The 57671-nt window shown below is 36.9% G+C and carries 55 protein-coding genes; 32 read left to right on the forward strand and 23 right to left on the reverse strand.

Features of this window, described 5'->3' with window-relative positions:
* Positions 1 to 170: 170 nt before the first annotated feature.
* Complete coding sequence (locus AC5YGI_RS07130) at positions 171 to 536, reverse strand: DUF1304 domain-containing protein (RefSeq protein ID WP_047429381.1); 366 nt, start codon at positions 534 to 536, stop codon at positions 171 to 173.
* Positions 537 to 601: 65 nt separating this feature from the next.
* Between AC5YGI_RS07130 and AC5YGI_RS07135 the strand changes: the two genes are divergently transcribed.
* From AC5YGI_RS07135 to AC5YGI_RS07145, 3 genes are all read left to right on the forward strand, one after another.
* On the forward strand, positions 602 to 1174 hold the full coding sequence (locus AC5YGI_RS07135; RefSeq protein WP_330745431.1) for a Crp/Fnr family transcriptional regulator: 573 nt from the start codon (positions 602 to 604) through the stop codon (positions 1172 to 1174).
* Positions 1175 to 1237: 63 nt separating this feature from the next.
* The gene (locus AC5YGI_RS07140; RefSeq protein WP_330745432.1) at positions 1238 to 1669 is read left to right on the forward strand and encodes a DoxX family membrane protein; all 432 of its coding nucleotides are present in this window, start codon (positions 1238 to 1240) and stop codon (positions 1667 to 1669) included.
* An 8-nt stretch (positions 1670 to 1677) separates the two neighbouring features.
* Positions 1678 to 2121, forward strand: coding sequence for a carboxymuconolactone decarboxylase family protein (locus AC5YGI_RS07145; RefSeq protein ID WP_496167882.1), 444 nt, complete (start codon positions 1678 to 1680; stop codon positions 2119 to 2121).
* Positions 2122 to 2607: 486 nt separating this feature from the next.
* Here the strand turns inward: AC5YGI_RS07145 and AC5YGI_RS07150 are convergent, their stop codons facing one another.
* The 6 genes from AC5YGI_RS07150 to AC5YGI_RS07175 all read right to left on the reverse strand — a co-directional run bounded on the left by AC5YGI_RS07150 (position 2608) and on the right by AC5YGI_RS07175 (position 7517).
* On the reverse strand, positions 2608 to 3576 hold the full coding sequence (locus tag AC5YGI_RS07150) for a cyclase family protein (protein WP_496167883.1): 969 nt from the start codon (positions 3574 to 3576) through the stop codon (positions 2608 to 2610).
* A gap of 187 nt (positions 3577 to 3763) precedes the next feature.
* Entirely contained in the window at positions 3764 to 4747 is a 984-nt protein-coding gene (locus AC5YGI_RS07155) for an aldo/keto reductase (protein ID WP_496167884.1), read from the reverse strand.
* A 226-nt stretch (positions 4748 to 4973) separates the two neighbouring features.
* Entirely contained in the window at positions 4974 to 5726 is a 753-nt protein-coding gene (locus AC5YGI_RS07160; protein ID WP_496167886.1) for a type 1 glutamine amidotransferase domain-containing protein, read from the reverse strand.
* Between the two features lie 2 nt (positions 5727 to 5728).
* On the reverse strand, positions 5729 to 6016 hold the full coding sequence (locus AC5YGI_RS07165; protein ID WP_454512114.1) for a putative quinol monooxygenase: 288 nt from the start codon (positions 6014 to 6016) through the stop codon (positions 5729 to 5731).
* Between the two features lie 2 nt (positions 6017 to 6018).
* Complete coding sequence (locus tag AC5YGI_RS07170; RefSeq protein WP_330745437.1) at positions 6019 to 6903, reverse strand: NAD-dependent epimerase/dehydratase family protein; 885 nt, start codon at positions 6901 to 6903, stop codon at positions 6019 to 6021.
* Positions 6900 to 7517, reverse strand: a complete 618-nt coding sequence (locus AC5YGI_RS07175; protein WP_496167887.1) for an NAD(P)H-dependent oxidoreductase — start codon at positions 7515 to 7517, stop codon at positions 6900 to 6902. The genes AC5YGI_RS07170 and AC5YGI_RS07175 overlap by 4 nt, the downstream gene beginning before the upstream one ends.
* Positions 7518 to 7840: 323 nt before the next feature.
* On the opposite strand from AC5YGI_RS07175, the gene AC5YGI_RS07180 reads away from it, so the two are divergent.
* Both AC5YGI_RS07180 and AC5YGI_RS07185 read left to right on the forward strand, forming a co-directional pair.
* Positions 7841 to 8587: a metallophosphoesterase family protein gene (locus AC5YGI_RS07180; protein ID WP_496167888.1), complete on the forward strand. Its 747-nt coding sequence runs from the start codon at positions 7841 to 7843 to the stop codon at positions 8585 to 8587.
* A 40-nt stretch (positions 8588 to 8627) separates the two neighbouring features.
* On the forward strand, positions 8628 to 9524 hold the full coding sequence (locus AC5YGI_RS07185; RefSeq protein ID WP_110010919.1) for a LysR family transcriptional regulator: 897 nt from the start codon (positions 8628 to 8630) through the stop codon (positions 9522 to 9524).
* Here AC5YGI_RS07185 and AC5YGI_RS07190 read toward each other — a convergent pair.
* Positions 9501 to 9968: a GNAT family N-acetyltransferase gene (locus AC5YGI_RS07190; protein ID WP_496167889.1), complete on the reverse strand. Its 468-nt coding sequence runs from the start codon at positions 9966 to 9968 to the stop codon at positions 9501 to 9503. The two genes, AC5YGI_RS07185 and AC5YGI_RS07190, sit on opposite strands and share 24 nt — an antisense overlap.
* Positions 9968 to 10402 (reverse strand): GNAT family N-acetyltransferase, encoded by a 435-nt coding sequence (locus tag AC5YGI_RS07195; RefSeq protein ID WP_330745440.1) that lies wholly within the window; start codon positions 10400 to 10402, stop codon positions 9968 to 9970. Before AC5YGI_RS07195 ends, AC5YGI_RS07190 begins: the two co-directional genes overlap by 1 nt.
* 448 nt (positions 10403 to 10850) lie before the next feature.
* On the opposite strand from AC5YGI_RS07195, the gene AC5YGI_RS07200 reads away from it, so the two are divergent.
* The 4 genes from AC5YGI_RS07200 to AC5YGI_RS07215 all read left to right on the forward strand — a co-directional run bounded on the left by AC5YGI_RS07200 (position 10851) and on the right by AC5YGI_RS07215 (position 13629).
* On the forward strand, positions 10851 to 11726 hold the full coding sequence (locus tag AC5YGI_RS07200) for an aldo/keto reductase (RefSeq protein ID WP_496167890.1): 876 nt from the start codon (positions 10851 to 10853) through the stop codon (positions 11724 to 11726).
* A 169-nt stretch (positions 11727 to 11895) separates the two neighbouring features.
* The gene (locus AC5YGI_RS07205; protein ID WP_496167891.1) at positions 11896 to 12954 is read left to right on the forward strand and encodes an NAD(P)H-dependent flavin oxidoreductase; all 1059 of its coding nucleotides are present in this window, start codon (positions 11896 to 11898) and stop codon (positions 12952 to 12954) included.
* Positions 12955 to 13028: 74 nt separating this feature from the next.
* Entirely contained in the window at positions 13029 to 13313 is a 285-nt protein-coding gene (locus AC5YGI_RS07210) for a hypothetical protein (RefSeq protein ID WP_496167892.1), read from the forward strand.
* 4 nt (positions 13314 to 13317) lie between these two features.
* On the forward strand, positions 13318 to 13629 hold the full coding sequence (locus AC5YGI_RS07215; RefSeq protein ID WP_496167893.1) for a hypothetical protein: 312 nt from the start codon (positions 13318 to 13320) through the stop codon (positions 13627 to 13629).
* Between the two features lie 52 nt (positions 13630 to 13681).
* Here the strand turns inward: AC5YGI_RS07215 and AC5YGI_RS07220 are convergent, their stop codons facing one another.
* The 8 genes from AC5YGI_RS07220 to AC5YGI_RS07255 all read right to left on the reverse strand — a co-directional run bounded on the left by AC5YGI_RS07220 (position 13682) and on the right by AC5YGI_RS07255 (position 20954).
* Complete coding sequence (locus AC5YGI_RS07220) at positions 13682 to 15019, reverse strand: UDP-N-acetylmuramate--L-alanine ligase (protein ID WP_330745443.1); 1338 nt, start codon at positions 15017 to 15019, stop codon at positions 13682 to 13684.
* A 6-nt stretch (positions 15020 to 15025) separates the two neighbouring features.
* Positions 15026 to 15463 (reverse strand): hypothetical protein, encoded by a 438-nt coding sequence (locus AC5YGI_RS07225; RefSeq protein ID WP_227943618.1) that lies wholly within the window; start codon positions 15461 to 15463, stop codon positions 15026 to 15028.
* Positions 15464 to 15479: 16 nt separating this feature from the next.
* Entirely contained in the window at positions 15480 to 16286 is an 807-nt protein-coding gene (locus AC5YGI_RS07230) for a lysophospholipid acyltransferase family protein (protein ID WP_062675350.1), read from the reverse strand.
* A 27-nt stretch (positions 16287 to 16313) separates the two neighbouring features.
* Complete coding sequence (locus AC5YGI_RS07235; protein ID WP_110011656.1) at positions 16314 to 16943, reverse strand: NUDIX hydrolase; 630 nt, start codon at positions 16941 to 16943, stop codon at positions 16314 to 16316.
* Positions 16944 to 17047: 104 nt separating this feature from the next.
* Positions 17048 to 17515 carry an OsmC family protein gene (locus AC5YGI_RS07240; RefSeq protein ID WP_496167895.1) on the reverse strand — a complete coding sequence of 156 codons (468 nt, stop codon included), beginning with the start codon at positions 17513 to 17515 and terminating at the stop codon, positions 17048 to 17050.
* 229 nt (positions 17516 to 17744) lie between these two features.
* Positions 17745 to 19304, reverse strand: a complete 1560-nt coding sequence (locus AC5YGI_RS07245) for an Rne/Rng family ribonuclease (protein ID WP_062675344.1) — start codon at positions 19302 to 19304, stop codon at positions 17745 to 17747.
* Between the two features lie 368 nt (positions 19305 to 19672).
* Complete coding sequence (locus AC5YGI_RS07250) at positions 19673 to 19963, reverse strand: HU family DNA-binding protein (protein ID WP_002984212.1); 291 nt, start codon at positions 19961 to 19963, stop codon at positions 19673 to 19675.
* Positions 19964 to 20282: 319 nt separating this feature from the next.
* Entirely contained in the window at positions 20283 to 20954 is a 672-nt protein-coding gene (locus tag AC5YGI_RS07255; protein ID WP_047429454.1) for a response regulator transcription factor, read from the reverse strand.
* Between the two features lie 179 nt (positions 20955 to 21133).
* Between AC5YGI_RS07255 and tssO the strand changes: the two genes are divergently transcribed.
* The 19 genes from tssO (at position 21134) to polA (ending at position 45826) form a co-directional block, all read left to right on the forward strand.
* Complete coding sequence (tssO, locus tag AC5YGI_RS07260) at positions 21134 to 21670, forward strand: type VI secretion system TssO (RefSeq protein WP_110011659.1); 537 nt, start codon at positions 21134 to 21136, stop codon at positions 21668 to 21670.
* Positions 21671 to 21681: 11 nt separating this feature from the next.
* Positions 21682 to 22206 carry a type VI secretion system transmembrane protein TssO gene (locus AC5YGI_RS07265; RefSeq protein WP_110011660.1) on the forward strand — a complete coding sequence of 175 codons (525 nt, stop codon included), beginning with the start codon at positions 21682 to 21684 and terminating at the stop codon, positions 22204 to 22206.
* Positions 22207 to 22254: 48 nt separating this feature from the next.
* Positions 22255 to 23166: a PKD domain-containing protein gene (locus AC5YGI_RS07270; RefSeq protein WP_110011661.1), complete on the forward strand. Its 912-nt coding sequence runs from the start codon at positions 22255 to 22257 to the stop codon at positions 23164 to 23166.
* Between the two features lie 47 nt (positions 23167 to 23213).
* The gene (gene tssR / locus AC5YGI_RS07275; protein ID WP_330745445.1) at positions 23214 to 25619 is read left to right on the forward strand and encodes a type VI secretion system protein TssR domain-containing protein; all 2406 of its coding nucleotides are present in this window, start codon (positions 23214 to 23216) and stop codon (positions 25617 to 25619) included.
* Positions 25620 to 25977: 358 nt separating this feature from the next.
* Positions 25978 to 26385, forward strand: coding sequence for a type VI secretion system tube protein TssD (gene tssD, locus AC5YGI_RS07280; RefSeq protein WP_110011663.1), 408 nt, complete (start codon positions 25978 to 25980; stop codon positions 26383 to 26385).
* A 174-nt stretch (positions 26386 to 26559) separates the two neighbouring features.
* On the forward strand, positions 26560 to 28485 hold the full coding sequence (locus AC5YGI_RS07285) for a type VI secretion system Vgr family protein (RefSeq protein ID WP_330745446.1): 1926 nt from the start codon (positions 26560 to 26562) through the stop codon (positions 28483 to 28485).
* 3 nt (positions 28486 to 28488) lie between these two features.
* Complete coding sequence (locus AC5YGI_RS07290) at positions 28489 to 29892, forward strand: hypothetical protein (RefSeq protein ID WP_496167897.1); 1404 nt, start codon at positions 28489 to 28491, stop codon at positions 29890 to 29892.
* Positions 29876 to 30940: a hypothetical protein gene (locus tag AC5YGI_RS07295; RefSeq protein WP_330745448.1), complete on the forward strand. Its 1065-nt coding sequence runs from the start codon at positions 29876 to 29878 to the stop codon at positions 30938 to 30940. Before AC5YGI_RS07290 ends, AC5YGI_RS07295 begins: the two co-directional genes overlap by 17 nt.
* Positions 30941 to 31045: 105 nt before the next feature.
* On the forward strand, positions 31046 to 31369 hold the full coding sequence (locus AC5YGI_RS07300; protein WP_330745449.1) for a hypothetical protein: 324 nt from the start codon (positions 31046 to 31048) through the stop codon (positions 31367 to 31369).
* 266 nt (positions 31370 to 31635) lie between these two features.
* The gene (locus AC5YGI_RS07305) at positions 31636 to 34134 is read left to right on the forward strand and encodes an ATP-dependent Clp protease ATP-binding subunit (RefSeq protein WP_446106592.1); all 2499 of its coding nucleotides are present in this window, start codon (positions 31636 to 31638) and stop codon (positions 34132 to 34134) included.
* 61 nt (positions 34135 to 34195) lie between these two features.
* Positions 34196 to 35059, forward strand: coding sequence for a lytic transglycosylase domain-containing protein (locus AC5YGI_RS07310; RefSeq protein ID WP_330745451.1), 864 nt, complete (start codon positions 34196 to 34198; stop codon positions 35057 to 35059).
* Between the two features lie 343 nt (positions 35060 to 35402).
* Positions 35403 to 35816, forward strand: a complete 414-nt coding sequence (gene tssD, locus AC5YGI_RS07315; protein WP_062675331.1) for a type VI secretion system tube protein TssD — start codon at positions 35403 to 35405, stop codon at positions 35814 to 35816.
* A gap of 613 nt (positions 35817 to 36429) precedes the next feature.
* Positions 36430 to 38196 carry a type VI secretion system Vgr family protein gene (locus tag AC5YGI_RS07320; protein WP_496167900.1) on the forward strand — a complete coding sequence of 589 codons (1767 nt, stop codon included), beginning with the start codon at positions 36430 to 36432 and terminating at the stop codon, positions 38194 to 38196.
* A gap of 32 nt (positions 38197 to 38228) precedes the next feature.
* Positions 38229 to 39086: a hypothetical protein gene (locus AC5YGI_RS07325; RefSeq protein WP_330745453.1), complete on the forward strand. Its 858-nt coding sequence runs from the start codon at positions 38229 to 38231 to the stop codon at positions 39084 to 39086.
* 17 nt (positions 39087 to 39103) lie between these two features.
* Positions 39104 to 40354: a Tle-like phospholipase domain-containing protein gene (locus AC5YGI_RS07330; protein ID WP_496167901.1), complete on the forward strand. Its 1251-nt coding sequence runs from the start codon at positions 39104 to 39106 to the stop codon at positions 40352 to 40354.
* A gap of 1 nt (position 40355) precedes the next feature.
* Positions 40356 to 41273 carry an ankyrin repeat domain-containing protein gene (locus AC5YGI_RS07335; protein WP_496167902.1) on the forward strand — a complete coding sequence of 306 codons (918 nt, stop codon included), beginning with the start codon at positions 40356 to 40358 and terminating at the stop codon, positions 41271 to 41273.
* A gap of 271 nt (positions 41274 to 41544) precedes the next feature.
* Positions 41545 to 41958 (forward strand): type VI secretion system tube protein TssD, encoded by a 414-nt coding sequence (gene tssD / locus AC5YGI_RS07340; RefSeq protein ID WP_053328223.1) that lies wholly within the window; start codon positions 41545 to 41547, stop codon positions 41956 to 41958.
* A gap of 366 nt (positions 41959 to 42324) precedes the next feature.
* Positions 42325 to 42738, forward strand: coding sequence for a type VI secretion system tube protein TssD (tssD, locus tag AC5YGI_RS07345; protein WP_062675327.1), 414 nt, complete (start codon positions 42325 to 42327; stop codon positions 42736 to 42738).
* A gap of 253 nt (positions 42739 to 42991) precedes the next feature.
* Positions 42992 to 45826 carry a DNA polymerase I gene (gene polA / locus AC5YGI_RS07350; RefSeq protein WP_330745456.1) on the forward strand — a complete coding sequence of 945 codons (2835 nt, stop codon included), beginning with the start codon at positions 42992 to 42994 and terminating at the stop codon, positions 45824 to 45826.
* Between the two features lie 77 nt (positions 45827 to 45903).
* Here the strand turns inward: polA and AC5YGI_RS07355 are convergent, their stop codons facing one another.
* From AC5YGI_RS07355 to AC5YGI_RS07370, 4 genes are all read right to left on the reverse strand, one after another.
* Positions 45904 to 46614 (reverse strand): hypothetical protein, encoded by a 711-nt coding sequence (locus AC5YGI_RS07355; RefSeq protein ID WP_496167903.1) that lies wholly within the window; start codon positions 46612 to 46614, stop codon positions 45904 to 45906.
* A gap of 11 nt (positions 46615 to 46625) precedes the next feature.
* Complete coding sequence (locus AC5YGI_RS07360; RefSeq protein WP_330745458.1) at positions 46626 to 47081, reverse strand: hypothetical protein; 456 nt, start codon at positions 47079 to 47081, stop codon at positions 46626 to 46628.
* Between the two features lie 18 nt (positions 47082 to 47099).
* On the reverse strand, positions 47100 to 47834 hold the full coding sequence (locus tag AC5YGI_RS07365; protein WP_330745459.1) for a protein phosphatase 2C domain-containing protein: 735 nt from the start codon (positions 47832 to 47834) through the stop codon (positions 47100 to 47102).
* Between the two features lie 138 nt (positions 47835 to 47972).
* Complete coding sequence (locus AC5YGI_RS07370) at positions 47973 to 48371, reverse strand: immunity 22 family protein (RefSeq protein ID WP_496167904.1); 399 nt, start codon at positions 48369 to 48371, stop codon at positions 47973 to 47975.
* A 209-nt stretch (positions 48372 to 48580) separates the two neighbouring features.
* Here AC5YGI_RS07370 and AC5YGI_RS07375 point away from each other — a divergent pair, with 209 nt between their 5' ends.
* Positions 48581 to 49228, forward strand: coding sequence for an MgtC/SapB family protein (locus AC5YGI_RS07375; protein ID WP_446106582.1), 648 nt, complete (start codon positions 48581 to 48583; stop codon positions 49226 to 49228).
* A 41-nt stretch (positions 49229 to 49269) separates the two neighbouring features.
* On the opposite strand, the gene AC5YGI_RS07380 is transcribed toward AC5YGI_RS07375, so the two are convergent.
* Positions 49270 to 49755 carry a copper resistance protein NlpE gene (locus tag AC5YGI_RS07380; RefSeq protein ID WP_496167905.1) on the reverse strand — a complete coding sequence of 162 codons (486 nt, stop codon included), beginning with the start codon at positions 49753 to 49755 and terminating at the stop codon, positions 49270 to 49272.
* A gap of 290 nt (positions 49756 to 50045) precedes the next feature.
* On the opposite strand from AC5YGI_RS07380, the gene AC5YGI_RS07385 reads away from it, so the two are divergent.
* From AC5YGI_RS07385 to AC5YGI_RS07395, 3 genes are all read left to right on the forward strand, one after another.
* Positions 50046 to 52184, forward strand: a complete 2139-nt coding sequence (locus AC5YGI_RS07385; protein ID WP_330745463.1) for a S46 family peptidase — start codon at positions 50046 to 50048, stop codon at positions 52182 to 52184.
* A 71-nt stretch (positions 52185 to 52255) separates the two neighbouring features.
* Positions 52256 to 53254, forward strand: coding sequence for a polysaccharide deacetylase family protein (locus AC5YGI_RS07390; RefSeq protein WP_496167906.1), 999 nt, complete (start codon positions 52256 to 52258; stop codon positions 53252 to 53254).
* Positions 53251 to 54327 (forward strand): GNAT family N-acetyltransferase, encoded by a 1077-nt coding sequence (locus AC5YGI_RS07395; RefSeq protein ID WP_330745465.1) that lies wholly within the window; start codon positions 53251 to 53253, stop codon positions 54325 to 54327. Before AC5YGI_RS07390 ends, AC5YGI_RS07395 begins: the two co-directional genes overlap by 4 nt.
* A gap of 134 nt (positions 54328 to 54461) precedes the next feature.
* Here the strand turns inward: AC5YGI_RS07395 and AC5YGI_RS07400 are convergent, their stop codons facing one another.
* Positions 54462 to 57329, reverse strand: a complete 2868-nt coding sequence (locus tag AC5YGI_RS07400) for a M16 family metallopeptidase (protein WP_330745466.1) — start codon at positions 57327 to 57329, stop codon at positions 54462 to 54464.
* Between the last annotated feature and the right edge of the window lie 342 nt (positions 57330 to 57671).

Genomic DNA, 57671 nt, shown 5'->3' on the forward strand with positions numbered 1-57671 from the left:
TTTTTTATGACGGTGCAAATTTACGAATTTTATATTAAATGGATTTTTACTTATGTAAATTGTTGATTTTCAATATAGTTTTAAAGAGGTGATTTCATGATGAATCTTCTCTTATCATTAAAGGTAAGAGAGATGGGTATGGTAATTATTTTAAAAGATAACCCGTAAGGTTATTTCAATAAAACGGCAATAATAGCAAGAATGGCAGGTAGTGCCTGAACGAAAAATATTTTTTTAGTGGCAGAAATGGCTCCATAGATTCCGGCCACAGCTACACATCCTAAAAAGAATAATGCCACATTGGTCTGCCATTGCGGATCTTTAATCAGGAATGACCAGATCAGTCCGGCAGCCAGAAAACCATTGTAAAGTCCCTGGTTGGCAGCAAGTCCTTTCGTTGGTTTAAACATTTCTGCAGGCAGAGCTGCTTTAAAAACTTCTTTTCCTTTGGTTTCCCATGCGAACATTTCCATCCAAAGAATATAAAGGTGTTCCAGTGCAACGACAGCGATCAGAATTTTAGCAACGATTTCCATGATTCAATATTTTTCTCATTGTAAAACTAAAAAAATAAAGTTAAGTTTGAGTATTAATTCTTACCATGGACTTATTCAAATCACATTTAAACAAATTTATTACGGTAACTGACGAGGAATATACTTCTATTGTATCATTTTTCAAGGTAATGGATGTAAAAAAGAAGCAAAATCTGGTGCTGGAAGGTGAAGTCTGCCGGACCATGTATTTTGTAGTGAAAGGATGTCTGAGAAAGTTCTTTATCAATGAAAAAGGGGTAGAGCAGACAACGGAGTTTGCCATTGAAAACTGGTGGATTACAGATACATTTGCTTACGAAAGGCAGATACAAACTAACTTTTCTATACAGGCGGTGGAACATTCTTCTGTTTTGATGATTGATCTGGACCGTCAGGAAGAATTATTACAAAAGCATCCTGTTATGGAAAGGTATTTCCGCATGATCTACCAGCGGGCATATGCTGCTGCGGAACGCAGGATCCGTTATTTGTATGAAATGTCCAGAGAAGAGCTTTATATGCATTTCAGTACATTGTATCCGTGGTTTATTCAAAGGATTCCTCAATATCTTATAGCTTCTTTTTTGAATCTTACTCCGGAATATCTGAGTGAAATCAGAGCAAAATTACGATCTTAAACCAGTTTAAGTTTTTTACGGATCAGAAGCCGGAAATTTGTCATGTGATTAAAAGCTAATGCAATGACAGATCAAAAAAATCAATTTCCTCAACTTTTTTTAAGACTGGCTCTCGCCGTTACAATGCTTTCTGCGGTGGCAGACCGGTTCGGATGGTGGAGTAAAGAAAATTCTTCATGGGGAAACATGGAGCGTTTTAAAGAATACACAAGACAGCTTACCTTTTTTCTTCCGGAAGCTTTAAGTACGGTTTCAGCGTATACTGCAACCTTTTTAGAAATTCTTTTTCCTTTGATGCTCATTTTTGGATTTAAAACAAAATTTGCAGCCTATGGAAGCAGTGCACTGCTGTTAATTTTTGCCATCTCTATGACCATTGCATCAGGTCCGAAAGCCCCACTAAACTATTCTGTATGGGTGGGAAGTGCAGCTGCTCTTTTACTGGCGGTACAGCAGCATTATTCTTTAAGTATAGATCAATTAACCAAAAAATAATACATATTATGAGCGCAAGATTAAATATTGCAACAGTAGATTCAGCAGCTTACAAAGCAATGATGGGATTAGAAGCATACTTACAGACCACTTCTTTAACCCATATTCAGAAGGAATTAATTAAAATCAGGGCCTCACAGATCAATAAATGTGCGTTCTGCCTTGATATGCACACCAAAGATGCCATCAAATACGGTGAAAATCCTCAAAGAATCTTTATTCTGAACGGATGGACAGAGGCAAAAGAATTTTTCACTGAAGAAGAGCAGGTACTTTTGGCAATGACTGAGGAAATTACACTGATCAGTCAAAACGGATTAACAGAAGAAACTTTCCAGAAGGCGAAAAAATTCTTTGATGATCACCAGATCGCTCAGATCATTATGGCGATTATTACCATCAATGTCTGGAACAGAATTGCAGTGAGCACGCATATTCCAATTGCAAAATAACGGAGTCAGGAAGTTGGGTGATGGAAGATGGAAGTTGATGAAGACTGCGTAATTACGGATGTTTACTTTTTATAAAAACGGCCTTTCAAAAACTGAAAGGCCGTTTTAATGTAAAATTCAAAGTGGCAATGTTACACAGTTTGGGTATTAATTCTAAAATAAATTCTTTGGTTCATTTTATTTTTTAAACCGGAATTACATTATCTCCCCGTTTCTCGGATATAAAAATTGTTTGAATTTTATCCAACCACAAAGGTCACAAAAGGTTTTATTTTAGAACACTTGAGCTCACTTAAGTAAGTATAAAATGATACTGCAGAAAAGTTCACACAAGATGAAAATCAAAGATTTTCACAAAACTTAGGTGTACTTATTATGCATAAGACCTGGTTCTGAAAAAACTTAAGTGTTTAAAACTTTTGTGCCTTTTGTGGTTAAAGCAATGAATATAAAAGTTTAAATAGCCTCATACTGTAAACATTTAATTTAATAAATAGCTACAGGATTCACATTCACCTGAGTAGAACCTACATATAAAGGCTGTCCCAGCACAAATAGAAATTCCCAGATTTTTTGTTTCACCAATGGACGGCTGTCAATCAGCTCCAGGTTATAAATTCCTTTTTTAGCCAGCATAAACTGGTTGATGGGAAATTCTTCCTTACTTTTCGGGTTAGGATAGACTTCGGAAGCCCAGGTGTCGCCGCCAAAAGCTACGATTCCCTGATCGGCAAGCCATTTTGCGGCATCCATACCGATTCCGGGTTCTGTTTCCAGAAATTGCTGATTGTTTTTACCGATCAATTCAAGCCATCCGGTATTGAAAAGAACAATATCACCTTTTCTCAGGGCAAGGCCTTGTTTCTTTAAAACAGATCTGATGTCTTCTACAGTAAATTCTGTTCCTCCGGGTACAATAGATTTTCCGTAATGAGCTGTCATATCAAGCACGACACCGCGGGTAACGAAAGGAGGTACTTTTTCAACACCCAGTTTTTTTACGCCTTCTACGGTTACGAAATCTGTTGCCTTGTTTCCGTTATAGTAAGTGTTGTCAATACCAATGTGTCCGATACCGTTCAGTTGTGTTCCAACTCCGGTCCATCCGTTCACCAGTTCGTCATTGAAAGTAAATTTATTAGGGCCAATACTTTTTCCGCCCTGTTCTCCGGGCTGGATATTGTATAAATTAAAACTTCTGTGTCTGAAAGCAGGCAGGTTTTTATCAATAGGAACGGCAAGCGCTAAGGTTTTACCTTGTTTTACAAGTCCCAGAGCCTGTTTTACAACTTCCGGTGTTAACAGATTGGCTGCTCCGATCTCATCTTTCGAACCGTAAGCCGAAGGATACCATGATTGATCTTCCGGATTGACAAGTGTCTGTGCCTTTAAACTAATGTTGTTGATAGTCAATAGAGTGGCTAACCCGAACATTTTGATCAGATTATTTTTCATTTTTATAAGGATTGAGGTTAAAAGAAAGGAAGCTGGAAGAGGGAAGTTATTGTCGTCGGATAATCAATGCAATTTAACTTCAATCGTCATTCCGACTTAGGAGGAATCTCTTTTGTTATATGCAGAATAGTGCAATAGAAACTTAATATAGCTTCCAACTTCCATCCTCCATCTTCCTGCCTTTACATTAAATTTCGCTTAAAGCAGAATTGATGAAGTTCAATTCTTCCTGTGAAAGGTCAATAGACATTGCCTTTGCGTTTTCGATGGCTTGGTGTGCATTTCTTGCTCCTGCCAATACTACTGTAATTGCAGGTTGCAGTGTTGTCCATCTTAATACCAGCTGAGAAAGGCTTGCACCTTTTTCCTGAGCAATAGGCTCAATTTTTTCTAAGAAAGTTTTTACCTTAGTCAGATCAAACTGAGAGAAATATCCGTTTCTGTGGTCGTTATCTTTCAATTGGGTTTCCTTGAAATATTTACCGGTTAAAAGACCTCTTTCCATCGGACTGTACACGATAATTCCAGAATTGTTTTCCAAAGAATACGGAACAAGATCATTTTCGATTGCACGGTTCAGCATGCTGTAAGAAACCTGGTTGCTGGCAAGCTTTAAAGTCCTGTTAGCTTCTTCCATCTGAGCCACACTGTAGTTGCTTACTCCTGCAGCACGAATTTTCCCCTGCTGGATCAATAGTTCCATAGCTTCCATGGTTTCGCAGATAGGCGTAGTGCTGTCCGGCCAGTGAAGCTGTAAAAGGTCGATATAATCTGTACCTAATCTTTTTAAACTCTCTTCAACTTCTTTGATGATGTTTTCTTTTGAAGCCAGCTTATAAACCGGAAGAGTTTTTCCTTCGTCTTCTGCATCAAAGAAAAATTCTCCTTTTCCGTTATTGCTTCCGTCCCATACCAATCCGAATTTTGTCAAAAGCTGGATTTTTGAACGGTCCTTTCCTTTGATCGCTTCACCGATCATTTCTTCACTCAGTCCGAAACCATAGAATGGAGCTGTGTCGATAGAAGTTACACCATGATCTAATGATGCGTGAATAGAATTGATAGAATCCTGTTTTTCATTACCGCCCCACATATTTCCGCCGATAGCAAAAGCACCGTGTGTGATGGTTGATAATTCCAAATCGATGTTTCCTAATTTTCTATATTCCATTTTGTTTGTTTAAAAATTGTTGTTGTGTTAAACCACTCCGTCAAAAATTCTTTGAATTTTCGCCACCCCTCCGGAGGAGAGGAATTCTAGCCGTTCCAGTAGTGACCCTTTTAAGAACTTTTCGGATTTAAAAAGAACTTAAGTGTTCTTCTCTGTATTCTGAATAGCATCTTTTTTTACTTAAGTGTCTGAAAACTGTTGTGACTTTGTGGTTAAAAATTGTCTGTTATTTATTTAATTCTTTTACGATAGCTTCTCCAACGCTTTTTGCAGACTGTGGATTCTGTCCTGTGATCACTCTCTGATCGGTTACCACATGATTCTGCCAAAGTCCTGATTTTTCAAATTTTGCTCCTCTTTCTTTCAGTTTATCTTCCAGTAAGAAAGGAACAATGTTGGTTAATTTTACTTCAGATTCCTCTTCATTGGTAAAAGCATTGATTTTCTTACCGTCTACAAGATATTTCCCGTTATTCAATTTGATATTTACCAAACCTGCAGGGCCATGACATATAGCGGCTACAATTCCTCCGTTTTCATAAATCTTGGAAGCGATATCTGACAGTTCTTTATTGTCTGCAAAATCCCACATTGCTCCGTGTCCTCCTGCATAAAAGATGGTTGAGTATTCTTTTGGATTCACCTGTGACGGAGTCATTGAGTGATCAATCTTGTTTTTATATTCCTTGTTCTCCCAGAATTCTTTGTTGACAGGATCTTTCAAATCGAAGCCGTCTACAGGAGGAGTTCCGCCTTTCGGACTTACAAAGTCTATTTCATATCCTGCCTTGTGAAGAACTTCCCACGGATGAGAAACTTCACCCAGATAATATCCTGTATCTTCACCTGTACTGCCTTTTTTGTCATGACTGGTAACGACGAATAATATTTTCTTTTTCATATTCTTTGATTTTTTGGTTTGTGCCTGTACGAATCCTATCGTAAAGACCGCAAGCATTAAAAACGCTAATTTTTTCATTGTTAAATAAGGTTGGTGGTATAAATCTGTGGTTTTTCCTGAAGTTTCTCCTCAACCAAAGCTCCGAAAGCCTGGATATAAGGCTGCTGATTGTGCTGATCCAGTCCTTCTTTACTTTTCCAGATTTCATAGAAAACAAATTCATTTTTGTCTTCAATTCCCTGGTGAAGGCTGTAAAGCTCGCAAGCTTCTTCTTTTCTTGTTTCTTTTACCATATTCTGAAGAACTTCCAGTACTTCTGCCTGATGTTCCTTCTTGGATTTTATAATGGCTGTAAGATGAATTTTCATAATTAAATAAAATTTTCAATAGAGTTATAGATAGGTTTCCAATCCAGTTCTGCTTTGGCTTTATCTGAACTGCATCTGCTGTTGGATGCAAAACCGAAATAACCTCCTGCAGGACCAAATCTGTCAACCGCATCCTGTATGCTTAATGATTTAGCTGATTGTAAGTTATATTTTTTACTGATATTTTCTGCAATGTTTTTCAGAGAAGATGAACCGTTTTCTGCATAATAGATAGAGCCTCCTTTTGCTTTTTCCAATGCGAGTACATACAGGTCTGCGAGATCTTCAATATGTAAATTGGACCAGATATTTTCGCCTTCACCAAAATATACTCCATGTCCTTTCTCCTTAGAAAAGTTGATAAGAGCCGGAACCTGAATGCTGTCTTTTTTAATTCCTAAACCTTCTCCGTAAACCATGGTAGGAACAATTACAATACTTCGTATGCCTTTGCTGGCAGATTGCAGAACGTAATTGTTGATCAATACCCTTGATGCCATTTCCAGTCTTGGCTGCAAAGGGAAATCTTCTCTGAAGATAAAGTCACTTTTTTGGCCATTCTCCTTTCCTCCAAAAATGGCAGACCCTGAAGTGAATATAAACGTTTTCTGACTTCCTTCCAGTGCTTTGATAAAGTTATCTGCTGCATACGCATCATCTGCTGAATCTGCGTTATGGATCACAGCATCAATATCAGAAACCGCTGTTCTGATAAGATCTTCATCATGAATATTTCCCACAATGGTTTTGATTCCTAATGACTCCAGTTCCTGTACATGGGTTTCATTACGAACCAGTCCTGTCACTTCATAATTCCTGTCAAGGAGTTTTTTTGCGATAGTTCCGCCTATATAGCCGGTAATACCTGTGATCAGTATTTTTTTCATGATACCAGTTCAGGTTTTAATTCTTTTTCAAAAACATTTCTCACATGTTCTCTGTAAAGCTTCATATCGCGTTCAATATTGGCGTTTTTCTCCACATCGTGGAAGTGGAAGCTCTCCATTTTTTCCATAGAAACAAAGGCATTCATTCTGTGGAACCCAAATAAAGGACCTTCGTCCACGCTTTTTTCATTAAAGAATTCTCCGGGAAGAGTGAAAGCAGTTGCAGGAGCATTCCAGCTTGTTGTTAACATATATTTTCTCCCTCCAAGCATTCCTCCTGTACCATAGTTGATTTCCGGATTCTCAGCCTTTCTTCCGTCGCTCATATAAATTCCTTTTGCATGACCGGCAGTGAAGACTTCGTCAATATATTTTTTCAATCCGTTCGGAAGCTGGAACCACCAGATAGGAGTGTGGTAAATGATGTAATCTGCCCAGACAAACTTCTGCACTTCTTCATGTTTGTCATAATTTTCACTTACATTGGTTATCTTTACTTCTACATTTTCAAATTCTTTAAGAACGGCTAATGTATTGTCTGCGATAGTCTGATTATATTTTCCTCCGGAATGTCCGAAATTCTGTCCTCCGTTGATGATTAGTACTTTTTTCATTTTTTTATGATTGTTTAAATTTTACTCTGCAAAGTTATAACGGATGTATGTATAATAAAAATAATATAAATTATAGAATGTTATTATTTTTATGATAGTTTGTTTTTTTGATTCGGGTTATGAGGTTCGGGTTGCGGGTTATGGGTTATGGGTTATGGGTTATGGGTTTCGAGGTTATTTTAACCAGCAGCTAATCTTTCACTATTGACTTTGCGCAACACAATTGAGGATTGACAATTTCCCATTTCATGGTAAAATATCATACCATCTCTGAACCGGAATTATTTTCCGACAGGTAAATTTGTCTAACAAATTGAAGGACAATGATACAGATAGCTGTTTTTAGTGATGTGCATGGAAATCTTCCTGCACTGGAAGTGGTGTTAAAGGATATTGAGCAGAGGGGAATAAGCCAGAAATTCTGCCTGGGAGATCTGGTAGATTTTGCGCCCTGGGGAAATGAAGTAATAGAAAAAATAAGAAGTCTAAACATTCCCTGTCTGATGGGAAACCATGATGAAAGAATTGCCTTTGATATTCCTGTTGTTCCTTTATCCAAACATTCTGAAGAAGAGACGAATGCCAGATTCATTGCGATAGATCATTCTAAAAAACATACTACAGAATCAAACAAAAAATTTCTTTCCGGGTTGCCTTTTCATTTAAAATTAAATTACAAAACAGGTAAAAAGCACTGGAACATCCAGCTGGTTCATTCCAGTCTTCAAAGCAATGATACTTATTTGTATGAATCAGAAAATGATGAGGTTTTCACATCAATGCTGAAGAACGCGAATGCTCATCTCATAGTGATGGGGCACACTCATTTATCATTTAAAAAACAGTATGAAAATAATACATGGGCCGTAAATTGCGGTTCTGTAGGCCGCTCCAAAGAAGAAAACAGACTGGCTTCTTATCTGATACTGACTTTGGATGAAGAAAAACTCACCCCTGAAATTATACAGCTGCCTTATCCGATTGATGAGACTGTCCGCCAGATACATGAAAGCGGGATTCCGGATTATTATGCTTCGTTTCTGAAGAATGAAAACGTATTAATATTATAATTATTTTGTAACTTTGCATTATAATATTAATAATTAAGTCATGGTTAATTTAGAATGGTATCGTACTTTTAAGGCGATCTATAAAACCGGGACATTGACGGGTGCAGCGGATGCCTTATTCATATCACAGCCGGGAGTAAGCCTTCACTTGAGTTCACTGGAAGCTTATGTAGGATACAAGCTGTTTGACAGGACCGGTAGAAAAATGATCCCGACAGAGCGTGGTAAAGTATTGTTTAATGCAGTTGCTGAACCACTCACTAAGCTGGAAGATGTAGAAAAGAATTTTCAGAAGTCCACAGAGAAACATACGCCTACCATCAGTGTAGGGATGTGTTTTGAAACTTTTCAGACTACTCTGGAGCAATATGTTTCTTCATTACCTTTTAATCTGATCATCAGTTTTGGAGAATATCCTGAAATGCTGGATCAATTGGATAAAGGAATTCTCGATCTTATCATCACTCCTAAAAAAGGGTCTTCACCCAATATCGAGCATGAAGCCTTCTCTTCGGAACAAATTATTCTGGTTGGGGGGAAAGATGTAGATAAAGCAGCTTTCAATAAAGTGTTGAAAACAAAAGATGCAGAGCAGATTGAAGAGTGGCTGAAGAATGAAAAATGGTACGGAACCACGGGAGATATGGAACACCTTTTCCAGTTCTGGACCTTAAATTTTGGTCATAAACCGAATTTCCGTCCCAATTATATCGTTCCCAACCTGAATTCAATTATCCGCTGTCTGAAGGGAGGAACAGGACTCGCCGTTGTACCAGATTTTTTATGCAGAAATGATATCGAAAGCGGTGAAGTACAGCTGATCTGGGAAGGAAAAAAGAAACTGGAAAACACACTGTATTTCGGATGTCGTAAGAAAACCAATTACCAGACTGAAATAGAGCATATTAAAGGTTTATTCCGCCAGGTGATGGCTTAAGACAACCATATCGCGCATCTGTAAATCATTTTCATAGATTGGATCAGGATAATTTTTAATAAAAAAGTCTTTCAGCATTCCACTTCTGATGAATCCGTTTTTCTCATAAAATCTGATCTGTTGGAATCCCGTATCCGAGGTTCCGACAGTCAGTATTTTATAGTGGTTTTCTTTGGCAATTTCTTTAGCCTTGTTCATCAGGATACTTCCGATTCCTTTGCTTCTGTGGCTTTCAATGACAGCGACATTTTTTATTTCCAGTTCGGTATCACTTTTTCTGTACAATGCCATCACTGCAATGTTTTCAGTACCGCTATGCAAAAGATAAATATCGGAATTGAAAATATATTGATTAATCGCTTCCTTGGTTTCATCCGCCAATAACAGGAGATGATAGGGAATTTCCGAATCGGAATTTAATTGATGAAAAGTGAAATCTTCCATTACAGACTCATATGAATAAGTGGATAATCTTTTCCTGAACCATCTTTTTCAGATCTTCCGACTTTTTTGAAACCCATTTTTTCATAAAAACCGATAGCCTGAGGGTTTTGTTCATTGACATCTACTTTCGTCAGTCCGGTTTTTTCTTTCATAAACTGATAGAGTTTTTTTCCATAACCTTTTCCACGCGTGTCATTATGAATAAAAAGCATTTCCAGATTACCTTCTGCTACGGAAGCAAATCCTTTAGTTTCATGATCTTCAGTAATTAAATAGACTTCCAGATGAGGAAGATAGTCTCTTGGAATGACTTCTTTAAAATAATTGAAATCCTCTTCAGCAAGAAAATCGTGAGTTGCTTTTACTGCTGATTCCCATATTTCCATAATTCTCGGATAATCCTCTGCTGTAGCCAATCTGATATGTTGTGCCATGATTTTAAATTTTAAGCAAAAATAGGGAAAATAGAGGGGAGATGCGAGGAGAAGGGTGAATTTTGAGGCTAGAGGCTGGAAGATGGGTGATGGAAGTTAGAAGTGTGCACGATTGGTTTTATCGACCACTTATTCCCCTTCTCTGAAGGGGTGGATTTTTGCAAAGCAAAAAGACGGGGTAGTTAAAAATTCGGTATATAATGTTTTGGTTAACGCAAAGACGCAAGAAATCTTTCTAAAGACGTAATAGATAAGACGCAAAGATTTTATCTTCGATAAAATTGATTAATCAAAATAAACAACTTTACACCTTTACATTTTCTAACCTATTCTGGGGCTAATAAAATACCTTTCTTAGAAGAAAAACAGTAAAAATGGTAGGCAGAATTTTCAATTTTTTATTGCAAATTTGTTTATCACTTTATATTAATCATTAAAATAAAGATTTATGCAAAAGAAAACCTATACAGGACAACCTGTGGTAACATTAAATAACGGAGTGGATATTCCGGCCTTAGGATTTGGAGTATGGCAGATGGAAGATCTGAAAGAATGTGAAAATGCAGTAATCAAAGCTATTCAGACAGGATATAGAATGATCGATACCGCTGCTATTTATCAGAATGAAACTGCAGTAGGTACAGCCGTAAAAAATAGTGGTGTAAACAGAGACGAACTGTTTATCACCTCCAAAGTATGGGTTCAGGATCATGGATACGAAAAGGCGAAAAGCGCTTTTCAGAGAACATTGGACAGATTACAGATGGATTATCTTGATATGTATCTTATCCACTGGCCGTATGGAGATTTTCTGGAAACATGGAAAGCTTTGGAAGAGCTTTATCAGGAGGGGAAGATCAAAGCAATTGGAGTATGTAATTTTACCGTCGAAAAACTTGAAGAATTAAAAGTAAATTCAACTGTTTTACCGGTTATCAATCAGATTGAGCTGCATCCTGTATTTCAGCAGAAAGAACTGCAGGTGTATGACAGAGAAAATAATATCATCACACAGCCATGGAGCCCGCTGGGAAATGGTAACGCTAATCTTTTAAGCAATCCTGAACTGAAAGCTATTGCCGAAAAATATGGTAAAACAGTAGCTCAGGTAATCTTGAGATGGCACCTTCAGGAAGGTTTCGTTGTGATTCCAAAATCTGTGACACCATCAAGAATTGAAGAAAACTTTAACGTATTTGATTTTGAGCTGACAGAAGATGAAATGAATGTTGTCCGTTCTTTAGATACTGGAAAAAGATTGTTCTTTGATCCTAAAGATCCTGAATGGGAACAAAAAATGCTAAATTCTGTAGCAGATATTTAATAAAAATAAAGAATCAAAATATTCCCGCAGTTTTCACTAGTTCAGATTACGATCTGTGGCATCCGTGTGATCTGTGGGAATTGTATTTTCATTCAGGGTGAGGAATATCATATCCTGTTGAAAATGAGGTGTTCTTATTTTTTGTACCTTTTAATTAAAATAATTTTTTATGTTCTGGCCCGATGCAATCAGTAAAAAACTAGGAATACAATATCCTCTTATTCAGGCTCCGATGTTTGGGGTAAGTACTGTACAAATGGCTGTTGCCGCTGCAAAAGCAGGCTGTCTGGGATCACTGGCACTGGCTGATCTTTCGGCACACCAGTCTGTGGAATTGATCAGGGAAACAAAAAAACTGACTGATAAGCCGTTTGCTGCCAATATATTTGTCCATCACATTCCTGAAGTGACGGACGATTTAAAAGAAAAATATAGCAAAACCAAGCAGTTTATTGAAGAACTGGCCAAAAACAATAGTATTGAAGTACACCTTCCGGATCTTGAAGAAATCAGTGTCAACAGCTATCATGAACAGGTTGATGCCATTATTGAAGAAGGATGTAAAATTGTAAGCTTTACATTCGGAAATCTTGATGATAAAAGTATTCAGAAATTACATGAAAACGGAGTGACTCTTATCGGAACCTGTACTTCTGTGAAGGAAGCTTTGTTGCTTGAAAAATCCGGTATTGATATTATTTGTGTTCAGGGAATAGAAGCTGGTGGCCACAGAGGTAGTTTTGAAGCTGAAAACATTCCTCAGATCGGAGGATTATCTTTATTGTCACAGATCTACGATCACGTAAATGTTTCTTTGATCTATGCGGGAGGAATTTATGGAGCAAAAACATTACAAGCCGTTAAAGACTTAGGTGCCCAGGGTTTTCAGGTGGGTAATCTTTTGCTGGCTTCTCAGGAAAGTGCTCTTTTGCCTTTTGAAAAAGAAAGATTGAAAAGGGTAAAAGAAGAAGAAATTATTCTCACGAAGAGCTTTTCCGGGCGGTATGCAAGAGGATTGAAAAACAAATTTATAGAAACGGTTGAAAATTCAGAATATATTTTACCATATCCTTATCAGAACAAACTGACCAATGCCTTACGAAAAGCAGCTAAAGCTCTGCAAAATCCAGAGTTTACAGGAATCTGGGCGGGACAGTCCATTCACCGGTACAGCGAACAGTCTACAGAGGAAATTTTAAAGAAACTGATCAAAGAATGTGAAATGTAGATCCATATGTTTTCCATTGGCTGGTAATTTTCTATTTTCGTGAAATATAAAAACTAAAACCAGCCAATATATCCATGAAATATTCAGAAGGAATTCAGAGATCACTTCCATTCGGATATCTTTTTCTCGTCATAATGGGAATACTAAAAGAAAGTGTATTCTACTATCAGATCAATATCAATATTCTCAAGTATTCAACAATCATGGACATTCTGATAAGTCCGATTGCTACTTTAACAGCTCATCCTATTATATTGATTGCCCTGATTGGGGTTGTTGTATTTTCATTTGCTTTTCCCTCTTTTTTATCAAAACAAGCCAATAAAAATAAACGTTGGGCCATCTCTCAAAGAACATGAAAACATGAGTAAAGAAGCTATTGAGAATCATTTTACCAATATGTTTGTGAGATTTCTTGCCATGATGTTATTGTCTTTCTTTGTAGGAATAGGATGGGGGGAAGGTCTTGGGCTCACCAGGAAGATCAAGGATAATAAGCTTAAATATGACTATAAATTAAACTATGATAATGAAAGCTCTGAACAGGTACATCTGATAGGATCCAACAGTATGTATTATATTTATCTGGCCAAAGGAAATAAAACGATAAAAATAGCACCGGTAGGGTCCATAAAAAGTATTGAACTTACCAATAATAAAAAGTTGATTGATTAAAACTAAACTACCATAAAAAAAGCTTCAGAAATATAATCTGAAGCTTTTGTATTTATTTTGTTAGATCGAGGCCTCCAAAATTTCCGGAACTCATCATGAGATAAACACCATCTGTTTTATCCAATGTATTCCAGTAGGCATGAAGATCTTCAGCATTGGTGAAAACCCTTAATTTTTCATTTCTGAATTTTTCTTTGATAAATTCAGGAGAGATAGGTTCCATTCTCTTGATCTTCAAGGCATCTTCAGAATAGAAAACTACAGCCTCCTCTAGGCCGTCCATTGCATGATCATATTGCTCAAGGAAAGCCGGATTCAGACTGGAATACGTATGAAGTTCCAGGAATCCGTATTTCTTATTATTTTTAAATTGCTCAGCAAAAGCTTTTACAGCAGCCTTTACCTTACTTGGTGCATGGGCAAAATCTTTGTAAAGGATTCCCTTATCTTCTCTTTCCACTTTTTCAAGACGTTTGGATGCTCCTTTGAAGCTCATGATTGCCTCATAGAAATCTTCATCCATAATTCCCAACTGCTGGCAGATATGTCTTGCTCCTTCAAGGTTCAGCAGGTTGTGTGCTCCAAAAACAGAAAGCGGAACATCTCCCATTTCAGTTTTTAAATATACTTTACCATTATTGATTTCGTATTCAGGAGTTTTGTAAGGGATTTTTCTGAAATAATTTTCAGCATTTTCCACTACTTTCACTACTTCCGGATCTTCTTCATTATACACAAGAACTCCGCCTGCCGTAATGCTTGCTACAAACTTTCTGAACTGCTCGATATAATCATCAAATGTTTTGAATACATTGATATGATCCCATGCAATGCCGCTCATTAAAGCGATATTCGGCTGATACAGTAAAAATTTCGAACGAAGATCAATAGGAGAGGAAAGATATTCGTCACCTTCCAGTACCATGAAATCATTATCCTGAGTCAGTTTTACCATACAGTCGAAACCTTCAAGCTGTGCACCTACCATGAAGTCCACATCTTTCTGATGGAAATTCAAAACGTGGAGAATCATTGACGTAATGGTTGTTTTACCATGTGATCCTGCAATAACAACTCTTGTCTTGTTTTTAGACTGTTCGTACAGGAATTCAGGGTAAGAATATATTTTCAGGCCCAGTTCTTTTGCTCTTGCCAGCTCAGGATTATCCTGGTGGGCATGCATCCCGAGAATAACAGCATCAATATCCGGAGTAATCTTTTCCGGGAACCAGCCCATTTCCTGAGGCAGAATTCCTTTCTTTTCCAAACGGGTTTTTGAAGGCTCAAAAATAGCATCATCAGAACCTGTTACCTGATATCCTTTGTCTTTTAATGCGATGGCGAGATTATGCATGGCGCTTCCGCCAATGGCAATGAAGTGGGTTTTCAATTGTATTTACTGTTTTTTAACATTAATATTAATGATCTGCTGGAAAGCTTCAAGAATATTGTTCCAGTTGGTCTGATAATTCGGAATGATCATACTCGCATCCGATTTACTACCTTCATTGGGACCTTTCTTGACATTGATGGACGTTGAAATATTGTCGTACAATTTTTTACGGTCTTCCTGTATTCTTCTGAAATTATTCTGAGAAAGAACCTGATCCAGTTTCTTTAAATCTTCATCTGAAATTTTAAAATCCTGTTTATATTTTTTTCCCTGGCCTTCAAAAGAGTAGTGTACATTATTCCCTTTGATCAGAAGATTTTCATATACAGGAGCAAAGCCTCCGCTTTTCGAATAACTGATATCAAAATCCGAATATACTTTCTGGCTGTTGCATGAAACTAATACTATGATTGCGAATAATATTCCAAGTATTTTTTTCATAATTTTTCTATTTACTTTAATTATTTGAGTCCTTTTGTTCTAATTTTTTAGCTTTAAGTTCTTCATCATAACTGTGTAATAGATTGAAATCTTCTGTCTGCTCAATGGCAGTCATAATTTTCAATAAAATTTCCGGTGCTTTTTCATTATCATAATCAATATCCAAAGGAGCTTTGAATTCCATCGTAGGTTTTACACCGGTTACCTTTACGCGGAGTCCTTTTTTATCAAAAGCTCTTCTGAATCCGTTTATTTTGATTGGAATTACAATAGGACGCTGGTTTTTTACCAGTTTGGCAGTTCCTCTTCGTCCCTGTGCAAAAGCCGATGTAGTTCCTTGAGGGAAAGTAGCTACCCAACCATTGTCCAATGCTTTCATAATATTATCTACCTCGCTCATGTCTACCATTCTGTTGACATTTTTCCCTTCAGATCTCCATGTTCTTTTTACCGTTACAGCTCCTGCAATTTTGAAAATTTTGGGAAGAATACCTTTGTTCATGGTTTCCTCTGCTGCCACATAGTAAAAATCGATCTTCGGATTCAAAAGATAGATCGGGTTTTTTATTGTATTGAGATATCCGTTGTTCACAGCACAGAAGGCATGGTACATGGCCGCCACATCTGCAAAATAGGTCTGATGGTTGGATACAAACAGTACGTTAGAGTCCGGAAGATCCACAAGGTGTTCTGTACCGGTTATTTTTAACTTATTAAAGCCATTGAATCTTCTGTAAGATACAATTCCTAAAATAAAAATAATAAACCTTTTCAAAAAATAAGGAGTTCCGAATGCATCGGTGAAAATATTTTTCTTCGCCATCTCTCAATTAAACACGGTAGTGCAAAGTTACATTTTTTTCAGCAACTGACTGAATTCACTTAATATCATCGCTGTAGCTCCCCAGATAATGTATCCGTTGAAATTAATCACGGGCACTTCATGTCCGCCTGCACTCGGCAGAGCCATGATTTCCGGGGTGTCCGACAGGTTTAAAAAGGAAGTGATCGGAAATTCTATGGTTTCCACAGCTTCCGTCTGTTGAAGAACGAAAGCAGGATTCTTTATTGTATAAGAAATATAGGGATAAACATAAAAATTGCTTGGTGGAATATAAATCGGAGACATTTCTCTGATGATTCTTACATAATGTTTATCTATTCCTATTTCTTCGGAGGTTTCCCGAACTGCCGTTTCAGCAAAATCCCTGTCCATTTCCTCACGCTTTCCTCCGGGCAGAGATATCTGTCCGCTGTGTCTGTCGTGTTCATTAATCGTCCTTTGGATCAATGGAAAATACCACTCGTTGTCTTTCAGATATAAAACAATATTAACCGCCGCAAATTTGGGATTCTTTGACAATACTTCATCATACGTAAAAACGGGGCGGTAGGGAGGTGAAAATACTCCATGGGCGTGCTCACCGGGAAGTTCCACGCTTTTTATTTTTCTCAATAAATCTTTTCCAAAATTTTCCATAGCTCAAATTTAGCAATATATCTCGAAGAAATAAATGCCTTAACATTAATTAACCTGTGAAATATCAGGATTTAAAGCTTTAAACCCTTAATGTGACAGGGTAATTATTTAACTGAAATAACAGGGAGATGTTGTACCGGAAAATTGACGGAATTGGCAATGAAACAATATTCGCTGGCTTTATGATGAAGCTGTTCTGCTTTTTCTTTCATAAATTCTGTGGCGACAGTTACCTTTGGATGCAAAGTTACTTCTGTGAAATGGCCGCTGCCACCGGCTGTCTCTGCCATGATGCCCGTTGCCTCGTCAGTGTAATCTGTAACAATAATGCCTGCTTCAGAACAGAAATGAAGATACCAAAGCATGTGACAGGAGGAAAGTGAAGATAAAAACATTTCTTCAGGATTATATTTTGTCCGGTCGCCACGGAATGCCGGATCAGATGATCCTTCAATCACGACTTTGTTTTCTGCTGAAATAGTGTGGCTTCTCTCATAATCTCTGTAACCGCTGGTTCCTGATCCCTGATTTCCCGTCCATTGGATGGTGATTTTGTAATGGTGGTTTTTCATATTTTAAAGATAAAAGATAAAAGATAAAAGATAAAAGATAAAAGATAAAAGATAAAAGATAAAAGATAAAAGATAAAAGATAAAAGATAAAAGATTTTGTTGTTAAAATTCAATAGGGGTGGGCTTTAGCCCAGCCTACATAAACAAAAAACATCTATTGGCTTTAGCCGAAACTTATAGCAAGAAAGGTAATAAAAAAACCTCCAGAAAACTGAAGGTTTTAAATTTTTTAATTAGAGAATTCTATCAATTCTTCTTTTTTGGCATTGTAGATTTTGTATTCTAAATATTTAAAAGAATCCCTTGGAACAATGGTTACCCACTTTTTGTATTTGATAAACCATTTCATCTGGATACTTTTAATGCCTTTTGTAAGGTAGGCTTCCACAAATGGGTGTACGTGCAGGTAGATTTTTCCTTTTTCTTTCTGCAGGATATTTCTTAAGGTTTCACCCATTCTTTCCACGATAACAATAGGAGCTACAATTTCTCCGTCTTTGTTCGGGTTTTCTTCTTTGGTGTCGATCTGTTTTTCCGGACGGTTTCTCTGTCTGGTGATCTGGATCAAACCAAATTTACTTGGAGGAAGGATTTTGTGGCGTGCTTTGTCGCGCTTCATTTCCTCTTTAAGATGCTCGTAAAGATCTCTTCTGTGATCAGAATTCGGCATATCTATGAAATCGATAACGATGATACCTCCCATATCGCGGAGGCGAAGTTGTCTTGCGATTTCTGTAGCAGCCATTTTGTTCACTTTCAGTGCATGCTCTTTGTTGACAGCTGTTCCGGTTGTAATATTGTTTCCGGAGTTGACGTCCACTACGTGAAGTGCTTCTGTGTGCTCAATAACAAGATAGGCTCCTTTGGAACTCGGAATGTTGACGTGTTTTCCGAAGCTCTGTTTAAGCTGTTTTTCAACATTGTAATATTCCAGAAGTGGAATATGGGAATCATAAAACTGGACAATATTTTTCTTTTCAGGAGCAATTACTTCAATGTAATTTTTCATTTCGTTCACCATTTGCTCATCATCGCAGATGATATTCACGAAGTCCTGATTAAAATTGTCTCTTAAAATAGCTGAAGCTTTGTCTTCTTCGCTTAAAACTTTAGACGGAACTTTATTTCTCTGGATGTTTTTGAAAGTGCTTTCCCATTTCTGAACCAGCTGGTTCATGTCATTATGCAGGTCGGCTACTTTTTTCCCTTCTGCCACTGTTCTGATGATCACTCCGAATCCTTCAGGCTTGATGCTGTCGATAAGGGTTCTCAGTCTTTCTTTTTCCTCAGAACTTCTGATTTTTTTGGAAATAGAAACTTTATTGTCAAAAGGAATTAAAACCAGGAAACGTCCTGTTAATGAAATCTGGGTAGAAATTCTTGGACCTTTGGTAGAAATAGGTTCTTTGGTAATTTGTAACAGAACAAGATCGTCCTTGGCAATTACTTTGTCTACCGTTCCGTTTTTGTCTATTTCGGGTTGTATCTCGAAATTTTTTAAGCTCGAAGTGCTTTGTTTTTTAGAAATAGTATCTTTTAAAAACTTTCTGTATGTAAGATACTGAGGTCCCAGATCCTGATAATGCAGAAATGCATCTTTGTCATATCCGATATTGACGAATGCTGCATTCAGGTTTGGGGCAAGTTTTTTTACTTTTCCTATAAACAGATCTCCAACTATAAAATCGCTTTTGTCTTCTTGCTCATGAAGTTCACATAGTCTTCCGTCTTCCAGCAGCGCAATCTTTGTAAGATCATCTTCATGCGAAACTATTAGTTCTTTCTTCATTTTTTAATAAGATAAAATTGTTAAGATTATAGGAAGTGGATGTTTTTTATTGATTAATTCATCTATTAAATATAAGGATTTTGAATGAAAACCATTATATTTTTATTAAAATAATATTTGAAACCCTCCGTTTTCCGCGGAATCTTATAGTTGCAAACAAAAATATAGTTAGTGAACTTTAAAAATTTAAATCCACCAACTATATTATTATATTGTAAATCTCGAGAAAAAGAGATTATTTTTTCTTATGTCTGTTTGCTCTTCTTCTTTTCTTTCTTTTGTGAGTCGCAACCTTGTGTCTTTTTCTTTTCTTTCCGCTTGGCATAATTTTAATTTTTTAGTAACTAGTTAATATTCAGTTAATGTTCTTATTTTACTGCAACTTTAGTTTTTACTTTCTCAACAAAAGATTTTGAAGGTTTGAAAGCAGGAATGTTATGAGCAGGAATCTCAATTGCAGTGTTTTTAGAAATATTTCTTCCTGTTTTAGCAGCTCTTGTTTTAATGATAAAAGATCCAAAACCTCTTAGATAAACGTTATCCCCATTATACATAGAAGTTCTGATCTCCTGCATAAAAGCTTCTACAACTTTCTGTGTTTCATTCTTTTCTGTTCCCAACTTATTTGAGATGGTGTTTACCAATTCTGCCTTTGTCATTTCCTTATTTTAATTTTAAATTTTAGGTGTGCAAATTTAGTTAAAAAAATTGAATACTAGCAAATTAGTGGCAAAATATTTTTATTCAAAGAGTTGGACTTTTTATGTATACACTATATTAAGGCAGGATGGTGATAATTTAACAATAAAATAATGTAACCGGATAAAGGTACAAAAAATTGATGAACAAAATTTAATAAATGCTGGTTATAACTGGTCTGGCAGCACTTTATCGTCTTTAGTATACTATTTTTGAGATCCTTTATCTGCCCTTATCCATCCACCCGGATTTGAATTTTTCAATTGAAATCAGATTTTTTTATAAACTGGAATTATAATATCCGTTTTCTACGCAGAAGCGGATAAGATGAAGTTTGGTTTTCAATCCCAGCTTTTCTGTAAGTCTGTTGATGTAGGTGTCAATTGTTCTGGTACTGAGATTGAGTTTTTCTGCAATTTCTTTATTGCTGAATCCTTCATAACAGAACCTCATGAGCTGTATTTCAGATGGGGAAAGCTCTTCCTGTCCTTTTTTCTGCCTGTCCATATATTCCTGTACGGCTAGCGGCTGCTGTTCCCATTCTTTGGAATAAGCCTGATAGTCGAAGTCGTCAGAGGCAATACTTCCTTTAATAATATCCTTTATAATGGTGCTTTTTTTCTGACAGTAATAGATATTGGGAATCTTTGAAAGGATTTCCGCCATATCTTCCTGATAAGTGCCGGAATACGTAATAATAGGGGTTTCAGTATTATTTTTTCTGATGTACTTAATAGCTTCAATTCCACTTAATACCGGCATGAAGAGTTCAATAATGAACACATCTTCCTGTCTTCTGTAGATTCTGTTTACCAGCTCATGCCCATTGTTACAATCATTCAGAAGCATATAGAAAGGATTTTCCATAAGTGTTTTGATCATTATTTTTTTAAAATAAAAATCACTGTCAGCAATGGAAAAACGTACGGTATTAGATAATATTTTACTCATTCTTAATATCGATTTGGCGAATGATATTTAAAATTCAGAGGTCTAATTTATGAAAAACTTATCAAAGTGAAAATTAATATTAATTTAATCAGGGTTTTCACGAAACAGGGTTGGGGAAATTACGTATTGTGCATAAAAATTTTTTTTTATATTTTCACAGGCCAAACAAATCGCAAATTATGTCTTCTAACAGGGAAAAAAAATTAAACAAATCTGACGTCAGAACGGGCATTTGGAAGTTTATTCTGTCATTTGTCGTTTTGTCGGTTGTATCTTTTGCTTGCTTATTTCTCTTCTTTAAGAGTTATGATATACAGCGGGAAGGAATTAGCCGTGAAGCTGAAGCGTATAAAGAACTGATGCTTCGAAGCGACGTGCTTAAGGATCACATTGATGATATTTACGACAAAATGAACCAGCTTAGCATCAATAAGGTGGAGAATGAGGTATTTCTGAGAACCAGTATTATGGATAATGTGAGAGATGCCAAAAATATTATGGGTAAAGACAGTGTACAGAGCTTTAAACATTATGCCGTACTGATGAAGCAGATTGTACCGATGATGAATTTAAAAGCAAAGATCATCGAAGTAGAGTATCAGAAAAAAACCGTTTTACGGGATCTTGATGAATGCATGGGCAAGATTAAAGTAACCAATAATGAACTTCGGAAAGACCCTACGAGAAATTTCACAGGAAGTAGAAGAAGAAGATAAAAAGAAAAGATATGCAAGGACAAATCACATTATCGAAGAAAGAAAGGCATTATCAGTTTTTTTATTTAATACTGATGTTGGTGACTGCCATGTTATTTTTGGGAGTGATCTTTTTAAAAGGATTTGAATCCCCTTTTTCTGATGAAGATGTAAGAGGTATTCAGAATCTTGAGCAGAAAGCCGAATTTGAACAACACCAGAAAGTTGTTCTTCCCATCATGGACAGTACCTATACCATGATTACAAAACTTACTGATGACGGACCACAACCTTTTATCGAAAACAATATCCAGCTGGGCGTAAACGACCTTAACAGCTATTTCAACAGTACTGATGTTGTGGATATCCGTAAAGATGCCTATCCGCAGATCGCGAAATTCTATAAAATGTATTTTGATGACAAAAAAGTCATTTCAACAACCTCTGAAGACATTAAAATTTTCCAGAAACAGGTGGATGAATGCAGAATCGGATTTAAAGATAAGCAGAATAAGCTTTATCAGCGCGAGCAGGATCTGAAAGCAAGAATGCAGTAAGCAAATAAATACTAGGAACATACATAAAACACATCACAATTACTAACTATGAATTATTTTCAAAAGAACAAGAAAAACATTATTATCGGTGTTATTGCAACTTTGCTGATCGCAGCATTGGTTGCTCTGTGGCTGCAGAAAAAGGTAATACATTCAGCAGATGATATTGTTGGGGTGGTTTATCCGTCTTCACTGGCGGTAGGAGACACGCTTTTATTCGAAGATAAAACCCAGTTTGCCAAAACCAAGAGATGGAATTTCGGAGATGGGACAACTTCAGATAAAAACAGTGGTATTCACTTCTATAATAAACCGGGATATTATCAGGTGATTTTGATCGTCGACAACAAGTACACGAAATCTTTCCCTGTAATGGTAAGCGCAAGAAGCGTTCAGAAACCAAAAGATACTGCAACGGCAAAAACAACGATCGAAGCCGTAAGTCAGGCAATGCAAAATGAAAACGTGACCTTCCGTGCTATTTCCGATGCAAAACAGTTTGCATGGAAATTCGGTGAGTCCGGAAATACAGATGCTAAGGATAAATTTACCATCTATTCCTATAAAAAACCTGGGGAGTATCTGGTGACTCTTTACACAGAACAAAGCCAGGATCCTATCTATCACCGTATCAAAATTCTTCCGGCTTATGATGCTCTTGCTGAAGATGAAGTTTCAGTGGAAGACTCTTATGCCAAAGTAGACAATGATTTTAAATATCACCTGCAGCAGATTGCCAACGGAAACAGTTTCAATATGCACTACAATTACCTGCTGAAAACCTATCTGTGTAACAATGAAAATACAGTGGTAAAAGTAAATGACAGCAAAGTGAATAACTTCTACATGTATTGTGCAGGCCTTCAGTTTGACAAAAATACAGTGATTCAGACGGTAAAAGTAAACCTGGACGACACACAGAACTGTGTAACTAAAGTAGATATTAATCAAAGCAAATAATTTTGTCCGGTCTTACGGATGTACCAATCATAAAAAGATTAAATAGGATGAAAAATAAATTTCCTCTAGCAGCATATTATATAGGGTTAACAGTATTATTGACGAGTTGCCAGGTAAAACTGCCGTCAAAGAAAACCCCGGAGCCTTCACAGTATGGGCAGGTGGATGCATCCCCTGTCGTTAACGGCTATCCGAAAAAGTCAGTGCCATGGATCGTTATTTCAGACCGATCAAGAAATACGGCATATCTGGATAAAGATGATGAGAAGTCTTACAAAGAAGTAAAATTCCTTGAACCTTTAATGGTTTTAAAACATAGAGACGGAATGGTAAAAGTAGCGGAATATGTTCCGGATGCTTTAATGAAGAAAGTTTCGTCAAAATCGATCAAAACATATGGCTGGATTCAGGAGTCTGATCTCCTTCTCTGGAATAACGCTTTAAAAAGTGAAAAGACAGGTTATCCTGTAAGAGTGGCAGTAGTACCTAATAACAGCGAAGTCATCAGAAATGCTGAAAGATACTATAAAAACGACTCTATTATGGTGTTCAACTCACCAAGCCTTATTGAAACAGCCAATGTAAAAATTCCTAACGGACAAATTGTATATGTATACAAGATGGCCGAAAATAACAAACGTTTTCTGGTAGGTAAAAAACCGTCTGTTGATATGGACAGTATCAACAAAGGACTTTACGGCTGGGTAAGCTCCAATGTAATCTCCACCTGGGGAGAACGTTCCGCTATCAGACTTAAAAATACAACAGGAATTACCGATACAACGCTGGGAATTCATGAAGGACATCCGGGTGGATCAGCATCGGATGCGTCCAACAAAACAGCTATTCTTCTTACCGATGTGAATAAGAGAACACAGCTGGAAAATATCTTCCCGGTAAATCTTCCTTTAGAAGAGGCTCCAACACCTGATACCAAGACAAAATATTTCACCAATATTTTAGATTACAGTAAGAATTTCGTATCCAATGTACTGGGTGAACCGATTTATTTCGACCGTTACAGAGAGATCACGGAAAAAGATAAAAACATCAATATTGTTTTTGCATTAGATGTAAGTGCCGGTAATGCGCCTTATGCACCTATTGTAAAATCATTGTTACAGGATCTTCAGCTTAGGTTTGAAAAGCCTTCTTATTTTAGCAATGTTAAATATGGAGCGGTTTTATACAAGAACAATCCTTGCGGAGATAATGTTTCTGTCTCCAGCTTAAGCACAGATTACAGTAAGATTTCATCATTTATTGATCAGAAAACGAATGAAATGAACTGTGCCAGCAATAGCGGCTATCAGCCGGTAGGAGAGGCTCTTACGGCAGCAGGAAACCTTCTTTCCAATGTTCCTGATGAAACCAATATTGTTGTTACTGTAGGAACTTCTGCCAACCAAAGCGGAAATATGTACAGTGTAATCAGTTCTCTTACCCAGGCTCAGGCAAGACTGATCATGTTCCAGACCAGTGCAAGATCATCCGATACCTACAATGATTTTGTATTAATGGCGGAAAATGTGGTGACCAATACAGCCAAAAATATTGCCGAACTTAAAAAACAAAAGATCATCAACCAGAATGATGTGCTTACCAAGAATAATTTCAGCCTTGTGGAAGGAGATACAGGATTCTTCTCTTTAGCTTATCCTAAACAGAGTATGTCCCAGGGATTCGTTATTTTCCCCAAGAAAGGAGACATTACGACTCCGGGATTCCTGAAAAAATCTGTTGACAGCCTTATTGCGCAGGTTACTCTGGATAATCAGACTATTGATAAATCTCTTAATGAATACTTCCATTCATCCGTAGGAGCGGGTAGAACAGATGTGGATTTAAAATATAAATATCTGTATCCGGGACTTACCAATCCGGTTTCTGCAGGAATTGCCGCACAGCTGATCAACTATGGAAGCCCATTCCTTGTAAAAGGATATATTCCAAAAGATCTGAAAGAGTTTACTCCGGCAATAGAAAAGGGAATTCTTATTTCTGAATCGGAATATGATAACTTAAAAGCTTTCTACACGGAAGTATACAGAAATACTCAGGCAGACCGTGCAGATTTTAATCAGGGAAGAGCTATTAAAGAGTATGTTAAATTACTGAAGAAGTACAATCCTACAATAAAATTCTTAGATAAAGGAGCACTTTATGAGCTGCCAATGTCTTATGCGATCGGAATGAGTACCGGATTTGATCTTTCTGAAGAAGAACTGATGGCTAAATATAAGCTGAAAGGTTGGAAAAAATCAAAAGTAGTTCCTAGTGAAACAGTAAAAAATTATTTCCAGCACTATAAAAACTTAGCGGACAGAATGCTTGCCAACAGAAACAACCCGGCTGTAAAAATTCAGCAGAACGGGCAGACTTTCTACTGGCTTAATGAGTACTTTACTCCATCCAGAATTCCAACAGAACAACCGGAATATACAAAGCATTAAAAACATTTTTTTGTTATATCAAAAGCAGGAGTATATACTTCTGCTTTTTTTTGTAGTATAAAGAAAGATCAACCAACCTTAAATCTTAAATTTTTAAACTTTGAACCCTTGTTATTTCTCTTTGATGTGTGAAATTATTTTTTATCTAAAAAAAGAGAAATAATTTAAAACGCTGTATTTATGGTTATTATAATAAGGTTGATAAATCCATTGTCGTAGAATTACGACAAGAAATCGTAGAACTACTACAAATTCTCAGATTTATAGAGAAAAGTTTTTTTTAGCGGAAAAGAGCCTCTATATTTGCTAACACAATCACCGAATCACAAAATATTACTAACGATTAAATTTACTAATCATGGCCGAAAGAAATTCAAGAGGAATCTTAAAATTCAATAATGGAGAAGGGCAAAAGCTGTTAAAAATGAATTACAGCGTTTCCAGATCTACAGATGTTTCAGGACGTGTAGCATCAGATCCTTCCAACGCATTAATCAAGGTTACCGTAGAAGCTACTGAAAAATCAGATATCCTTGAAAGCTTGCTGAACGGTAAATATAAGCCAACTGTAGGAGAGATTACTTTTAACAAATCTCACGAAGAAGGAACATTGATTACACTGAAATGGCAGAACGGATATGTAATCCAGCATCAGGTAGATTTCGACGCCATCGACAGCAACAGTATGCTGATCAGCTTCGTAGTAAGTGCGGAGACAATCGACTATGGTACTTCTCAATACGCCGGGCTATGGCCATCCAGCTAAATACTGACACACATTATCAACATTCATAAGAAGAAAGACTGTCCCTATTTAAGACGGTCTTTTTTTGCCTGAATGAAAAATTATGACCTGAGAATTTTATTTTATAACGTGTTTATATAATGTTTGTTATATAAAATATTGTTATCTTTAATACTAAACACAAACACAAAGCATATGAAAACCGAATCAAAGACCAAAGGATCTTCTTTCCGTCCATCTCAGAATGCAGACGGGATATCCGAGAATCATCACGCAGGGATCAACCGGCTGGTCAAATTATCACTGGTTGTAGAAGGTAAAATTATTAAGTACTATAAGCATTTCACTCTTAAACAGAAGGCGGGTCACCACCACGAATTCAACCTTGTTCTTGCACACGATGCATTGGGAGACCGGCAGAGCCATACCCTTGAGGAAGCCAACAAATTTTTAGGAAAACGTCTTACAGCTGTTATTTCCTACAAAGATATTGAGAAAAGTCCGGAAAGGAATTTTGTTGGGGTTATTACCAAAGTAGGATTCAGTCAGGAAAAAATGAGTCTGGGAAATATTGTACTTTCCGGATACAGCCCGACGATCCTGCTGGACGGTGCTCCGCATATCCAGAGCTTTGGCGGCAGCCAGCCCGTTAATATGGGAATCATAGCCAAAGAAGTAATACAACAGGGAATAGATAAAGAACGGTTTGATATAAGAGTCGATACCAATGATTATTCCCAGATCATTTACAGCAGCCAGTATAACGAAACCCATTATAATTATCTGTCGAGAATGGCAGAAGCTTATGGAGAACAATTTTATTATGATGGTGAAGTTTTGCATTTTGGAAAGCTTCCTCCACAAAATAAGCCTATAAAATTATTATATGGGAGCAATGCTGATAATATCAGGGTAGAGCTCAAAGCAGCTCATACAAAACCTCAGTATTATGGCTATAACAGCAGTAAACATGAAAAACTGACTTCCGGGGAAACTCCAGTTGACCATTTAGGTGATCTGGCCCGTACCGCATATAGTCATAACAATAAAATATATAAAACTCCGGCACTGCAGGTTGCACCTATTAAAGCAACAACACACCTGGATGTGGAGCATTCTCAAAGAAGCGCGTCAGGAAGTGAAGCGGTTAATGTATTTTCGGTTTCAGGATCTACAACCGTTCCTTTTTTGCATCCCGGATGTATTGCTGATATTCATATGAGAAAACCGGACAGCAGTGAAACATCTTATTTTACGAAGGTTATGGTGACCGAAGCCGTTCATGAAATTGATACGATCGGACATTACACAGGAACTTTCGAATCCATTGCCGCAGACACGGGTTTTCTGCCCAAACCGGAATTTACGGTACCGGCTGCCCAGCCACAAATTGCAACGGTAATTTCCAATACCGATCCGGAAGGGCAGGGAAGAGTTCAGGTAAGATTCGACTGGCAGATGAATGATACCACTCACTTTGTAAGAGTAATGAGCCCCGATGCAGGAGGAACCGATCAGATCACTCAAAACCGTGGTTATGTAGCTATTCCCGAGGTAGGCGATCAGGTGATGGTTAATTTCGTGCATAGTCATCCGGACAGACCATTTGTAATGGGAGGAATGTTTCATGGCGGAATAGGCCTTGGTGGAGGTGCAGACAATCGTGTAAAATCTATACAAACGCGAAGCGGCCACAGAATCGTTTTTACAGAAGACGAAAGCATTATTATTACAGATAAAAGCGGAAATGAAATCCATCTGGATACAACCGGAAGTAATATCAACATTACAGCACCGGAAACCATGACCCTGAACTGTAAGAATATGAACATCAATGTAGGAGAGAATATGACGACGACAGTGGGAATGAATAAGTCTGATAGTATTTCAATGAATCATACGGAGAGTGTGGGAATGATGAAAAACCTTTCTGTAGGCGCCAATTTCATGACGAATGTTGTGGGTAGTTTAATGGAATTTGTTAAAGGAAATAGAGAATCCAAAGCAAAAGAAGTAAAAGAAAATTCTAAAAGAAGAGAAATTATTTCTCAGGAGAATAATGATATTCATGCACAGAATCAGTTTAATAATAATAGTGGTGAAAATTCAAAAATGCATTAAATCATGTCTATTATACGAATTACTGAAGGTGAAAATATTACAGCAATAGAACAAAATTGGACAGTTTTTACTGATCATTTTGAAGCGTATGCTGGAAATAACAGCCATTTTACAGCTAAGAATGGTACTTTTATCGGGGAGCCGAAAAAAGATAAGTCAGAAGAAAAAAAATATTTTGTAGAAGGAAAATGGTATTCAGATGCTGAAGGTAAAAATCTAATAACCGAGGCAGCTATAGGCCAGGTTGTATATTTTCATATAAAAACGCAAAATATTACAGATCCTGATGCAAAAGTAACCTTACAATTATATGATGACGATGGAGGGCTTGGGGGAGAACCTGATCCAATAAATGTAAGAGAAGTCAAAGAAGATGGAAGTCCTGGTGCTCTGGTTACTGAGAAACAGGTAATCAATAATAAAATTGTCTATAATCTCACTTTAAGTGATGGCTTGGCAAGTTTTATTGAAAATGATTTTGGAGATAATATTGAGCTTTATTTTGAATGCAACTATAAAGAAGATTTAAATATTAAGCTTCCATTAACATCTGATTTTTATCTTAATGTTGAAATCTGCGATAAAAATGTAGTGCAAAGCTTCAATAATAGACAATATGGAAGTTGTGATTTTTATCGTTTTAGGTATGATGATTTCATGCGTCGTCATAAACATTGTGGACACACTCCTCCTGTATATTATTTTGGAGAGATGAGAGAACTAAGTTTCTGGAGTGCAATAGATGATATCAAAGAATGGTGGACCCCAAGTCTCACTGAAGAAATGAAACAAGTAAGTATTTCAGTAAATGAGGTAGAAAAACAGGGGAATAAGTATAAACCTGTTCCTTCAAGCAGCTATGGATTTAAATATTGCACTCGTTTTTCTAGAATTCTTATGCCCAAGCTAACTTCACGCGGTAAAGCATGGCTTACAGAAGCCAGATATAAGCTGCAGGAATATATGGAAAAAGGTGTCATTGACAAAAATTATATCGCAACATATGATACAGTTTTGCCTGAAGGATTAGAAGATAATTTCAACGATCATTTTAAACCCACTTTATTTGAAAGAATTCAATACAGGAATGATCCCCGAAAGTTAGAAGAAATTAAAAAGAATAATATAGAAAAATATTATACTGATATAGAGATAGATAATGAACGTTTTCAGGAGTTTGCATTTGCTACCCATCCAGATGCTTATGACCCACTAAAAATGAGATATTTGCCAGCGGATGATTTATTAAAGGTAATGTCTACACCAGATATGAAAGAATGGTTGGGAGCTGCTACATGGAAACAAGCATTAATTATGGCAAGAAATTTAGATTATCGTGAAATAACTGAAGTGACTTTAGAACGATTTTTCAAAAAATACGTATTAGGAAATGATGAATTTAAATAATATAAAAAAGATAATTTGTATTATACTTTTAATCAGTATTAATTATGGATGTTCACAAACCACAAAGCTAGGGCAAATGAAATGGATCTCAAAATATGACTTTTTTGATTTATATAAGAAAAATATAAATAATGGAAATTTTGGTCCTGAGACTGGCCTGAAATTAACAACTTTAAAGTTTTTAAATGAAAACACTATTTTCTTAGCCGGAAGTAAAGATTTACATAGTTTTTACAATAAACCTGGATACTCAGCAGTATTGTTTGTTTCAACAGACAAAGGAAAGAGTTACCAGGAAATTACTTTTCCGGAAGAATATGTAACATTTATTTCTCCTTCAGATAAATATACTCTAATTGAGACAGGTAGCGGTGGTAATAGCCAATCTGGGAAAGTAGTGCTTTATCTCATGAATAATCATACGTTAGAATATAAAAAAATTGATGAATATTCTTCTAAATCTGAAATTATGTATTCGCAGTTTAATGGTGAAAATGTTGTTTATTCAGAAAATGATAATCAAAAAATATTAAATCTTCTGACAAAAGAAGAAGTCGAATTACCGGAGTATTTGAAAAAAACACCTTTTATTCTGAAAAAAGATAATACAGTCACTTCTTTATTGAAAGATGAAATACAAGAATATAATTTAAAAACCAAACAACAAAAAGTCATCAAAAAATTAAAAAGTAATTATGATGTTCTGTATTATGAAAATGAGGAATATTTATTAGGAAAGTCTGGAAGATTTAAAACTGAAATGACAATTTATAATCAGAATGAAGGCGAGCTATTTGTGGAGAATGAAAAAACAATAGAGTATTACCGCTACAGAAACTTCGCTTGCTATTTCAAAGAAACCCGTCCTTATGTTACATTCTATTATTCTTATGATTATGGTAGAACGTGGAATGAATATCATGCAAAAGATTTTTTTACTACTACTATTCCTAAAGGCTTCTATAAAGATCAGCTTATTGTTTTGGATGTAGCATTTTATGATAAAAATGATAATAGCCACATTATTGTAGGAGAGTTTCAGAAATAGAATATTTCATATGTAGTGTTAATAATTATGAAAGAATTAATTTATATCGTATCGATATGTAGTTAATTTTCATTGTTAGGATGCAAAAGTAAAGAGCAAAAATTTTTGGATAATCATAAAGTAATTCTTTATGAGACTAAGGAAGCAGAAGATTTTATTAATACTGCAAACATAAAACCTGACGAAGCAAAACAGATTCAAGCAGCTTTTGCTATAAAAAATAATAAGAAACCTGAATCTTATAGCTTCTTTATAATAGACAATAATTATGTTTTTACCTCTTATTTTCATCCGAAAGTTCCAGAAGCTTCAACAAGTGGAATATGGGTTGATAGTAAAACGGGGATTGCAAAATATATTGAAACTGGAATATGGTTAAGAGCTTACAAACCTTATCTTGAAAATGGTGAATCCTATCCTTTTCAATAAAAACTTAACCATACTATTCAAGTAGGGGGGGTAATTTGCCATAAAAATGGACCTTCAAAATCAGTCTTAAAACAAAAAACACCGTTGTTACTTCTCTAATTGAAGAATTAACTATCTTTATATCGTTTAGAATAAAATAATTAATTTTAGCATCACAAAAAGAACGATTTTTTATGTCTTGGTAAAAGGAATGAAAAATAAAGATCAAAATCATCAAATCTGCATAATAAACAGAACGCAAATATATTAATATAAGAAAATTATAAATGGGAGTACTAGTAACCAACGAAACAGTAAAGCAACTATTTCACATTGCTCAGTCGATAGCGAAGGAAAACTATAATGGAACTTATGGAGGCCCGCATATTCTGCAGGCTTTAATGCATAAAGATATCGGCCTTAATGAATTTCTGAAAAGTATAGATAAAGATCCGGGTTATTTCTATGAATGGGCAGATGTCCGTATCGAAGAATATCCGAAAACCAGCCATCTTCCGGATGAAGTAGGACAGGATGAAGCGGTAGATACCCTTATTGAAGAGGCTGATGATATCCGTTTAAAACTAGGACTGGATGAGATTACTCCTATCTGCATCCTGACAGCCATTGTAAAACCACAGGTTGTATTTTCTCTTCAGCAGTTAAAATCACTTCCGTTGAGAGAACATGAGATCTTCAATCTGTACAGAAAAGATACTCCGTTTACTGTTTCAGAAGATGGAGATTTTTCATCATTATTTTCAAATGGTTCAGCAGATTATTCAGACTCTTCCTTTCCTTCCATTAAAAGCTATTGTGTAGACAGAACGGCGCAGGCGAGAAAAGGAGAAATCGAAAATATCATCGGCAGGGACAAAGAACTCAGAATGCTGGTGGAAATCCTTTGCCGAAGAAGCAAACCGAATGTGATCATCATCGGAGAGCCGGGAGTAGGAAAAACAGCTTTGGTAGAAGGTTTTGCTACAGAAATTATTAAAGGAAATGTTCCTGAAATGCTTAAAAACGGTACCCTTTTAGAACTGGACACCGGAGCATTATTAGCAGGAACTTCTTATAAAGGTGAAATTGAAGACCGCCTGAAAAAAGTAATCAATGAATGTAAGAAAATTGAAAAAGCCATTCTCTTTATTGATGAAATCCACACCCTTTTAGATCCGAAAGGAAGCATCGGAAACGTTGCCAATCTCCTTAAGCCTGAACTTGCGAGAGGTGAAATTACCGTAATCGGAGCTACAACGCAGGAAGAATACAGAAAAATTATAGAGCCGGAACAGGCTTTCAACCGTCGTTTTGAAGTGTTAACCGTTCTTGAACCGGATGAGAAAACCTGTGTCAAAATGATTGATGTCCTATTGGAAGGCTACAAAAAACACCATGGTATTGAAGTGGAAAAAACAGCCCTTCCCGAATGTGTACGTCTGGCAAAAAGATATGCCAAAGGTAAAAAATTACCGGATGCCGCTATTGACTTATTAGACAGAACAATGGCAGCCATCAAAATGCTTGATGAACTTTCCGAAAAAGAACTTGAAAGCTGGAAAGAAAGTTATGATGCGATTTTAACAGAAGAATATGCCGACAGCAAAGATAAAGCGGATGAACTGATCTGGACTTACAACCTGCTGAGAGACAAAATAAGCCCGATTCTCTGGGGATCACTGAGTGAGCAGCCGTCCATCGACAACTCTATGCCGGTAGATCAGATCCAGAAGATTATTGAAGATACTTACGCAGAACTTTTACAGCATGCCGCCAAAAAAAGAGAAAAAGTTGACAGATTGGAGCTTGCTGCTGTAATGGCTGCCAAAACCAATATCCCAATCGGGAAAATCCAGGCTCAGGAAAAAGAAAAACTCCTGAATATGGAATCTCTTCTGTTGAACAGAGTCGTAGGACAGGACCATGCATTGAAAATCCTTTCCGATGCTATTGTTGAAAACCGAAGCGGATTGAACAAACCGGGACAGCCTATCGGATCCTTCTTCCTTCTTGGACCTACCGGAACCGGTAAAACAGAGCTGGCAAAATCAATGGCAGAATTACTGTTCAATGATGAGAAAGCCATGGTACGCTTTGATATGTCAGAATTTAAAGAAGAGCATTCCGCAGCTTTGCTATACGGAGCGCCTCCGGGATATGTAGGATACGAAGAGGGTGGTATGCTGGTAAATAAAATCAGACAACAGCCTTATACCGTTGTGTTATTTGACGAGATTGAAAAAGCTCACCATTCCGTTTTTGATGTATTCCTTCAGATTATGGATGAAGGAAAAGTTCATGATAAATTAGGTAAAGAAGGAGATTTCAGCAATGCGCTGATCCTGTTTACCTCCAATATCGGAAGTGAAGAGATTGTAAAACAGTTTGAAGAAGGAAAAATTCCGGAATCATCTTCACTGATGCAGATTATGTCAAACTCCGGACGATTCAGACCTGAGTTTCTGGCAAGAATTACAGAGATCATTCCTTTTGCACCGATCACGGAATCTATTGCAGAAAGAATTTTTAACATTCAGCTGAAGTCACTTCATACTTCATTAACAAGATTGGGAATTGCTTTAAAAATTACTGATGAAGCGGTTAAAAACCTTGCATTAGGAGGATTCAGCAGCAAATATGGAGCAAGACAGATCTCTGGAGTCATCCGTGCACAGCTTGCAAGACCGATCTCTAAAATGATTGTGAGAGAAGAAGTAAAATCCGGCCAGACGATTCATGTAGACTGGAATAAAGACGAGGAAAAACTAAGCTGGAAAGTAGATTAAGTATAAAGCAAAGGGGTATTTGCAGCCAGCTTTTACCCTTTTGCCTATAAATAAAATTAAAATGAAAACAATTGTCAGAAATATCTTTACAGGTTTTCTATTATTAGGATCCGTGATTATGATCAACGGACAGTTTCTTGCTGCTTCCGACACCTCGGAAAGCAGTGTGAAAAAATATAAGGGTATCATTAATGCCAATAAAGATCTTGTAGAATTTATTGAACAGTTACTCCTTCAGAAAGGCCTTCCCAAACATTTGCGAAACCTGGCCCTGATTGAGTCCCATTTTGACAGAAATATTACCTCAGGAGCCGGAGCAGTAGGGATCTGGCAGTTTATGACAGCCCATGCCAACCAATACGGACTTACTGAGCAGGGACGTACCGATATTTATAAAAGTACCAAAACAGCTGCTATTTCACTGAGTAATCTTTATAAAAAGTACAATAACTGGGTGACAGTAGTCGCTGCTTACAACTGCGGAGAAGGAAATATTGCCAAAGCGATGGAAGCTGCAGGTTCTACCCAATACCATGAATTTTATAAATACCTTCCGGGAGAAACCATTAATCATGTAAAGAAATATCTTAATGCATGCTATGCAACAGGAGAACTTCAGAGTGTACTGAATAATTATAACTCTGCAAGAATCAATAAGATTTTCTTCCAGGGAGACCGGAAAGAGACTGCTGCAGCGCTTTCAGAAACGGAGATCAATGCAGGATTCAACCTGAACGTAGTTGCCGCTGAACTGAATGTAGAAGTGGATAAAATTCTTGCCTGGAATCCCGGAATTATGGAAGAGCTTCAGAAAAAAGGAGAAAGCCCCTTCTATCTTCCGATGGATCTGATGCCGGACTTTCTGCTAAGAAAAAATAAAATATTGGTTCGCTCCCTAAAAGAAGGAGGAAAAATTCAGCAGTAAAATATACCAATGAAATAAAAAGCAATCATCAAAACTGATTGCTTTTTTTATGGTATAATCTGTTAAAAATACGCCAATGTTTTATTAATATAATCTTAATATTTCTCAATGATGTGGAAAATTGTTGATTTTCCATGCTTGTTTTTAATGAGTTAAAATCCTTTGTTAATAAGGTTTGTGGTAGGTTTTTTAAATCCAATGTCGTAGAATTACGACAAGAAATCGTAGAATTACTACAAATTTTCAGATTTCCATTCAAAAGCTTTGTTTAGCGGAAAAGAGCCTCTATATTTGCTAACACAATCACCGAATCACAAAATATTAACGATTAAAATTTACAATCATGGCCGAAAGAAATTCAAGAGGAATCTTAAAATTCAACAACGGAGAAGGACAAAAGCTGTTAAAAATGAACTACAGCGTATCAAGATCTACAGACGTTTCAGGACGTGTAGCATCAGATCCTTCCAACGCATTGATCAAAGTTACAGTAGAAGCTACTGAAAAATCAGACATCCTTGAAAGCTTACTGAACGGTAAATACAAACCGACCGTAGGAGAGATTACTTTCAACAAATCTCACGAAGAAGGAACACTGATCACTTTGAAATGGGAAAACGGATACGTAATCCAGCACGAAGTAGACTTCGACGCTATCGACAGCAACAGCATGCTGATCAGCTTCGTAATCAGCGCTGAAACCATCGACTACGGTACTTCCCAGTACGCAGGACTATGGCCTTCAGCAGGTAAATAAGCCTATTCATCATCTTAGTAAAAATAAAATTGGTACAGAACAGCCCTTGTAAAAGTTTGCTGTTCTGTTTTCTGCTTTACAATAAGTTTCAGATAAGTATCACTTACGGAAATCAATATCTGGAATTTGCAAAGCCTGTAATGATACCTACAGCATCAATTCAACATTTATTAACTTAAAAACACGTAACACTATGTTTCAAGATGATAAAATTACAGTAAAGAATTCTCAGCAATCTATCAGCCAGGATACAGAGACGATAAAAAAAACTGCGTAGGAAAATGCGGTTACGAAAGCAGAGGAAAAGGTAAACCAGGCAGGGAATAAAATAAAAAAGACAGCAGAAGCGGCACAGCATTTAAACTCAGCACAGGAAACAGGAAAGTTTCTGAATCAAACGCTGGTTTCTAACGACCCTTCCGTTGTTGAGACAAAAGTATGGGCCAAACAGCCTACTTCAAAAATACATAATGCAGAAGCGATTTCTCAGAGCTATATAGCAGGAATCAACCGGGTTATCAAGCTTGATGTAATCATAGAAGGTGAGATTATTAATCATTTCAAGCATTTTAAGCTGGTACAGAGTGCTACCAGGCACCATGAGTTCAGTCTGATGCTGGCCCATGACACTTTGGGTAAACCGGAAAATCACAATCTGGAAGAAGCTCAGAAGTTTTTAGGAAAAAGAATCACAGTTGTTTTCAAATATAAAGATATTGAGAAAGGAGCCGAACGTAATTTTGTAGGAGTGGTTACAGAAGTAGGCTTCAGCCAGGAGAAAGGAAGCCTTGGAAATATTATCATCAAAGGCTACAGTCCAACTGTACTTCTGGATGCAGCCCCTCATATTCAAAGCTTTGGAGGAAGCCAGCCTGTAAGTTTGAACAGTATTGCTGATCAGGTAATTAAAGAAGGGCTGGGACAGCATAAATTTGATTTCAGAGTAGATGCTCAGCATGGAAATATATCGTATAGCTCACAGTATGAAGAAACCCATTATAATTATCTCGCAAGAATGGCAGAAGCGTATGGAGAGCAGTTTTATTATGATGGAGAAGTTCTGCACTTCGGAAAGCTGCCGCCACAGGAGAAACCTGTCAGGCTTACTTACGGAAGCAGTGTAAGTGATATAGCCATCAAAATGAAAGCCCAGCATGTAAGTCCTACTTTTTATGGTTATAACAGCAGTAAAAATGAGAAGCTGACAGCTGGCAGTTCAAAAATTAATCATACTTCAGATATTGCAAGACGTGCTTACGAAATATCAGAAAAAACTTTTACCACTCCTTCTTTGAGAGTGGCGCCTATTAAAGCATCTTCCTTTATGGATATTAATGCTTCCCAGAAGGGAACCGCAGGAAGCAAGGCTGCAGAAGTTTTCGTTACTTCGGGAACTACAACAGTTCCTTTCTTATATCCGGGATGTATCGCAGATATCGAAATGCGTAAAACAGAGAGTAATGAAACCTCTTATTTTACAAAACTGATGATTATTGAAGTTTCTCACGAAGTGGATGCCAGAGGCTATTATGATGGCAAATTTGAAGCAATTGCAGCAGATACAGGATTTATTCCTCGTCCCGAATTTCAGATGCCCAAAGCAGAAGCCCAGTTTGGAAAAGTAATTTCAAATACAGATCCTTTAAATCAGGGAAGAGTACGTGTGCAGTTCGATTGGCAAAGCGGACCTGATACTACTGAATTTGTCCGCGTAATGACCCCGGATGCAGGAAGTAGTGATAAAGTAAGTAAGAACAGAGGATTTATGGCTGTTCCGGAAGTGGGAGACCAGGTTATTGTCAATTTTGTACATCAGCACCCGGACCGTCCGTTTGTGATGGGAGGAATGTTCCATGGGGGAATAGGTGGCGGTGGCGGAGCCGGTAACAATATCAAAAGTCTGAGCAGCAGAAGTGGAAATAAATTAGAATTAAATGATGGTGAAGGCTCTGTATTTCTGACGGATCAGGGCGGGGCTAATATGAAGTTTGACGGGGCAGGAAATGCCCAGACTAATGCCAATAACAATAAAACGGTTAACGTAGGAAATAATAATACGGTAAATGCCGGCAGTACAAATTCTATTAATGTCGGAGGAAAAGAAGGCGAGGCAGCCAATTCAGTCCTGACAATGGACGCAGCCGGAAATATTGCTCTGGAAGGAAAAACAAAAATTGAATTAAGAGTTGGTGAAAACAGTATCACAATCACTAAAGAAGGGATTACTATCTCTGCAAAAGAAGGAATGCTGGATTTGAATTCATTAAAAAATGCATTACTGGTAACACAGGATAACCTGAGTATTCACAGTAAAGCAGTCACTTCAATGAATGCTACAGGAGATATATTTATTACCGGAAGTAATGTTGATATCAACTGATGTCGCGAATATATTCTAAAACGTATTAAAACATGACTTTGGAACCGAATAAAGTTGAAAAAAATGACCAGCTGGCAGGATTCAAATATGCCTGGTATAAAAAAAGAGAATATAATATCAATATAAAATCCTATCTTACTTTAGGAACAGGAAAAGCCAACCAGACGGAAATAGAAGAAGACTGGGTAGTAATACCGGGAGAATATAATCATATTACCATACAGTCTTCTACCCAGCGATATATTCAGGCAGACGGGCAGATGCAGCCATTTTATGAAATTCTTGAAAAAATAAATAAAGCGACTGAGGTTGTTGAATTATCTTTAAATACAGATAAAAGTATCCACGAAGTAACCAATAAAAATGAAATTGTAAGCAGGTGGGAAGAGATAAAGAAGGATCTGCATTTTTTTGAGCTGGTAAAAGAAAGTTATAAGGTATTTATTCAGATCTATGATAAAGAATTTAACAATATAGATCGTAATATCAGACAAAACTTTTTGTATCAGATCATGTTTTATCCTTTACCGGCATTCAGCGGGGGAAGTTTTACAGATGAAATTCCTGTAAGAACAGCTTTGTCAACCCTTTTCCCGGGAGAAGAACTTGAATATAGTTCCTCGTATAAAATTTTAAAAAATAAAGAAGGAGGCTTCACTGTGAAACTGGATGGAAAAAGTAAAGGAAATCAGTCTCGCTTTGAAAGTATTTATAAAGATAAATATCAGAGAACGCTCGGAAATGCTTTGGAATATAAGTATGCCATCGAGGGAGAGTATATTTATAATAAAGATTCTGTACTATCAGAGGTCATATTTCATGTGAAAGAAGAACTGAATGAAAAGATGATCTATGTATGCAGGTACCATATAAGGTTAAGTGAAAAATAACAATTAATACGATCACTATGAGTCAATTATATATCGCACAGGATACTCCGCTTACTTGTAGTAAAGGCCGAAGACTTATAGGAATTGGAGTCAGTTCTCAGTCTTCCGTAAAATTGAAAAAAGGAGCTAAGCTGATGGCCACGGAAAAGGACCGTTTTAAAGACAATTTTATCTGTCCTGAAATGATGATGGCAGGAGCATTAGCAGGGGTAGCAGTAGCGGCAGCTTTCTCCGGTGGACTTTTTGTTTTAGCGGCAGCAGCCTGGGCAGGAAGTGCCCTCATAGATGACTGCCTCAATATCTGTTCATTTTTATGCAAGGGAAGCGACTGGCAAAATACCCATCCAAAAGTGAAAATTGAAAATAAAAAACCTCTGTTGCAAAATTCCAGTCTACACTGTTTCATAGGAGGTAAAATCACCTTTCATTTACCTGTTGCCCAGCTGCAGGAAGCCTCTATTGCCAGTAGAATGGCCCAGGATTCTTACGAAGATAATAACGGGAATAATACAAGTATTGATGGGTACACGCGAATCAATACAGATGATCAGGCTGAGCTGGACAAGCTGTTTGGTCCGGGCGTGTTAACCAGCAAAGATTTCAATACCAATAAAGATAACGGTTTCTTTTCCTCTTTATATTATAATAAAGAAACAGGAGATTATTTTGTGGCATTCAGGGGATCAGAACCTAAAGGAATGCAGTTTTATCATGACTGGTTCATCGAAGATGGAGGACAGGCGCTTGGTTTCGCAACGCCTCAGATAGAAAAAACGAGAATGCTTGCGGAAAAAATGGATAATGCGACCGGAGGAAAAGTGAAATTTACCGGACATTCATTAGGAGGAGGAAACAGTGCCATGGCTTCCTATTACACAGGACTTCCGGGATATACCTTCAATGCAAGAGGAGTACATGGCAATACACTCGATTATCTTGATAAAAAAGGAGCTGTAAAATCAACTTCCGGAATTATCAATTACAGTACAAGTAATGATATTCTTAACGGGCTGCAAAATAACAGGGAAGGTTTGCTCTCTACATTAGCTGTATCCAGAATTCCGGGGCTCAATAAAATTGCAATTTTCGGAGGTCTTACAGGAGGTGTTCCTAGAGCGCTTGGAGAACAGAATGAAATCTTCGGGTACATTGAGGATAATGAAGGGCTTGGCCTAAAAACCATTGGAAGTGGACATAGCGCATATAATGATGCGTTTCAGGCGATGCTGGCCACTATAAATACTGATGTTGTAGCTAATAATATATAATATGAAACCATTTATTTTAATAATACTTTCTATCATGACACTTTTTTCCTGTTCAGATTTTAATCTTAGGTCGCGTAAAAACGAAAATAGAAATCAATATCCTCCTTCAAGAATGTTTACAGGAGACGGTTTATCAGCTGCCCAGAAAATGTTTGATGGAGATCTGAAAGGCATGGAAGAAATTATTAAGGAAAAAAATATTGATATCAATAAATTACAGGAGAACACAGGGTATACCTTACTGATGTATGCTTCTATTATTGAAGATTTGAAAGCCATGGAAAAGCTTTTAGAACTGGGAGCTGATCCCAATATTATAATACCTCATGAAGGTTTTGAGTCTCCTTTGAATCATGCTGTAGCACTTAATAATTACGAAATGCTGCAATTACTTTTCAAATATAAAGCCAGTCCTAACCCGGCTGTAGGGAATTCCCCGTTATCTGATGCAATGACCCTTGGAGGTGAGGAAAGTACCGAAAAGAAAATGATTGATTACTTACTTCAGAACGGCGCTGACATCAATAATGTTTCTTATAACGGAAGCAACATTATGGAAAGTGCTGCCAGGGATGATCTGGATATGGCAGAATACTTTCTGGCCAAAGGAGGGTTGCCTAAAATAAAAGGAACAGACCTTTGCCCAATGGCAGAGTATATTCAGTATAAGGAAAAGCAGAAAAGTGACCGTAATCTGCCAGACTCTCCTTATTATCAAAAATTATTGGGAATTAAAAAACAGCTGGTTGATCAATATAATGTAGCGTTTCCGTATAAGAAAGACACAATAGAAGAAGCAAAACTTAGAATAAGACAGTATGAATCTTTAAGTTCTAAAGACAAGCTATCAGTGAATTTCAAAAAAAATTACGGTGAAAATCTTTATCAGGAAGATTTAAACAGAGTTAAAGGAAAATGACATTGCATGTAACATGATTATTCCGGAGGTTTTTTGTCTATGATGGGGGAAATATTTTAATTTCAAAGTTTTTCTATTTTTGATGTAACATATTTATAACTAGAGTGTTAGTTTAGTATGTAAATCCATTGTCGTAGAATTACGACAAGAAATCGTAGAATTACTACACTTTTTCAGATTTATATTTAAATTTTTTTTTAAGCCGTAAAGAGCTTCTATATTTGCTAACACAATCACTGAATAACAATATTAACGATTAAAATTTACAATCATGGCCGAAAGAAATTCAAGAGGAATCTTAAAATTCAACAACGGAGAAGGACAAAAGCTGTTAAAAATGAACTACAGCGTATCAAGATCTACAGACGTTTCAGGACGTGTAGCATCAGATCCTTCTAATGCATTAATCAAGGTGACAGTAGAAGCTACTGAAAAATCAGACATCCTTGAAAGCTTACTGAACGGTAAATACAAACCGACAGTAGGAGAGATCACTTTCAACAAATCTCACGAAGAAGGAACACTGATCACTTTGAAATGGGAAAACGGATACGTAATCCAGCACGAAGTAGACTTCGATGCTATTGACAGCAACAGTATGCTGATCAGCTTCGTGGTAAGTGCTGAAACCATCGACTACGGTACTTCCCAGTACGCAGGACTATGGCCTTCAGCAGGCAAATAAGCCTATTCATCATCTTAGTAAAAATAAAATTGGTACAGAACAGCGGACAAGAGACGCTGTTCTGTTTTTTATTTAGCAGGATCAGAATTTTTAAAATCATATCAAAATAATAAATCTCTTGAAGGTGTAATAATAAATTTTCTATTTCTGTCCTTAATGTATTTGTTATAAGGTATTTATCTTCCATTTTTAAATCTAATGTCGTAGAATTACGACAAGAAATCGTAGAACTACGACATCAAATCGTACAATTACTACACTTTTTCAGATTTCCTTTCAATTGCTTTTTTTTCAAAATCAGGGGCTTTATCTTTGTTATATAATTATTGAATTACAATTTATTACTAACGATTAAAATTTACAATCATGGCAGAAAGAAACTCAAGAGGAATCTTAAAATTCAACAACGGAGAAGGACAGAAACTGTTAAAAATGAACTACAGCGTATCAAGATCTACAGACGTTTCAGGACGTGTAGCATCAGATCCTTCCAATGCATTAATCAAGGTGACAGTAGAAGCTACTGAAAAATCAGACATCCTTGAAAGCTTACTGAACGGTAAATACAAACCGACAGTAGGAGAGATCACTTTCAACAAATCTCACGAAGAAGGAACACTGATCACTTTGAAATGGGAGAACGGATACGTAATCCAGCACGAAGTAGATTTCGATGCAGTAGACAGCAACAGTATGCTGATCAGCTTCGTAGTAAGTGCTGAAACCATTGACTACGGTACTTCTCAGTACGCAGGACTATGGCCTTCTTCAGGTAAATAATCCCATAAACTTAAATAAAAAAAGAAACAGTATGCCTTCGGGTATGCTGTTTTGTTTTGTTTTGTATAAAGAGAACCACCAAATAAGGAGAACTTAGAAATAAGATGAAATAAAACAATTTCTCAAACTCTTATTGCTAATAAGCATTCTCCCTATCCCGAAACCCCGCAATCCCGAACCTCGCATCCCGAAACCCTTCCTCAAACTATCAACTTTTACTCCTATTTTCTTATATTTGTTCATTATTCAAAATATGGACGCAACACAAGATAAAAGGCTGTTTCTCATCGATGCTTATGCGATGATTTTCAGAGGATATTACGCATTAATCAGGAATCCGAGACTCACCAGCAAAGGTCTGGATACTTCTGCCATCTTCGGTTTTACCAATTCTCTCATCGAATTGATCAGAAGAGAAAAACCAACACACCTGGCAGTAGTTTTTGATGTTGGACAGGCCAGTGTAAGAACTGATGATTTCTCAGAATATAAAGCCAACAGAAGCGAAACTCCCGAAGCAATCAAAATTGCGATTCCATATATCCACAAAATTCTGGAAGCAATGCACATCCCGATTCTTGGGGTGGAAGGATATGAAGCCGATGATGTCATTGGAACTATTGCATGCAAAGCCGAAAAAGAAGGATACACCACCTTCATGGTGACACCTGATAAAGATTTTGCACAGCTGGTTACGGATAAAATTAAAATTTATAAGCCAGGTTTAAAAGGCGGCGACATTGAAATTTTAGGAGTAGAAGAAGTAAAGGCAAAATATGAGATTGATGATCCTAAGCAGGTGATCGATTTCCTTGCCATGATGGGAGATGCCGTAGATAATATTCCTGGATTGGAAGGAGTAGGAGAGAAAACTGCCATGAAATTCCTGAAAGAATTCGGCAGCATTGAAAATTTATTAGCCAATACAGATAAACTGAAAGGAAAACTGAAAGAAAAAGTAGAAGCTTCCGCAGAACGTGGTATTATGTCTAAAAAACTGGCAACCATCATCTGTGATGCTCCTGTAGAATTCCATCAGGAACAATATGACCTGGAAACTCCGGATTTTGAAAAAGTAAAAGAGGTCTTTGACGAAATAGAATTCAGAAGACTATACGAAAACCTTTACAGGGCTTTCGCTCCTGCAGCTGTAGAAACAGTGGTTGTAAGTGAAGTAGAAGTAAAACAGACTCCGGCCGGAACTGAAGTAAAAGGGCAGGTGATGCAGCTTGACCTTTTTGCCAATTTTGAGGAACTGGAACAGGCTACTTCTACAAAGTCTACGATTGAGAATAATGATCATCTTTATCAGTTTATCAATAATCCGAAGGCACAGAAAAAGCTCGTTGACAACCTGCTGCAGCAGAAAGTGGTGTGTTTCGATACTGAAACGACATCATTAAACGAACTGGAAGCAGAACTGGTTGGAATGAGTTTCTCTTATAAAAAAGGACTTGCCTACTACATTCCTCTCTCTGAAAACAGAGAAGAAGTGTTGCAGACCCTGGAGATTTTCAGACCGTTTTTCGAAAAAGAAGACCTGCTGAAAGTAGCGCACAACCTTAAATTTGATTACAAAGTTTTAAAACAATACGACATCACCGTGAAAGGCGCCATGTTTGATACCATGATCGCCCATTACCTCCTGAACCCGGACGGAAGACACGGGATGGATTATCTCTCAGAAGTATATCTGAACTATAAACCAGTATCCATTGAAACCATTATCGGAAAAAAAGGAAAAAAACAGGGGAATTTCAGAGATGCTGATCTGAGAACACAAACAGATTATGCAGCAGAAGATGCAGATGTAACTTTCCAGTTGTATGAGCTATTCGCACCACAGCTGAAAAAGGAGAACCTGGAAGAGCTTTTCTTTACCATTGAAATGCCTCTGATGGAAGTACTGGCAAAAATGGAACTTGCAGGAATTTCTCTGGATGAAAAATGGCTGGCGCAGGAAAGTGTTGACCTTGAGAATGATCTGAAACAGCTTGAAACAAAGATTTTTGAACTTTCAGGAGAAGAATTCAATATGAATTCACCGAAGCAGCTGGGAGAGATTCTGTTTGAAAAATTACAGCTCGATCCAAAAGCGAAGAAAACAAAAACAGGGCAATATGCAACATCAGAAGATGTGCTTCAGAAGCTGAATTCAAAACATGAAATCATCAAACACATCCTGGAATACAGAACGTATCAGAAATTAAAATCAACCTATGTAGACGCTCTGCCTTCACAGATCGAGAAAAAAGATAACAGAGTACACACCAACTTCTCACAGACTACAGCGGCTACAGGCCGTTTGGCGAGTGTAAACCCCAACCTGCAGAATATTCCGATCCGAACGGTGAGAGGACAGCAGATCCGTGGAGCTTTTGTTTCCGGAGAAGGAAAGAAGATTATTTCTGCCGATTATTCACAGATTGAACTTCGTTTAATTGCTGAAATCTCAGGAGAAGATAATATGATCAAAGCCTTCCAGGATGGAGAAGATATCCACGCTTCCACAGCGGCAAAACTCTTTAAAATTCCTTTGGCTGAGGTATCCAAAACCCAGAGAAGCCAGGCTAAAACTGTAAACTTTGGAATTATCTACGGACAAGGAGCTTTTGCTTTGGCAGAACAAACCGGATTGTCCCGTACAGAAGCCAAACAAATGATCGAGGCATATTTCGAAACGTATCCGAAACTGAAGGAGTACATGGCTGAGCAGGTGAGCAAAGCACGCCAGGTGGGATATGTGGAAACCATATTGGGAAGAAAGCGCCATCTGAAAGATATCAATTCCAACAATTTCGTGGTAAGAGGTCATGCAGAAAGAAATGCGGTAAACGCACCGGTTCAGGGAAGTGCTGCCGATATTGTTAAAATTGCCATGATCAAAATTGCCAGAGAGCTTGAAGAGCAGCAGCTTACAACAAAAATGCTTCTACAGGTACATGATGAACTTGTGTTTGAATCTCCGATAGACGAGATTGATGCCGCTTCAAAACTGATCAAAACTGAAATGGAAAGTGCCCTGAAAACACAGGTTCCTTTATTGGTAGAGATTGGAGTAGGAGATAACTGGCTGGAAGCACATTAAATACTGAAAATTATACCTTAAATAAAAAACTTCCGTCTTTCGTAGGCGGAAGTTTTATTTTGCTAGAACTGGACAGCTTACTCTTGTTCTACAGAATTGTAAACATTGGTGACAACATCATCAGGAGAAACATTTTCAAATAAAAATCTTTCTTTTTTTACTTGTACTTTTTTAGTTTCTGATGGCATTTCTTCTACCATGGTATTTACCGTTTCCAGTGTTACTTTACCTTTCATAGGCTCATAATAGAGGGCAGAGTGGGAACCCGCACCCATATTATACGTTTCGACATAGGTAAGAATCAGGTTGTCATTCACATATTTGAATTTACTGAACTGATTACCATAAGGTCCGATATCATAAAGATTGATATTCAATATTCCTTTTTCAATGCTGATGTCTTCAGGATCGTGTATTTTATAGCCAGATTCATTGTATTCATCGGGAAGAACGGTTTCAGAACTTTTAAATAACCGGTATGTTTTGTCAGTATTCTTTAGAAGGACTATCATAGTTCTCTGTGCTAAAGTGTCGTCTTTTTTTCTAAGAACCAAAGCTTTATCAGGAAGTCCGTCCTGGTTGAGATCACCTTCGGTTTCGTATTGAATTTCATATTGACTGGATACAAAATCTGAGACTTGTTTTCCTGCTGTCGACTGCTCCTTCTGAACTGGTGCCGTATCCTTTTTTATAATGGCCGAAGAGTTTTTCGGAGCCTGTGTTTTGGTTTTGTTACATGAATAAGCAATTAAAGAAGCAAAAAATAAAGTAGAAATGATTTTTTTCAATGGTTTGTTTTTTAAGATACAAATCTAGCTTTTATTTCCTGATAATGTAAAATTACAACACACAAACATCCCAGTACGGTAACAGGAAGAAAGGAAAGTGAAACTGTATATTGGATTTCCGAATTGAAGTCGTAAGTACTCCAGGAAGATTCCCTGTCTACAAATAGGGTGTAGTTCCAAAATAACCAGACAAAGATCAGGAATAGGAATTCGACTGAAGCCTTGAAGACAATCTTTTTAACAAAGAAAAGCAGAGAAAAGACAATTGATAAGAACCCACCGGCTATAAGGGATATATACACCGCATCTTCAAAAAATGAACAGTCTATACAGCCGCTTGAAACACGTTCTGAAAGGGTTCCCATTGACCAGTAAAATTGTAAGAATGTAACCACTGAAATAAAGATGGTAATAATAAGCCATCTCTTCAGAAAAGAGTAGAACTGATTAAGTTTGAATTCTTTCATGATGTTCAAATATCTGAATTATTTTATCATTCTTACAATAGCTAAATCATCTGTGGGTTTTACTCCGTATTGATGCTCCAACTGCTTTAGTTTCCTGTTAAGCATTTCTTCAGTGTCGATATTCTGACGGTCTATCATTAAATATTCAGCAAAATTGATCATTTCTTCAGAATTCGTTTTTTTAATTTTTGAAAAGCTCAAAATACCATCAGTAGCAATGGAAACATCATTCAGATCATCAAAAAATAATTTCTGAGACTGACGGGGATACCATTCTTCAAAGTCTTCATGGAGATGATAAGCTAAATAGTCCGGTTTATTATTACGGTCAAATTCTGTGATATTTCCATTGACACAGACAACTCCATCACCAATAGCTAGGATGAATCCTTTGTCCTTTGTGATGTCATAAATCAGGATTATAAGAGTAGATAACAACTCTTTTTCGTCCAGCATCAGATGATTTTTTACAAATTTGAGTTCATTGAATAAACCTTTTATGATTTCTTTAAGCTCTTTTTCCAGACTGTGCTCACTGCCTTTTTCATATAATGCCTTGTAACCGTTTTCAATAATTATTTTACGTAAAATCTTTCCAGTAAGTGTTGATGCAAAATGACTGTCCATAGCTGTGGAACACCCATCCATCACAGCACAAACAATCTTATCAGAACTGATTTTTTTGATGAGGAGATCGTCTTCACAATGGTTAATATGATAATCTCCGATTTGTAGAGTAGAATATAAATTCATTACATGCTAAAATAGATTTATTTTTTTAAATGTAACCTTATTTCATCCTCATTATAGATATAAAAATAGCAACAAGTAATCACACGTATCATGAAATCACTTGTTGCCGGTGTTGAGAAAGCAGTTTTGCTTTGGTTATTAAATATCGTATCCTATTTCTCCCACATAATGCAGTGAAAAATCATCATTTTCTACAGAAACAGGATTAGGAATAACAAATCTTGTGGCGAAAATAATAGCATTCACAGGAGTATCCAAACTGAGTTCGTTTAATTTATTTTCCAGAACCGGAAGCCATTGGTCAGCATAAGAATACTCTGCAAACTTATCATAAAGACTAAGGCTTTCATCCTCAAAACCATATTCTATAAAATCATCATCAAACCATTTGATGCCCTGTGATTCTGCGAATCTGGAAACATACTGATCATCAGTTTCTTCCTCTATATAGTAATTTTCATCCTCTTCTACAAAGTTGTAAAAGTCTTCTTCACTCTTGAAATATCCTAACCAGAAGTGTGAAATTTCTTTATCCATAATAGTATATAAGTATTATTTTTTTTAAGTGACATTTTCCCGCGTTGATGAATATCCCTTTTATACAAGGAAATTTCCGCAATTAAAATGTAACATTACAAAAGTTTTTCGTGAAACAAATTTTTGGTCTGCAACGCAAAATCTCCTCAGCAAAGATAGTTCCTTAATAGTATTTATTGTAAATTTATTCTCAGTTTAAATTATAAAAGATGGATTTTCTTCAGGACCATTATATTATTAAAAATGAATTGCTGCTGATCCTTATTTCAGTTATTCTAGGACTGTTCATTGGTGCTGAACGTGAATACCGTAATAAGTCGGCCGGTCTCAGGACCTTTATTCTCGTATGTTTTGGTGCCTGCCTGTTTACCATACTTTCTATAAAAATAGGTGTAGACAATCCGGATCGTCTTGCCGCCAATATTATTACAGGAATCGGATTTCTGGGGGCAGGAGTCATTTTCAAAGGTGATAATAAGATTGAAGGAATTACCACAGCAACCACTATCTGGGCAACTGCTTCTATTGGAATGGCTGTAGGTTCCGGCTATGTTTATATTGCATTGTTGGGAACTACGTTGGTATTACTTATTTTAAGTGCCCTTACTTATCTCCAGAATTTTATTGATAATTATAATAAAGTAAGGGAATACAAAATTGCCGTAACAGACTCTCAGGATATTAAATATTGTGAAAATATATTCAAAGAAAATAACTTAAGATATCAGATGCTTAAACAGCAGTATTCTCAGGAAAGCTTTACCATCATATGGAGGCTTACCGGAAAAAATAGCCATCATGAGGAAGTTATCGGACGTCTGGTGAATGATCCGAAAATTAAAGCGTATCAGTTTTAGAGGGTAAAAGAGCAAAAAAATAAAGGCCGAAGCCTTTACTTTTATTTTTTCTTAAATACATAAAGATCTTTGTTGGGACCATCGATCTCTTTTCCTTCCATATCCAGTTGGATCAACATATTCTCACCCACTTTATATTTATATTGGGCTGTTTTCCCTTTTAAAGTAATCATGCTTCCTGTAGCATCCCATTCAAAAGTGCCTTTATCCTGATTTTTTGAATTTCTCTCAAGATATTCCTCGGTGATACTGAATGTTTTATCATCATTTAATGTTAAAGATGTCTTTATTCCCGGACAGTCTGCGCAAGGAACTGTTGCTTCATAAGTTCCGGCCCAGTCAAGAGCATTTTCAGACGTATCACCAGCAGCTGTAGGAGTAGCTTTAGTGATGCTGTCTGCAGCAATAGGTTGTACAGCCGTAGCAGAATCTGTAGTCGCTGTTGTTTCAGTGGTTTCTTTTTTAGAACATGAAGCAAGGAACAGAGCTGATGCCATTCCCAACATGAGCATTTTACTTTTCATCATAATAATTAATTTAAGGATGTTTTTAACAATAAAGTTACTTCCAATCAACAAAAATTGAGCCAGAGGGAAGGGATAGAATGTTTGAATGAATAGTGAATAGTCAATTCGCTTCGCTTGTCAATTTTTAATGAATTTAATTATTTTTGATTATAAAAATTCCTCATTCACTTGCGAAGCAAGCTTCACCATTGACGATCTCTATTTTCAAAAACGAACTCTTAGTAACTTTTCCGCCCGTTTTATAAAGCCTGTTCATATTTTTCTTTGTAAATTGGGGCAAAATTTTGATTATGACAAAAAAGATACTTTTATCTGTATTTCTTTTGCCAGCTGCAATGGCATTTGCGCAACAATATGGAGGAATGTGGATTCCTACAGAGCTGAATGAAAAGGAAATGAAGGATTTAGGAATGAAGATTTCTGCAAAAGATATTTTCAACCCTCAGAAACCAAGCATTAAAGATGCGGTTGTACAGTTTAACGGCGGATGTACTGCAGAAATTATTTCGCCTAAAGGATTGCTTTTAACGAACCATCACTGTGGTTTTGGGCAGATTCAGGCACACTCTACCGTTCAGAATGATCTTCTTTCAAACGGATTCTGGGCAAAAAATACAGAAGGTGAACTTCCTAACCCGGGAGTAAAAGTAGATTTTATTGTAGATATAAAAGAAGTTACTGATCCGATATTAGAAGGTACGGACAATCTTACAGAACCTGAACTTACTAAAAGGATCAATAACAATATTGAGGTGTATAAAAACTCTCAGAAAATTGAATCTTACCAGTCGATCATGGTAAAGCCGATGTATTATGGAAACAAATACTATGCTTACACCATCGAAACATATAAAGATATCCGTCTTGTAGGAGCTCCTCCTCAAAGCATCGGTAAATTCGGAAGCGATACAGACAACTGGGTTTGGCCGAGACACACCGGAGATTTCTCGATGTTCAGAATTTATGCAGACAAGAACAACAAACCTGCAGAATATTCAAAAGACAATGTGCCTTACGTTCCAAAGCACTATTTACCGGTTTCTATCAAAGATAAAAACGAGAACGATTTTACTTTTGTTTTCGGATTCCCGGGAAGAACTACAGAATACCTTCCTGCAATCGCTGTAGAGAAGATTATGAAAGATATTGACCCTGCAAGAATTGCGGTACGTGATGTGGCTCTGAAAACGTTGGACGAAAAAATGCGTGTTGACAATGAAACCCGTATCAAATATGCTTCAAAATATGCTTCAGTAGCCAACTACTGGAAAAAATGGATCGGTGAAGTAGAGGGATTGAAAAAATCCAATGCTGTAGAAAAGAAAGTAATGTATGAAGGTTCTTTGGTCGCTAAAAATCCTGAGATCAAAAATACTTTGGATCAGCTGAATAAACTGTACAACGATCAGGCTCCTTATGCACTAAACAACGCTTACTATACAGAAGTAATCAAAAATGCGGAGACTTTGAAATTAGCTGGCGATTATTACGACTTCGTTGCGTCTGTAGAAGCGGGAAGAATGGATGAAAAAGAACTTTCAAAGCTGAAAACGAAATTAACTTCTTTCTATAAAGATTACAGTGCTGAGCTTGATGCAAAAGTAACTGCAAAACTATTGGCTTTGTACGTTAATAAAACGGCACCTCAGTTTTTACCGGCAGGATTCAGCAAATATAAAGATGAGAACGCTAATATTCCTGTTGTAGAAGATATGTCTAAAAACTCTGTCATTACAGGAAGAACTGCCGTAAACGGAGGAACTTTAACTGCTGATATTGATAAAGCATTTTCTAATCAGGATAAACTGATCAGGACTTTAAAGAAAGACCCTATTTATCAATTATATGTTTCTATGAAGGAAACCTATATGAAAACTGCAGATCCGCAATATACCTCAATGCAGGCAAAAATTGATGCTTTGCAGAAAAAATTCATGGCGCAGCAGATGCAGACGGATAAAGACAGAAAATTCTTCCCGGATGCCAACTCAACACTTCGTGTAACTTACGGTAAAGTAAAAGGTTCTACTCCTAGAGATGCCGTTTCTTACGGATACCAGACTCACCTTGCAGGGGTAATGGAAAAATACGTTCCGGGAGATTATGAATTTGATGTTCCAAAGAAACTGATTGATCTTTACAACAAAAAAGATTTCGGAATCTATAAAGATAAAACAGGTGATGTTCCGGTAGGATTCACTGCTACCAACCATACAACCGGAGGAAACTCGGGAAGCCCGGCTCTTGATGCTAACGGAAACCTTGTCGGATTGAATTTCGACAGACAGTGGGAAGGAACAATGAGTGATATCAATTATGACCCGCGTTTCAGCAGAAACATCATGGTAGATACAAAATATATTCTTTTCATCATTGATAAGTTCGCAGACTCAAAGTGGATTGTTGATGAAATGAAGATCATAAAATAATTTTAAAAGTTATACCTTTAAGAATCTATTTGAATTTAATTTTGAATAGATTCTTTTTTATTTACAATAGGATGAAAGAAAGGATCATCAATGTTTTGGCAGCTTTTGAAACTGGAAATATCGGAAAATCATTTCCGCTGGACTATTGTCTGCCGCTTTATCACAGTGTTTCCGATAAAGAACTTCCTCATTTAAAACATGTGATCCGTTATAAAACGACTCAGCAGTTTGAAGACGATCTGGATCACATGGCCAGTAATTTTCAGTTTGTGAACTGGCAGGAGTTTAAGGATTATAGGGCCGGAAGTTTTAAACCTTCAAAAAAAATTGCCCTTTTAACTTTTGATGATGGTTTCAGAGAGTTTTATGATATTGCGGTTCCCATTCTGGAACGAAAAGGAATATATGCCTGTAATTTTATCAATCCGGCTTTCATAGATAATAAAGAGATGATGTTCAGGTGCAAGGCAAGCCTTCTTGCGGATGCTGCTGAAAAAATAAAAACCATAGATCCCGAAATTTATTTTATCCTTTCGTTGAAAAATATGGATAGAAGGATTTTACAAAAGAAAATTTTATCCATAAATTATCAGGAAAAAGATATTCTGGATCAGCTTGCTGAAAAACTTGAGGTAGATTTTAAAGCCTATTCAAAACAATATCAACCTTACTTAAATACAGAAGAATTACAGGAACTGACCCGTAAAGGTTTTGGAATTTCTTCGCACAGCTGGGATCATCCCAAATATGGTGATCTGTCTTTGAAAGAACAAATGGCAACAACCAACAGAACTTTTGCCTATTTAAAAGAAAATGGCTTTTTGTACGAAAGTTTTGCATTCCCTTTTACCGATTTTGAAGTAAAGAAAGATTTTTTTGATGAACTTTATAAAAATGAAGAGATCTACTGCAGCTTTGGGTGTGCCGGTATAAAACTGGACAGTGTGAAGAGAAACTTTCAAAGAATTCCAATGGAAGTGGGAGAGAGCGGAGCACAGATATTGAAAAAAGAAACAGCTTACTTCAGATTGAAAAGCCTGATGAATAAAAATACGATTGTGAGAAAATGATAGCGCTGAAAACATTCAATAGAAAAGAACTGGAAGATTTTATATCCTCCGGAGCTTTCCGGCAGTATGATTTCCTTCCGGTTACCAGACACCGTGCGCTGTCTCATATTCAGAATCCAAAAGCAGCAGACGAAGATACACTTCTTATTCTTGCTTTTTATGAAGAAAAACTAATCGGTTATGTGGGATGTTTTCCGGATTGTTTTATCATTGATGGAAAAGAAATCCGCTATGCCTGGCTCAGTACCCTGTATGTAAACCCGGAATACAGAAAAAAAAGACCGGCGAAAGCATTGCTGAAAAAAGTTTTTGAAGAATACGAAGGCCGGATTGCCATTACAGAATTTACCAAAGAAGCAGAAGCACTCTACAATATTATGGGTGTTTTTGAATATGGCTTTCCCAAAGAAGGCAAACGCTACTACTTCAGAACCGATGCCGCTAAAATGATTCCTGAAAAGAAACCGGGAACACAACCGTTGAAACCTCTTTTTCAAATTCTGGATGCTGCCGCCAATGGAGTGATCTCAATAAAGAACCTGGCCGCACCAAAACCAGATTTTAAATATGAAGTTCTGGATCACATCGACAAAGAAAGTACAGATTTTATGAACAGGTTTCCCGGGATGCGTAATGCAGATGAAATCAATACTTTTATCAATTATCCCTGGGTTTTGGAAGGCAAAAAAGATGAAAGGTATTTTTTTTCAAGTTTTGCAGATACTTTTACCTATTTCTGGATCAAGATTTTTGATCAGAATAGTAAGCTTAAAGCTTGTCTGCTGTTACAGCTTCGTGACGGGTATCTTAAAATTCCTTACCTCTTTTCGAATACTGATTTAGATGAGGTAATTCAGTTTTTAAATTATTTCATTGTTTCGAATAAAATAAAAGCATTTACTAGTTATCAAACCCAATTAAACGAGGCCATACAACAGTCAAAGGTATTTTCTCTTATCTACCAGCGGGATTTTCACAGAGAATATCTCTTCCATAAAGACCTATTGGAACTTCTTCCGAAAAATTTTAATCCCCATTACCAGGATGGAGACGGAGACTGTATGATGACGTAAAGCAATGATGAATTATAAATTATAAATTGTGAGTCATGAGTTATGAAATGATCATTCATCAATTATCAATTATCATCTATCATTTATCATTTAAAAAAACAAACCGCCTGATATTTCTATCGGGCGGTTTGTTTTTAATGTCCAAAAATATCTTTCAGACTTACTTCTTTAAATATTCCCATTTTATTAACAGCTTCCATATCAAGATTCTCTTTTTTGCCGATAATAGCGGTGTTAAAATGTATTGATTTGACTTCTGTCTGATAAAAATGCTTGATATCCTCAAATGCAAGCTGCTGGATCTGTTCATAAATATCTTTTCTGAAATCATGATAGATATTTAATTTCTGCAGTCTTAAGGTATTGAAAAATATATTGTTTCGGGTAACCCTTGTTGAAGCAATCTGTTTCAGTGCTGCATTTCTGGCATTCTCAAACTGAATAGGGACTTCCGGAAGCTCGTTCATCAGTTCATTCAGGGTATCCACCGCGATCATCAGCTTGTCAGGCTGGGTTCCGATATAGGTGGTCACATAATCAGGATGGTTCAGTTCAGAGTTCGCGGCATAAGAAACATAAGCAGAGTAGGCAAGACTTTTACTTTCCCGCATCTCCTGGAAAACAATGGAAGATAATCCTCTTCCGAAATATTCATTGAAAACATTGATCTTTCCAAAATGAAGCGGGTTCACCTCGTTTCCTTTACCAATCTTGCTCATTTCCATCTGAACCATATCATAGTTGATGAAATAGACGTTTCCTCCCGTTGCCGGTTCCGGATACAGTTTGGCTTCCGGTATCTGAAGGCTTTCAGGTTCTATGTACCCACCGATGTATTTTGTAAAGGTTTCAAAATTTTTACCATAGAAAAATACCTGATAAGGATATTGGAAAAGCTTTTTCATTCTGTCTGTAAAAACTTCCGCACTGCTGTTTTCAAGCTCTTCCTTAGAAATAACATCCGTAAAACGTGAGTTGCTGCCCAGCTTTGTATAATTGTTCAGGGCTGTTATAATCCGGTTTTTATCCTTCTTCATGGCCTGACGGTTTTCCAGTACTGTTCCCACAAACTGATTATAGATTTCCTGATCAGGCTGCACATCTCGCATCCAATGCTGCAGAAGGGCAATTCCTTTTTCTATATTCTCTTCCAGTCCGCTCAGCGAAATGGTCAGCTGATTGTTCGTTGTTTTAAAATCATTGCTGATTCCGATTTTGAAAAACTCCTTTTTTAAATCCTCCGGCGAAAGGGTATCAGTTCCCAAATACTGAAGAAGCTGAGTTGAAACCCCTAAATCTCTGTCATGATCACTTCCAAAAGAGAAAATGAAATGTACCTGAGCAATATCGTTGTATTTATTCTTTACGAAACTTAATTTCTTTCCGTTAAGCTGATCTGTAACGATTTCTTTTTGATAATCAATGAATTCAGGCTTAATATCCTCAGTTTTATCCGCTAAAATCTCTTTCAAAAACTCTGACTGCGTATCACGGTTGATCTTAACAGGAGTGATTCCTGGATTCTCAACCCTGATCAGTTTGTCGTTTACCCCTTTTTCTTTATTCACAACCACATAGTTTTCCTTGAAAAACTCATTGGCAAAATTCACTACGTCATCTTTGGTGAAAGAAGCATACTCATCCATTTCATTCAGTTCCTCTTCCCAGGTTCTTCCTTTGATATAAGAATCGTAAAGATTGGTGGCGAGACCTTCGGCAGTTTCAAGACCTTTCATTCTCTGCAGTTTGAAATCATTGATGATGGCTGGCAGCATCCAGTCCGGAAAATCTCCTTTCTTGATCAGCTCAATTTCATCCAGTACCATATTCCTGGCTTCCTCCAGAGTTTGTGTTTCCTTAGGAACAGCAACAATAGAAAAATATCCATACTGTCTTAATCCTACAGAAAAAGCCTGAGCCCAAAGCATCTTCTGAGTCTGGTTAATGTGTAGATCCAATAATCCGGCTTCCCCTCTGTTGCTGAGAATATTCGCAACCACATCAGCCAGCATTGCTTCTCTTGTTCCATAGCTATCCGTTCTCCATGCAAGCTGAGTACGTGGAGTAGTAGGGCTTTTTACCGTTCTGACTACAACTTCTGTAATAGGCTGTTCAGTAATGGCTGTCTTTTTAGGAAGCTCCTTATAAGGTAGAGTCCCGAAATACTGATCAATTAATTGGATTGTCTCATCGAAGTCAAGATCCCCAACCAGTACCATAGCATAATTATTAGGAACATAATATTCATCAAAATATTTATGAATAGCCTTCATCGATGGATTCTTCAGGTGTTCCGGTTTTCCCAGTGTTGTTTGCTGCCCGTTGGGATGAGTCGGGAAAAGAGCATCCATCAGTTCGTAGTTCACAAGTCTTGTGTCATTGTCCTGCGCTCTGTTGAACTCCTCATATACCGATTCCAGCTCAGTATGGAAAAGACGAAGTACAATTTCAGAGAACCTTTCCTTCTCTATTTTCAGCCATTTTTCAAGTTCGTTATTCGGAATATTGTTTTTGTAAACCGTTTCATCAAACCAGGTATGCGCATTGGTACCACTGGCTCCCAGAGAAGAAATCGCTTTATCATATTCATTGGCAATGGCATATTGGCTGGCTTCCTGGGAAACTTCATCGATCTTCTTGTAGATTTCCCTTTTCTTTTCAGGATTCTGTTCCGCTTTATGTTCTTCATATAAAGCCGAGATCTGATCAAGAAGTTCTTTTTCCTTTTCCCAGTTCTGAGTTCCGATTTTTGAAGTCCCTTTAAACATCATATGCTCAAGATAATGAGCCAGCCCCGTATTATCAGCCGGGTCATTATTACTTCCTGTTCTTACCGGAATGAAGGTCTGTATTCTCGGAGCATCAAAATTCTGAGCAAGAAAAACCTTTAATCCATTGTTCAAAGTATAGATTCTGACGTTATTTTCGTCATGGGCTACCGTAATATATTCGTATTGGTTTTTATCTGTATGTACCGTTTCCTTATATTTTCTGTCTGTCATATAAAACTCATTTCATTCCTTAGAAACCGGAATGGACTACAAATGTAAGGATTCAAAAAAAATGTTGATCCTTTTTTATCATTATTACATCTATTGCTGCGGTTGAAAAAGTGAATTATAAGCAAGAATCAGCTATGCAGAAAGGAATAAGCTTTTTAATTCTTCATCCAATACCCTTAAACTTTTTCACTCTCCAACCCTCCAACTCTCGAACTTTATAAGGAGCTATTTCCTGCTATCCATTCATACTCCTCGCGCCCACGCACTCCAACGCTCTCACCCTGAGCGAAGCCGAAGGGCCCCACACCTAAAACCCGCCATCCTCCGACGCAAGCTGCGGAG

It is taken from the genome of Chryseobacterium sp. CS3K3.1, from assembly GCF_059515165.1.

Coding starts and splice junctions, on each gene's coding strand:
- AC5YGI_RS07195 (WP_330745440.1), bottom strand. CDS start 10,402: ATGGCACAACATATCAGATTGGCTACAGCAGAGGATTATCCGAGAATT.
- AC5YGI_RS07205 (WP_496167891.1), top strand. CDS start 11,896: ATGTTCTGGCCCGATGCAATCAGTAAAAAACTAGGAATACAATATCCT.
- AC5YGI_RS07385 (WP_330745463.1), top strand. CDS start 50,046: ATGACAAAAAAGATACTTTTATCTGTATTTCTTTTGCCAGCTGCAATG.
- tssD (WP_062675327.1), top strand. CDS start 42,325: ATGGCAGAAAGAAACTCAAGAGGAATCTTAAAATTCAACAACGGAGAA.
- AC5YGI_RS07370 (WP_496167904.1), bottom strand. CDS start 48,371: ATGGATAAAGAAATTTCACACTTCTGGTTAGGATATTTCAAGAGTGAA.
- tssO (WP_110011659.1), top strand. CDS start 21,134: ATGTCTTCTAACAGGGAAAAAAAATTAAACAAATCTGACGTCAGAACG.
- AC5YGI_RS07200 (WP_496167890.1), top strand. CDS start 10,851: ATGCAAAAGAAAACCTATACAGGACAACCTGTGGTAACATTAAATAAC.
- AC5YGI_RS07135 (WP_330745431.1), top strand. CDS start 602: ATGGACTTATTCAAATCACATTTAAACAAATTTATTACGGTAACTGAC.
- AC5YGI_RS07325 (WP_330745453.1), top strand. CDS start 38,229: ATGACTTTGGAACCGAATAAAGTTGAAAAAAATGACCAGCTGGCAGGA.
- AC5YGI_RS07320 (WP_496167900.1), top strand. CDS start 36,430: ATGCTGGCCCATGACACTTTGGGTAAACCGGAAAATCACAATCTGGAA.
- polA (WP_330745456.1), top strand. CDS start 42,992: ATGGACGCAACACAAGATAAAAGGCTGTTTCTCATCGATGCTTATGCG.
- AC5YGI_RS07310 (WP_330745451.1), top strand. CDS start 34,196: ATGAAAACAATTGTCAGAAATATCTTTACAGGTTTTCTATTATTAGGA.
- AC5YGI_RS07270 (WP_110011661.1), top strand. CDS start 22,255: ATGAATTATTTTCAAAAGAACAAGAAAAACATTATTATCGGTGTTATT.
- AC5YGI_RS07165 (WP_454512114.1), bottom strand. CDS start 6,016: ATGAAAATTCATCTTACAGCCATTATAAAATCCAAGAAGGAACATCAG.
- AC5YGI_RS07365 (WP_330745459.1), bottom strand. CDS start 47,834: ATGAATTTATATTCTACTCTACAAATCGGAGATTATCATATTAACCAT.
- AC5YGI_RS07235 (WP_110011656.1), bottom strand. CDS start 16,943: ATGGAAAATTTTGGAAAAGATTTATTGAGAAAAATAAAAAGCGTGGAA.
- AC5YGI_RS07130 (WP_047429381.1), bottom strand. CDS start 536: ATGGAAATCGTTGCTAAAATTCTGATCGCTGTCGTTGCACTGGAACAC.
- AC5YGI_RS07155 (WP_496167884.1), bottom strand. CDS start 4,747: ATGGAATATAGAAAATTAGGAAACATCGATTTGGAATTATCAACCATC.
- AC5YGI_RS07295 (WP_330745448.1), top strand. CDS start 29,876: ATGATGAATTTAAATAATATAAAAAAGATAATTTGTATTATACTTTTA.
- AC5YGI_RS07145 (WP_496167882.1), top strand. CDS start 1,678: ATGAGCGCAAGATTAAATATTGCAACAGTAGATTCAGCAGCTTACAAA.
- AC5YGI_RS07230 (WP_062675350.1), bottom strand. CDS start 16,286: ATGGCGAAGAAAAATATTTTCACCGATGCATTCGGAACTCCTTATTTT.
- AC5YGI_RS07380 (WP_496167905.1), bottom strand. CDS start 49,755: ATGATGAAAAGTAAAATGCTCATGTTGGGAATGGCATCAGCTCTGTTC.
- AC5YGI_RS07150 (WP_496167883.1), bottom strand. CDS start 3,576: ATGAAAAATAATCTGATCAAAATGTTCGGGTTAGCCACTCTATTGACT.
- AC5YGI_RS07215 (WP_496167893.1), top strand. CDS start 13,318: ATGAGTAAAGAAGCTATTGAGAATCATTTTACCAATATGTTTGTGAGA.
- tssR (WP_330745445.1), top strand. CDS start 23,214: ATGAAAAATAAATTTCCTCTAGCAGCATATTATATAGGGTTAACAGTA.
- AC5YGI_RS07190 (WP_496167889.1), bottom strand. CDS start 9,968: ATGGAAGATTTCACTTTTCATCAATTAAATTCCGATTCGGAAATTCCC.
- AC5YGI_RS07290 (WP_496167897.1), top strand. CDS start 28,489: ATGTCTATTATACGAATTACTGAAGGTGAAAATATTACAGCAATAGAA.
- AC5YGI_RS07175 (WP_496167887.1), bottom strand. CDS start 7,517: ATGAAAAAAGTACTAATCATCAACGGAGGACAGAATTTCGGACATTCC.
- AC5YGI_RS07395 (WP_330745465.1), top strand. CDS start 53,251: ATGATAGCGCTGAAAACATTCAATAGAAAAGAACTGGAAGATTTTATA.
- AC5YGI_RS07375 (WP_446106582.1), top strand. CDS start 48,581: ATGGATTTTCTTCAGGACCATTATATTATTAAAAATGAATTGCTGCTG.
- AC5YGI_RS07210 (WP_496167892.1), top strand. CDS start 13,029: ATGAAATATTCAGAAGGAATTCAGAGATCACTTCCATTCGGATATCTT.
- AC5YGI_RS07265 (WP_110011660.1), top strand. CDS start 21,682: ATGCAAGGACAAATCACATTATCGAAGAAAGAAAGGCATTATCAGTTT.
- AC5YGI_RS07255 (WP_047429454.1), bottom strand. CDS start 20,954: ATGAGTAAAATATTATCTAATACCGTACGTTTTTCCATTGCTGACAGT.
- tssD (WP_062675331.1), top strand. CDS start 35,403: ATGGCCGAAAGAAATTCAAGAGGAATCTTAAAATTCAACAACGGAGAA.
- AC5YGI_RS07185 (WP_110010919.1), top strand. CDS start 8,628: ATGGTTAATTTAGAATGGTATCGTACTTTTAAGGCGATCTATAAAACC.
- tssD (WP_053328223.1), top strand. CDS start 41,545: ATGGCCGAAAGAAATTCAAGAGGAATCTTAAAATTCAACAACGGAGAA.
- AC5YGI_RS07160 (WP_496167886.1), bottom strand. CDS start 5,726: ATGAAAAAATTAGCGTTTTTAATGCTTGCGGTCTTTACGATAGGATTC.
- AC5YGI_RS07335 (WP_496167902.1), top strand. CDS start 40,356: ATGAAACCATTTATTTTAATAATACTTTCTATCATGACACTTTTTTCC.
- AC5YGI_RS07400 (WP_330745466.1), bottom strand. CDS start 57,329: ATGACAGACAGAAAATATAAGGAAACGGTACATACAGATAAAAACCAA.
- AC5YGI_RS07225 (WP_227943618.1), bottom strand. CDS start 15,463: ATGAAAAAAATACTTGGAATATTATTCGCAATCATAGTATTAGTTTCA.
- AC5YGI_RS07250 (WP_002984212.1), bottom strand. CDS start 19,963: ATGACAAAGGCAGAATTGGTAAACACCATCTCAAATAAGTTGGGAACA.
- AC5YGI_RS07245 (WP_062675344.1), bottom strand. CDS start 19,304: ATGAAGAAAGAACTAATAGTTTCGCATGAAGATGATCTTACAAAGATT.
- AC5YGI_RS07140 (WP_330745432.1), top strand. CDS start 1,238: ATGACAGATCAAAAAAATCAATTTCCTCAACTTTTTTTAAGACTGGCT.
- AC5YGI_RS07240 (WP_496167895.1), bottom strand. CDS start 17,515: ATGAAAAACCACCATTACAAAATCACCATCCAATGGACGGGAAATCAG.
- AC5YGI_RS07330 (WP_496167901.1), top strand. CDS start 39,104: ATGAGTCAATTATATATCGCACAGGATACTCCGCTTACTTGTAGTAAA.
- tssD (WP_110011663.1), top strand. CDS start 25,978: ATGGCCGAAAGAAATTCAAGAGGAATCTTAAAATTCAATAATGGAGAA.
- AC5YGI_RS07360 (WP_330745458.1), bottom strand. CDS start 47,081: ATGAAAGAATTCAAACTTAATCAGTTCTACTCTTTTCTGAAGAGATGG.
- AC5YGI_RS07305 (WP_446106592.1), top strand. CDS start 31,636: ATGGGAGTACTAGTAACCAACGAAACAGTAAAGCAACTATTTCACATT.
- AC5YGI_RS07390 (WP_496167906.1), top strand. CDS start 52,256: ATGAAAGAAAGGATCATCAATGTTTTGGCAGCTTTTGAAACTGGAAAT.
- AC5YGI_RS07285 (WP_330745446.1), top strand. CDS start 26,560: ATGAAAACCGAATCAAAGACCAAAGGATCTTCTTTCCGTCCATCTCAG.
- AC5YGI_RS07170 (WP_330745437.1), bottom strand. CDS start 6,903: ATGAAAAAAATACTGATCACAGGTATTACCGGCTATATAGGCGGAACT.
- AC5YGI_RS07180 (WP_496167888.1), top strand. CDS start 7,841: ATGATACAGATAGCTGTTTTTAGTGATGTGCATGGAAATCTTCCTGCA.